General features: G+C 61.2%; 51 protein-coding genes (1 of these 51 running past the window's edge). 35 read left to right on the top strand and 16 right to left on the bottom strand.

The genetic code is table 11. The annotated features are described in order from the left end of the window. Positions 1–4 precede the first annotated feature (4 nt). Together GTP27_RS11300 and GTP27_RS11295 are read right to left on the bottom strand one after the other, a co-directional pair. Positions 5–919: an ExeA family protein gene (locus tag GTP27_RS11300; RefSeq protein ID WP_161039275.1), complete on the bottom strand. Its 915-nt coding sequence runs from the start codon at positions 917–919 to the stop codon at positions 5–7. An 8-nt stretch (positions 920–927) separates the two neighbouring features. Further along, positions 928–1,644: an ABC transporter ATP-binding protein gene (locus GTP27_RS11295; protein WP_161039274.1), complete on the bottom strand. Its 717-nt coding sequence runs from the start codon at positions 1,642–1,644 to the stop codon at positions 928–930. A 162-nt stretch (positions 1,645–1,806) separates the two neighbouring features. On the opposite strand from GTP27_RS11295, the gene GTP27_RS11290 reads away from it, so the two are divergent. From GTP27_RS11290 to GTP27_RS11215, 16 genes are all read left to right on the top strand, one after another. After that, on the top strand, positions 1,807–3,513 hold the full coding sequence (locus tag GTP27_RS11290) for a GspE/PulE family protein (RefSeq protein WP_161039273.1): 1,707 nt from the start codon (positions 1,807–1,809) through the stop codon (positions 3,511–3,513). 1 nt (position 3,514) lies between these two features. After that, positions 3,515–4,750 (top strand): type II secretion system F family protein, encoded by a 1,236-nt coding sequence (locus GTP27_RS11285; RefSeq protein WP_161039272.1) that lies wholly within the window; start codon positions 3,515–3,517, stop codon positions 4,748–4,750. Next, positions 4,750–5,280 (top strand): type II secretion system protein, encoded by a 531-nt coding sequence (locus GTP27_RS11280; protein ID WP_202416695.1) that lies wholly within the window; start codon positions 4,750–4,752, stop codon positions 5,278–5,280. The genes GTP27_RS11285 and GTP27_RS11280 overlap by 1 nt, the downstream gene beginning before the upstream one ends. A gap of 33 nt (positions 5,281–5,313) precedes the next feature. Then, entirely contained in the window at positions 5,314–5,769 is a 456-nt protein-coding gene (locus tag GTP27_RS24045; RefSeq protein ID WP_161039271.1) for a prepilin-type N-terminal cleavage/methylation domain-containing protein, read from the top strand. Between the two features lie 24 nt (positions 5,770–5,793). Continuing rightward, positions 5,794–6,339 (top strand): pilus assembly FimT family protein, encoded by a 546-nt coding sequence (locus GTP27_RS11270; protein ID WP_161039270.1) that lies wholly within the window; start codon positions 5,794–5,796, stop codon positions 6,337–6,339. After that, the gene (locus tag GTP27_RS11265) at positions 6,329–6,910 is read left to right on the top strand and encodes a hypothetical protein (RefSeq protein ID WP_161039269.1); all 582 of its coding nucleotides are present in this window, start codon (positions 6,329–6,331) and stop codon (positions 6,908–6,910) included. Before GTP27_RS11270 ends, GTP27_RS11265 begins: the two co-directional genes overlap by 11 nt. Beyond that, a complete protein-coding gene (locus GTP27_RS11260) occupies positions 6,907–7,737 on the top strand; it encodes a prepilin-type N-terminal cleavage/methylation domain-containing protein (protein WP_161039268.1) in 831 nt (276 codons plus the stop codon). Before GTP27_RS11265 ends, GTP27_RS11260 begins: the two co-directional genes overlap by 4 nt. Then, on the top strand, positions 7,734–8,165 hold the full coding sequence (locus tag GTP27_RS11255; protein ID WP_161039267.1) for an agglutinin biogenesis protein MshP: 432 nt from the start codon (positions 7,734–7,736) through the stop codon (positions 8,163–8,165). The genes GTP27_RS11260 and GTP27_RS11255 overlap by 4 nt, the downstream gene beginning before the upstream one ends. 3 nt (positions 8,166–8,168) lie before the next feature. Continuing rightward, a complete protein-coding gene (locus GTP27_RS11250; RefSeq protein WP_161039266.1) occupies positions 8,169–11,261 on the top strand; it encodes a DUF6701 domain-containing protein in 3,093 nt (1,030 codons plus the stop codon). 149 nt (positions 11,262–11,410) lie between these two features. Continuing rightward, the gene (locus tag GTP27_RS11245) at positions 11,411–12,352 is read left to right on the top strand and encodes a type IV pilus biogenesis protein PilM (protein ID WP_161039265.1); all 942 of its coding nucleotides are present in this window, start codon (positions 11,411–11,413) and stop codon (positions 12,350–12,352) included. Continuing rightward, complete coding sequence (locus tag GTP27_RS11240) at positions 12,349–13,029, top strand: PilN family protein (RefSeq protein ID WP_161039264.1); 681 nt, start codon at positions 12,349–12,351, stop codon at positions 13,027–13,029. The genes GTP27_RS11245 and GTP27_RS11240 overlap by 4 nt, the downstream gene beginning before the upstream one ends. Further along, on the top strand, positions 13,026–13,709 hold the full coding sequence (locus GTP27_RS11235) for a type II secretion system protein M (RefSeq protein ID WP_161039263.1): 684 nt from the start codon (positions 13,026–13,028) through the stop codon (positions 13,707–13,709). The genes GTP27_RS11240 and GTP27_RS11235 overlap by 4 nt, the downstream gene beginning before the upstream one ends. Beyond that, positions 13,694–14,068: a general secretion pathway protein GspB gene (locus GTP27_RS11230; protein ID WP_161039262.1), complete on the top strand. Its 375-nt coding sequence runs from the start codon at positions 13,694–13,696 to the stop codon at positions 14,066–14,068. The genes GTP27_RS11235 and GTP27_RS11230 overlap by 16 nt, the downstream gene beginning before the upstream one ends. A 20-nt stretch (positions 14,069–14,088) precedes the next feature. Continuing rightward, positions 14,089–15,876, top strand: coding sequence for a pilus (MSHA type) biogenesis protein MshL (gene mshL / locus GTP27_RS11225; RefSeq protein WP_229633707.1), 1,788 nt, complete (start codon positions 14,089–14,091; stop codon positions 15,874–15,876). Next, complete coding sequence (locus GTP27_RS11220; protein WP_161039261.1) at positions 15,877–16,764, top strand: ExeA family protein; 888 nt, start codon at positions 15,877–15,879, stop codon at positions 16,762–16,764. Further along, positions 16,761–17,900 carry a tetratricopeptide repeat protein gene (locus tag GTP27_RS11215; RefSeq protein WP_161039260.1) on the top strand — a complete coding sequence of 380 codons (1,140 nt, stop codon included), beginning with the start codon at positions 16,761–16,763 and terminating at the stop codon, positions 17,898–17,900. The genes GTP27_RS11220 and GTP27_RS11215 overlap by 4 nt, the downstream gene beginning before the upstream one ends. A 10-nt stretch (positions 17,901–17,910) precedes the next feature. Here the strand turns inward: GTP27_RS11215 and GTP27_RS11210 are convergent, their stop codons facing one another. Genes GTP27_RS11210 through GTP27_RS11200 form a run of 3 tightly spaced genes read right to left on the bottom strand, consistent with a single transcriptional unit; the run spans position 17,911 to position 20,545 of the window. Further along, positions 17,911–18,861: an HD-GYP domain-containing protein gene (locus tag GTP27_RS11210; RefSeq protein WP_161039259.1), complete on the bottom strand. Its 951-nt coding sequence runs from the start codon at positions 18,859–18,861 to the stop codon at positions 17,911–17,913. A gap of 16 nt (positions 18,862–18,877) precedes the next feature. Next, complete coding sequence (locus tag GTP27_RS11205) at positions 18,878–20,053, bottom strand: pyridoxal phosphate-dependent aminotransferase (RefSeq protein ID WP_161039258.1); 1,176 nt, start codon at positions 20,051–20,053, stop codon at positions 18,878–18,880. 30 nt (positions 20,054–20,083) lie between these two features. After that, positions 20,084–20,545, bottom strand: coding sequence for a putative toxin-antitoxin system toxin component, PIN family (locus GTP27_RS11200; RefSeq protein WP_161039257.1), 462 nt, complete (start codon positions 20,543–20,545; stop codon positions 20,084–20,086). 35 nt (positions 20,546–20,580) lie between these two features. Here GTP27_RS11200 and yaaA point away from each other — a divergent pair, with 35 nt between their 5' ends. Next, positions 20,581–21,351 (top strand): peroxide stress protein YaaA, encoded by a 771-nt coding sequence (gene yaaA, locus GTP27_RS11195; protein ID WP_161039256.1) that lies wholly within the window; start codon positions 20,581–20,583, stop codon positions 21,349–21,351. 125 nt (positions 21,352–21,476) lie between these two features. On the opposite strand, the gene GTP27_RS11190 is transcribed toward yaaA, so the two are convergent. Next, a complete protein-coding gene (locus tag GTP27_RS11190; protein ID WP_161039255.1) occupies positions 21,477–22,277 on the bottom strand; it encodes an outer membrane protein assembly factor BamD in 801 nt (266 codons plus the stop codon). 87 nt (positions 22,278–22,364) lie between these two features. On the opposite strand from GTP27_RS11190, the gene GTP27_RS11185 reads away from it, so the two are divergent. Continuing rightward, positions 22,365–23,387 (top strand): RluA family pseudouridine synthase, encoded by a 1,023-nt coding sequence (locus GTP27_RS11185; RefSeq protein ID WP_202416694.1) that lies wholly within the window; start codon positions 22,365–22,367, stop codon positions 23,385–23,387. Then, positions 23,387–24,178, top strand: a complete 792-nt coding sequence (gene pgeF / locus GTP27_RS11180) for a peptidoglycan editing factor PgeF (protein ID WP_161039253.1) — start codon at positions 23,387–23,389, stop codon at positions 24,176–24,178. Before GTP27_RS11185 ends, pgeF begins: the two co-directional genes overlap by 1 nt. A gap of 17 nt (positions 24,179–24,195) precedes the next feature. Here the strand turns inward: pgeF and GTP27_RS11175 are convergent, their stop codons facing one another. Continuing rightward, complete coding sequence (locus GTP27_RS11175) at positions 24,196–24,447, bottom strand: hypothetical protein (protein ID WP_161039252.1); 252 nt, start codon at positions 24,445–24,447, stop codon at positions 24,196–24,198. 46 nt (positions 24,448–24,493) lie between these two features. Here GTP27_RS11175 and phaC point away from each other — a divergent pair, with 46 nt between their 5' ends. The 6 genes from phaC (at position 24,494) to GTP27_RS11150 (ending at position 31,518) form a co-directional block, all read left to right on the top strand. After that, complete coding sequence (gene phaC, locus GTP27_RS11170; RefSeq protein WP_161039251.1) at positions 24,494–26,227, top strand: class I poly(R)-hydroxyalkanoic acid synthase; 1,734 nt, start codon at positions 24,494–24,496, stop codon at positions 26,225–26,227. Between the two features lie 197 nt (positions 26,228–26,424). Beyond that, positions 26,425–26,988 (top strand): polyhydroxyalkanoate synthesis repressor PhaR, encoded by a 564-nt coding sequence (gene phaR / locus GTP27_RS11165; RefSeq protein WP_161039250.1) that lies wholly within the window; start codon positions 26,425–26,427, stop codon positions 26,986–26,988. A gap of 230 nt (positions 26,989–27,218) precedes the next feature. After that, positions 27,219–28,559 (top strand): GH1 family beta-glucosidase, encoded by a 1,341-nt coding sequence (locus GTP27_RS11160; RefSeq protein ID WP_161039249.1) that lies wholly within the window; start codon positions 27,219–27,221, stop codon positions 28,557–28,559. Positions 28,560–28,627: 68 nt separating this feature from the next. After that, positions 28,628–29,551 (top strand): carbohydrate ABC transporter permease, encoded by a 924-nt coding sequence (locus GTP27_RS11155; RefSeq protein ID WP_161039248.1) that lies wholly within the window; start codon positions 28,628–28,630, stop codon positions 29,549–29,551. Further along, complete coding sequence (locus GTP27_RS23610) at positions 29,548–30,429, top strand: carbohydrate ABC transporter permease (RefSeq protein WP_202416693.1); 882 nt, start codon at positions 29,548–29,550, stop codon at positions 30,427–30,429. The genes GTP27_RS11155 and GTP27_RS23610 overlap by 4 nt, the downstream gene beginning before the upstream one ends. 3 nt (positions 30,430–30,432) lie before the next feature. Beyond that, positions 30,433–31,518 (top strand): ABC transporter ATP-binding protein, encoded by a 1,086-nt coding sequence (locus GTP27_RS11150; RefSeq protein WP_202416692.1) that lies wholly within the window; start codon positions 30,433–30,435, stop codon positions 31,516–31,518. Here the strand turns inward: GTP27_RS11150 and GTP27_RS11145 are convergent. Continuing rightward, a complete protein-coding gene (locus GTP27_RS11145; RefSeq protein ID WP_371865913.1) occupies positions 31,515–32,552 on the bottom strand; it encodes a LacI family DNA-binding transcriptional regulator in 1,038 nt (345 codons plus the stop codon). The two genes, GTP27_RS11150 and GTP27_RS11145, sit on opposite strands and share 4 nt — an antisense overlap. Positions 32,553–32,714: 162 nt before the next feature. On the opposite strand from GTP27_RS11145, the gene rimO reads away from it, so the two are divergent. The 4 genes from rimO (at position 32,715) to GTP27_RS11125 (ending at position 36,920) form a co-directional block, all read left to right on the top strand. Further along, positions 32,715–34,121 (top strand): 30S ribosomal protein S12 methylthiotransferase RimO, encoded by a 1,407-nt coding sequence (gene rimO, locus GTP27_RS11140; protein WP_161039246.1) that lies wholly within the window; start codon positions 32,715–32,717, stop codon positions 34,119–34,121. Positions 34,122–34,190: 69 nt separating this feature from the next. Next, complete coding sequence (locus GTP27_RS11135; protein ID WP_161039245.1) at positions 34,191–35,360, top strand: cystathionine beta-lyase; 1,170 nt, start codon at positions 34,191–34,193, stop codon at positions 35,358–35,360. Next, the gene (gene hisC, locus GTP27_RS11130) at positions 35,357–36,412 is read left to right on the top strand and encodes a histidinol-phosphate transaminase (RefSeq protein WP_161039244.1); all 1,056 of its coding nucleotides are present in this window, start codon (positions 35,357–35,359) and stop codon (positions 36,410–36,412) included. Before GTP27_RS11135 ends, hisC begins: the two co-directional genes overlap by 4 nt. A 25-nt stretch (positions 36,413–36,437) precedes the next feature. Further along, positions 36,438–36,920 (top strand): low molecular weight protein-tyrosine-phosphatase, encoded by a 483-nt coding sequence (locus tag GTP27_RS11125; RefSeq protein ID WP_161039243.1) that lies wholly within the window; start codon positions 36,438–36,440, stop codon positions 36,918–36,920. A gap of 33 nt (positions 36,921–36,953) precedes the next feature. Here the strand turns inward: GTP27_RS11125 and serB are convergent, their stop codons facing one another. The 3 genes from serB to GTP27_RS11110 form a co-directional block, all read right to left on the bottom strand. Continuing rightward, a complete protein-coding gene (serB, locus tag GTP27_RS11120; RefSeq protein WP_371865912.1) occupies positions 36,954–37,799 on the bottom strand; it encodes a phosphoserine phosphatase SerB in 846 nt (281 codons plus the stop codon). A gap of 52 nt (positions 37,800–37,851) precedes the next feature. After that, positions 37,852–41,295, bottom strand: coding sequence for a transcription-repair coupling factor (gene mfd, locus GTP27_RS11115; RefSeq protein WP_161039241.1), 3,444 nt, complete (start codon positions 41,293–41,295; stop codon positions 37,852–37,854). 79 nt (positions 41,296–41,374) lie between these two features. After that, positions 41,375–42,313: a 5'-nucleotidase gene (locus GTP27_RS11110; RefSeq protein ID WP_161039240.1), complete on the bottom strand. Its 939-nt coding sequence runs from the start codon at positions 42,311–42,313 to the stop codon at positions 41,375–41,377. 222 nt (positions 42,314–42,535) lie between these two features. On the opposite strand from GTP27_RS11110, the gene GTP27_RS11105 reads away from it, so the two are divergent. Both GTP27_RS11105 and GTP27_RS11100 read left to right on the top strand, forming a co-directional pair. Then, positions 42,536–43,519 (top strand): choice-of-anchor A family protein, encoded by a 984-nt coding sequence (locus GTP27_RS11105; protein WP_161039239.1) that lies wholly within the window; start codon positions 42,536–42,538, stop codon positions 43,517–43,519. A 171-nt stretch (positions 43,520–43,690) separates the two neighbouring features. Then, on the top strand, positions 43,691–44,824 hold the full coding sequence (locus GTP27_RS11100; RefSeq protein WP_371865911.1) for a GGDEF domain-containing protein: 1,134 nt from the start codon (positions 43,691–43,693) through the stop codon (positions 44,822–44,824). 15 nt (positions 44,825–44,839) lie between these two features. On the opposite strand, the gene GTP27_RS11095 is transcribed toward GTP27_RS11100, so the two are convergent. Together GTP27_RS11095 and GTP27_RS11090 are read right to left on the bottom strand one after the other, a co-directional pair. Beyond that, positions 44,840–45,772: a lipase secretion chaperone gene (locus GTP27_RS11095; protein ID WP_161039238.1), complete on the bottom strand. Its 933-nt coding sequence runs from the start codon at positions 45,770–45,772 to the stop codon at positions 44,840–44,842. A 9-nt stretch (positions 45,773–45,781) separates the two neighbouring features. After that, positions 45,782–46,696, bottom strand: a complete 915-nt coding sequence (locus tag GTP27_RS11090; RefSeq protein ID WP_161039237.1) for a lipase family alpha/beta hydrolase — start codon at positions 46,694–46,696, stop codon at positions 45,782–45,784. Between the two features lie 163 nt (positions 46,697–46,859). Here GTP27_RS11090 and GTP27_RS11085 point away from each other — a divergent pair, with 163 nt between their 5' ends. After that, entirely contained in the window at positions 46,860–47,570 is a 711-nt protein-coding gene (locus tag GTP27_RS11085) for a TetR/AcrR family transcriptional regulator (RefSeq protein ID WP_229633697.1), read from the top strand. A 39-nt stretch (positions 47,571–47,609) separates the two neighbouring features. On the opposite strand, the gene GTP27_RS11080 is transcribed toward GTP27_RS11085, so the two are convergent. Beyond that, positions 47,610–49,961, bottom strand: coding sequence for a penicillin-binding protein 1A (locus tag GTP27_RS11080; RefSeq protein WP_161039236.1), 2,352 nt, complete (start codon positions 49,959–49,961; stop codon positions 47,610–47,612). Between the two features lie 149 nt (positions 49,962–50,110). Between GTP27_RS11080 and glpD the strand changes: the two genes are divergently transcribed. Beyond that, positions 50,111–51,646, top strand: a complete 1,536-nt coding sequence (gene glpD / locus GTP27_RS11075) for a glycerol-3-phosphate dehydrogenase (RefSeq protein WP_161039235.1) — start codon at positions 50,111–50,113, stop codon at positions 51,644–51,646. 102 nt (positions 51,647–51,748) lie between these two features. Here the strand turns inward: glpD and GTP27_RS11070 are convergent, their stop codons facing one another. Next, positions 51,749–53,248 (bottom strand): peptide MFS transporter, encoded by a 1,500-nt coding sequence (locus GTP27_RS11070; protein WP_161039234.1) that lies wholly within the window; start codon positions 53,246–53,248, stop codon positions 51,749–51,751. 257 nt (positions 53,249–53,505) lie between these two features. On the opposite strand from GTP27_RS11070, the gene ppnN reads away from it, so the two are divergent. Then, positions 53,506–54,876, top strand: coding sequence for a nucleotide 5'-monophosphate nucleosidase PpnN (gene ppnN / locus GTP27_RS11065; protein ID WP_161039233.1), 1,371 nt, complete (start codon positions 53,506–53,508; stop codon positions 54,874–54,876). Between the two features lie 57 nt (positions 54,877–54,933). Here the strand turns inward: ppnN and GTP27_RS11060 are convergent, their stop codons facing one another. Beyond that, positions 54,934–55,836: a LysR family transcriptional regulator gene (locus GTP27_RS11060; RefSeq protein ID WP_202416688.1), complete on the bottom strand. Its 903-nt coding sequence runs from the start codon at positions 55,834–55,836 to the stop codon at positions 54,934–54,936. A gap of 108 nt (positions 55,837–55,944) precedes the next feature. Here GTP27_RS11060 and GTP27_RS11055 point away from each other — a divergent pair, with 108 nt between their 5' ends. Beyond that, a protein-coding gene (locus tag GTP27_RS11055; protein ID WP_161039232.1) for an SDR family NAD(P)-dependent oxidoreductase crosses the window boundary here: on the top strand, positions 55,945–56,511 show its 5' portion. The gene runs 225 nt beyond the window's last position; only the first 567 of its 792 coding nucleotides appear in the window; the start codon lies at positions 55,945–55,947; the stop codon falls past the right edge of the window.

Below are 56,511 nucleotides of genomic sequence, written 5' to 3'. Positions count from 1 at the left end.
GATCTTACAAATTCCCGTGGCCTGCAAGGACAGCACTTGAAATTGCCCAAATAAACAGCAGGATAGCGCCTGCCCACGCAACAGCGCGCCACCACGGGCGGCGCCGCGCACGGCGGCGGAAAGCGGCCTCGCGGATGGCCTGGCGCGCGTGGCTGGCCTGCACCAGGCTGGCATCGCTGGCATAGGCTGCCAGCAGGGCTTTGTCGGCCAGAATATTGATGCGCCGGATGATGCCTTCGGAATGGCGTGCTATCAGCCGCGTGGCAGCCGGGCTGAACAGGGGCGCGCCGTCGTGGCCGGCGGCCTGCAGGCGGCAGGCGAGGAACTCTTCCAGCAGCGCTTCCGGCAGGGCCGGCACCTCGAAACTGTGGGTGATGCGCTCGCGTAGCTGGCGCATGCTGTCCAGCGCCAGATGCTGGTCCAGCTCCGGCTGGCCGAACAGGACGATCTGCAGCAGCTTGCGATGGGCCGTTTCCAGGTTGGTCAGCAGGCGGATAGCTTCCAGCGTGTCCAGCGGCATGGCCTGGGCTTCCTCCACCAGCAGCACTACCTGACGGCCACGGCTGTGGCGTGCGATCAGGTCGGCCTGCAGGGCGCGCTGGATCTGATCGATGCGCAGGCCGTTGCCTTCCAGACCCAGCTCGGCGGCGATGGCGTATTGCACCTGCTCCGCATCAAGATTGGGGTTGACCAGATAGATGACGTCGATATATTCGGGCAGCTGCTGTTCCAGCATGCGGCATAGCATGGTCTTGCCGGCGCCCACTTCACCCGTCACTTTGATGATGCCTTCGCCATGGCAGACGGCGTACAGCAGTGCCTGCAGGATATCGCCGCGGGTATTGCCGGCATAGAAAAACGCCGGATTGGGCGTGATGCCGAAGGGGGCGACGCGCAGCCCGAAGTGGGACAGATACATGGCCGCCACTACGCTATACAGCCGAGAAAAGCCTGCTCCAGCGTGTCCGCGCCATACTGCGAGCGGCATTCTTGCGGCGTGCCGCAAAAACGGATCTGGCCTGCATGCAGGATGGCCAGGCGGTCGCACAGCAGTTCCACGTCGGCCAGATTGTGGGAGGTCAAGAACAGCGTGCTGCCCTGATCGCGCAAAGCCGCCAGCTGCCGGCGCAGCAGGGCGTGGGCTTTCGGGTCCAGTCCGCTCATCGGCTCGTCCAGCACATACAGCCGCTTGCGCGCCAGCAGGCAGGCGGCCAGCCCCAGTTTCTGTGTCATGCCCTTGGAATACTGGCCTACGGTCTGGTCCAGCGCGGTGGCGGGCAGGTCCAGCGCAGCCAGCATGTCCAGCACTGCCGCCGTGTCGTAGTCGAGACCCTGCAAACGCAGACAATAGCGGATGAACTCGCCGCCTTTGAGGTAATAGGGCGGCTTGAAGCTTTCAGGTAAGTAGCCCAGCGGCGCGCGGCTGGCGGGCTGCTGGTGCGGCTGGCCCAGGATGGCGATGCTGCCGCCATCGGGCCGGATGAAGTCCAGCAGGCACTTGATCAGGCTGGTTTTGCCGGCACCGTTCAGGCCCACCAGCGCCAGACATTCGCCGGCCTGCACCGTCAGATTCAGGTCTTGCAGCACAGGCGTAGCGCCATAGCGTACGACAAGATGCTGGAAGCGCAGGGCAGGAAGCGTCATGGGCGGGTGATAGGCTGGGCTGGAAAACGTCCGTCACTGTAGCGCATTCGCGCCAGGAATGCGATATCTTGTGACTCGGCTGCATGGAAAGCCGCTCAAGCCGCGAAATCTGCCTTAGAATTGCCGCACGTTGATGAGCAGTGTAGAGAGTGAGGATCAGGGATGGCAAGACCAGAGAAAGTACGTCTGGGTGAAATACTGGTGCAGCAGAAGCTGCTCACGGAAGAACAACTGACGGCAGCGCTGGCCGAGCAGCAGCGCAGTGGACGCAAGCTGGGCCGGGTATTCATCGAAAACGGCTATGTCACCGAGGAACAGATCGCCGGTGCGCTGGCGCGCCAGCTCAGCATTCCCTATCTCAACCTGAAATTCTTCAACGTCAATCCGGAAGTGGTGCGTCTGCTGCCGGAAACCCAGGCGCGGCGCTTCCGTACGCTGGTGCTGGAAGACCGCCGCGGCTCGCTGCTGGTCGGCATGTCGGACCCGACCGATCTGTTTGCTTACGACGAAATCAGCCGCATCCTCAAGCAGCCGCTGGAACTGGCCGTGGTCAACGAAACGGAAGTGCTGGCGGCGATCGACCGCATCTACCGCCGCACGGAAGATATTTCCGATCTGGCCCGCGAGCTGGAGCAGGATCTGGGCGATGTCTCGGTGGACTTCGGCGCGCTGGCCGCTGCCAATGCCAATCTGGAAGAGGCGCCTGTCGTCAAGCTGCTGCAGTCGGTGTTCGACGATGCGGCGCAGGTGCGCGCCTCCGACATCCATATCGAGCCGCAGGAAGCGCGGCTGCAGATCCGCTTCCGTATCGACGGCGTGCTGCACCTGCAGACGGAAGCCGATATCCGTATTGCGCCGGCACTGGCGCTGCGCCTGAAACTGATGTCCGACCTCGATATTTCGGAAAAGCGGCTGCCGCAGGACGGCCGCTTTGCCGTGCGGGTAAAAAACCAGCGCATCGACGTGCGTATTTCCACCATGCCCACCCAGTACGGCGAATCGGTGGTGATGCGTCTGCTCAGTCAGGGCAACACCAGCTTGCGGCTCGATAGCATCGGCATGCCGCGCGCCATGGTGGAGAAATTCCGCGCCATCGTCCAGCGTCCCAACGGTCTGGTGCTGGTGACGGGGCCTACCGGTAGCGGTAAAACCACCACGCTGTACAGCGCTCTGTCCGAGCTGAATTCGGTGGAGAAAAAGCTGATCACGGTGGAAGACCCGGTCGAATACCGCCTGCCGGGGATTAACCAGGTGCAGGTTAACGACAAGATCGAACTGAGTTTTGCCCGCGTGCTGCGCTCGGCGCTGCGGCAGGATCCCGACATCGTGCTGGTGGGCGAGATGCGCGATCAGGAAACTGCCCAGATCGGCCTGCGCGCCGCCATGACGGGTCACCTGGTACTGTCTACGCTGCACACCAACGACGCGGCCAGCACGCCGCTGCGGCTGATGGATATGGGCGTGCCGCGCTACATGGTGGGCAGCTCGCTGCAGGCCGTGCTGGCGCAGCGGCTGGTGCGGGTGATCTGCGAAAGCTGCACCACGCCCTACGAGCTGACGCCGCCCGAGCGCGAATGGCTGCGCATGGAGCTCAACGACAAGGTCGATATGGCGCGCTATTTTCACGGCAAGGGCTGCTCGCACTGCAACGGCATGGGCTACCGCGGCCGTACCGGCGTGTACGAGCTGCTGGAAATGACGCGCGAAGTGGCCGATGCGGCGAATAATCCCGATCCGGCCTATTTCCTTACCAAAGCGGCGGCCCAGATGGGCGGCGATACGCTGCGCCGCCATGCCGTCTCGCTGGTGATTCAGGGTAAGACGACGGTGGCCGAAGCGATGCGCGTCAGCAACCAGAGCGAGGAATAAAGTGCCCTATTTTTCCTACAAGGCGCGTGATGCGCGCGGCGAACTGCTGCAAGGCGTGATGGAAGGCGCCGACAGCGGCGCAGTGGCCAACCAGCTCAGCAGTGCCGGTGCCACGCCCGTGCAGATCACCCTGACGCGTGGCGGGGCGGCGTCCAAGGGACAGGAAGATGCCGGTCTCAAGCGCCTGTTCGCCCGTCCGGTGACGTCCATGGATGTGCAGCTGTTCAGCCGCCAGATCTATACCCTGCTCAAGTCCGGCGTGCCTATCATGCGCGGTCTGGCGGGGCTGCAGGATTCGGCCATCAATCCCAGTTTCGGTGCCGTGATCAAGGATTTGCGCGAATCGCTCGATGCCGGCCGCGAACTGTCGGTGGCGATGCGGCGCCATCCCAAGGTGTTCAGCGAGTTCTATCTGTCGATGGTGCGGGTAGGCGAAATGACGGGCCGGATGGAAGAAGTGTTTCTGCGCCTGTTCGATCATATGGAGTTCGAGCGCGAGATGCGGGCCCGCGTCAAGAGTGCCACCCGCTATCCTATTTTCGTGATTACGGCGATGGTGATCGCCATCGTGATCGTGAATATCTTCGTGATTCCCCAGTTCGTCAAAGTGTTCGAGAGCTTCCACGCCGAACTGCCTTTGATGACGCGCCTGCTGATCGCCAGCTCGGCCTTCATGGTGGCTTACTGGATGCAACTGGTGGTGGTGACGGCGGGCGCGATGGTGGGCCTGCGCGCGTGGATAGGCACGGCTGCTGGCCGCTACCGCTGGGACCGTTTCAAATTGAAATTCCCGATAGCGGGCAAAATCATCCAGAAAGCTACACTGGCGCGCTTTGCGCGCAGTTTTTCCTTGTCTAGCCGCAGCGGTGTGCCTATTGTGCAGGCATTGACCGTCGTTTCACAGACGGTCGATAACGCTTTTCTGGGCCAGCGGGTGGAACGCATGCGCGACAGTGTGGAGCGGGGCGATAGTATCCTGCGCACCGCCGTGGCCAGCAAGGTGTTTACGCCGGTGGTGATCCAGATGATCGCGGTGGGCGAGGAGTCGGGTTCGCTGGACGAACTGATGGACGAGATTGCACAGATGTACGAGCGCGAAGTCGATTACGAACTGAAGACGCTGGCAGCGCAGATCGAGCCTATCCTGATCACCTTCCTCGGTCTGCTGGTGCTGGTGCTGGCACTCGGTATTTTCGTGCCGATCTGGGATCTGGGCAAAGTGGCGTTGCCGCACTGATGCGCAAGAACGGTCATAGTCTGCTTGAATTCGCCATTGCGGTCAGTGTGTTTGCACTGCTGCTGGCGGTGGCGCTGGATAAACTGGGTTTCTACCAGCAAGCGGGCGAGCAGGCCAGCGTACAGGCGATCCAGATCAATTTGCGCGCGGCGCTGGCCGGTCAGGTCATGACTTTGCAGGCGCGCGGACGCGAGAGCGAACTGGCGCTGCTGGCCGGTGCCAATCCGGTACTGTGGCTGGAGCGCCCGCCGGCAGGCTACGCGGGCGAGCAGTCTGCTGCGCAGGCTGCAGGGCTGGCGCCGGGCAGCTGGTATTTTGATCCGGTGTTGCGCCTGCTGGTTTATGTGCGCAATAAGCAAGAAACTGGTTTAAATAATGCTGCTGGGAATGTATGTTTCAGAGTAGAATTGCAACGCTTGCCCAAGAAAATTGCCAACGCCGAGTCTATGCCTGTCCAGCAGACAGGGCTGGAGCTCAAGGAAGTAAACGATTGCCGGACGCCGCCCCTATCCGCTGCGACGCGTCGCTAATGTTGATTTTTAAAGTTAGGTCTGGAGATTTACATGCAAATTCAAGCAGCACGCAATAACGTTATGGGCTCGCAGCAAGGCGGTTTCACTTTGATCGAACTGATCGTTGTCATCGTCATACTCGGTATTCTGGCCGCCACCGCGCTGCCGCGCTTCGCCGGGCTGGGTGCGGATGCCCGTCTGGCCAAGATGCAGGGCGCACGTGCCGCCATAGTCAGCGCTTCGAATATGTACCATGGCCGCTGGCTGGCAGCCGGCTCGCCAGCGACCGGCACCACAACTTTCGACACCAATGTGGTGGTGGATAACACCACCGGCTACCCGACCTATGCCGGTATCGCCGCTGCAGTCGATACCTCCGACTACGCCGGCACGCTTTCCACCACGGGCGTGCTGTATCCTGACGCTGCGCACACGGCCTGCTCGCTGACCTATGTGCTGGCCAGCGGTACCGTGACCATGGCCGCAACCAGCACCACCTGTCAGTAACGGGAGAGTCTGCGCGCAGCGGGCATGGACAGAGTCCGACAGTTACGCCGCCACTGGCGGCGTGGCGCCGGCTTCACGCTGGTGGAACTGATCCTGGTGATCGTGGTAGTGGGCATCATGGCCGGCGTGGCCGCGCCACGCTTTTTTGATCGCAAAGGTTTTGACGCGGCATCGTATGCCGCCCAGCTCAAAACTTTGCTGCGCTATGCCCAGAAGACGGCGATCGCGCAGGGCCGCCCGGTATACGTGAAAGTTACCAGCGGCGGCGTGACACTGGCATTTGACGTGCTCTACGTGCTGGGCGTCACCGCGCCCGGCGGGCAGAACAGCGCCACGGCCGCGACGCTGGCGTTCTGCAGCGGGTCTACACGCGCCTGCGAAGCCGTGCCGGCCGGTCTGACGCTGAGCGGCGGTATCAATTTCTATTTTGATGCAACCGGCAAGCCCTTCATGACGACCGACGTGTCACCCACGCTTACCTCCACCTTCTCCACGCTGAACATGACGCTGAGCGGCGACGGCAGCACCCGTACCATCACGGTCAATGGGGAGACCGGCTATGTCCGTTAGGCGGCCAGGGCAGGGCCAGCACGGCATCAGTTTGGTCGAACTGATGATGTTTATCGTCATCGTCGGCATTGCCGTGCTTGGCGTGCTGCAGGTGCTGGGCAATACCGCCCGCAATAGTCCCGACCCCATGCTGCGCAAGCAGGCGCTGGCCATTGCCGAGGGCATGATGGAAGAGATCCGGCTGGCCCATTTCAGTTTTTGCGATGGCGGCGACCCCGCCGCCGAACAGCCGACCACACTCAGTCCCGCCGATTGCACGGTGCCGGAAAATGTGGGCGCGGAAAGTGGCAATACGCGGCCCTATGACAATGTCAATGATTACGTGATCGCGTTCGGCACGCCTGTCACCTATAGCACTGATGCTGCCGGCAACAGTTTCCCGAACGGCTATACGGCCAGCGTGACGATACAGCCCGATACCGGCCTGGGCCCCGCCGGCGGCAAGCTCGGTTCGGATGCCACCCCGGCGAATATGAATGTGCTGCGCATTACGGTCAGCGTTTCCTACCCCGGCGGCAACGCCATCGTGCTCGATGGCTATCGCACGCGCTATGCACCGAGGTCGATATGAAACGCCAGCGCGGTTTTACCCTCATCGAGATCATCATCGTGGTGGTGATTACCGGCATACTGGCCGGCATGGTGGCGATGTTCCTCAAGACGCCGGTGCAGAACTATGTCGACACGGCGGCCCGGGTCGAACTGACCGATGTGGCCGATCTGGCCTTGCGCCGCCTGTCGCGCGAAGTGCGGCTGGCGCTGCCCAACAGCGTCTATGTCTCGCCGGACCGGCATATGCTGCAATTCCTGCTGGTGAAAACAGGCGGGCGCTACATCGATATCAACGATGCCCCGCCATCGACCCTGCTGCCGCTCGATTTCAGTCCGAGCGCCAGCCTGTCCTTCGATATCGCAGGCGCGGCCCCTAGCGGGCGCCAGCAGATACTGGTGAACGACTACATTGTGGTGTTCAATCTGGGCACGGCGCCGGCCGACGCCTATACTAACGGTAATATTGCGCGCGTGACGGCGGTGTCCGGTACCCGCATTACCATGGCCAATAATCCGTTTGCCGTGGCTACGCCCAGCATGCCTTCGCCCACCAGCCGTTTTCACGTGGTGACTGGCACGGTCACCTATGTCTGCACGCCGGTGGCGGGCGGCGGCGGCACGCTGGTACGCAATTACAGCACCTCCATTTTTGGCCCTAACGGTCTGGGCGCGCCGCCGTATGGTACGCCGGCGCTGCTGGCGGAGAAGGTGTCCAACTGCGGCTTCGATTACACCGTGCTGGCCAATACCAACGCGGCGCTGGTAGGCATGTCGCTGACGCTGGCCAGTGCCAGCGGCGAGCAGATCAGCTTGTCGCGTCAGGTTCACGTGGATAATACCCCATGAGTACTTCTGTCCAAATTTTGCGCCAGCGCGGCGTTTCCATCGTTACCGCACTGTTTCTGGTGGTAGTGCTGACCGGGCTGGCCGTGGCGGTAGTCACGCTCAGCACTGCGCAGCAGACCACCACGGCACAGGACCTGCTCGGTGCGCGCGCCTACGAGGCGGCACGGGCCGGGGTGGAATTCGGCCTCTACCAGAATCTGGTGAATGGCAGCTGCGTGCCTAGCCAGAATGTACTGGCCGGCGGCACGCTGTCAGTATTTACGGTGACGCTGACCTGCACCGTTGCCACCACGCCGGGCATGGGCAGTAGCCTGAATGTTACTACGCTGACCGCTACCGCCTGTAATATCCCGCAGTCAGGTGCTTGTCCGAACGGCCTGACCAGCTCGCCCGATTACGTGCGCCGTACTGTCTCCGTGCAATTCTAGATCATGCCAGCCTACGTTCATCCCGTTCTCATCCTGTGTTGCCGGCTAGGCTGGAGGCTGCTGCTGGCCTGTGCCTTGCTGGCCGGCCCGGCCCGGGCCGATTCGCCCATTACGCTGTTCAAGAGCTTTGCCGGCAATGTCAGCTTTACCGGCACGCAGAAGACCATGCGCACCAAGGACAATAATACCGATCCCTGCGCGGTCAATACCGGCACCATGAATATGGTGCTGAGCGGCCTGCCCAATGGCGCCACTGTGCTCAACGCCCAGCTGTACTGGGCCGGTTCCGGTTCCAATCCTGACTACACGGTGACATTCGACGGGAGCGCAGTGACGGCGCCGGCCACGCGCAGCTTTACTTCGCCCACAGTGGGCTATGATTTCTTCGCCGGTGCCTACGATGTCACTACCCAGGTCAAGGCCAAAGGCAATGCTACCTATACGGTGGGCGGGCTGTCGGTCAATACCGGTAGTCCGCACTGCGATGTACAGGCCGTGGTGGGCGGCTTCCAGCTGCTGGTGATCTATTCGCATTCGAGCGAGCCATTCCGCGTGCTGAATATCTACGAAGGTTTCCAGTACATCCGCTATTCCAGCGTCACCCTGACGTTGGCCAACTTCAAGATACCCACCCCGATCGGCAGCGTGACGGGGCGGATCGGCCATATTACGTGGGAAGGCGATACCACACTGTCGGGCGGCGGCGAGATCCTGCGCTACAACAGCGTGGAGGTAACGGATGCCATGAATCCGTCCGGTAACCAGTTCAATTCGGCCAGCAATATCAACAACGACGCCCAGTCCTATGGCATCGACTTCGATGCCTATACGGTGGCTTCGCCCGTGATCCAGGCGGGCCAGACGTCTGCGCGCAGCGATTACCAGTCCGGGCAGGATCTGGTATTGCTCAATGCCGAGGTGATTGCTGCGCCGAATGTGCCGGCCACCGATCATGGTGTTTCCATGACCTTGCAGACGCCGCTACAGCCTTCGCAGGCAAGCAACTACCTGATCAATGTGGTGAACAACGGGCCGCTGGCTGAAGGCGGGCCTATCAAGGTGGTGGACGTGCTGCCCGCATCGCTGATTTTCGTCAGTGCCAGCGGTACGGGCTGGAGCTGCAGCAATGCCGGCCAGACCGTGACCTGCCTGTATTCCGCCACAGTAGCCGCTGGCACCACTTTGCCGACGATTACCCTGCGTGTCACGGCAGCAGCGGCCGCCACCGGCCTGATCACCAATAGCGCCACGGTAAGCGGTCCCCTGTACGACTATTACGACGGCAACGATACGTCGACCGTCAGCACCTCGATAGGTGCTTCGGCCATTGCGCCGACTTACGGCTATACCGATAGTCCCTGCCTGAATGGCCTGCCGTTCGGCGATCCGGGCCAGAGCTGCAAGCTGATCGACTTCAATGCCCAGCAGCGGCTGGGCAATATGGCGATACCGCTCTACCTGACCTATCTGGTTTCGAATGTGCCAACGGCTGTAGCCAGCAACGATACCACGATCAAACTCAAATATGCGCTGGCCTGCTATGACCCGGCGCAGGATGCCGGGGTGCGTGCCAGCTTTACCAGAAACGGCGGCAGTGCCGTCAGCCTGCCGCTGTGCTCGCGCTCGGGCGCCTTGCCCGGCGCAGCGTCGAGCTACTGGACCAGCCTGAATGACGTGGTGTTCAAGGGCGGCACGGCCAGTTCCACCGACTTTTACCGCTTCCAGTATGCCGACGTGGGACGCATCGAGTTCCTCGTCAGCGATGCTTCGGGCCGGCTGGGGACCAGTCTTGCCTTTGTCGAGCGGCCGGAGCGCCTGCTGCTGGTGCCGCCCGCTAACAACGGCGCACAGAACCCCGCGACGGCAACGGACCCTGCGTTTGTGACGGCGGGCACGAATTTTTCCATGAGCGTGCAGGCGCTGTTGTATGGCGGCGGGCTGGCGCCGAATTTCGGCAAGGAGTCCACCCCTATCACCATCGCGCTGCAGGCGCTGGCAGCCAAGGACCAGACGGGTGCCCGGCTGGCAGACATGATCGATCCCGGTGGCGATCCCGAGGCGCCACTGAATTTCAATGGCAGCTTTGGTGCTTTCAGCGGCGGCGTGGCGAGCGGTTCGGCATTCTCGTTCGATGACGTGGGCGTGCTGGAACTGACGCCGCTGCCGAGCGGCGGCTATCTGGGCACCGGCAACATTCAGGCCCAGTCGGTCAACGTGGGCCGCTTTATTCCCGATCATTTCAAGACTGTTCCGGCACCCTCTATGGCGTGCGACCCCAACGGCATGAGCTGCCCCGCCACGGTGTACGGCATGGCCTATTCCGGCCAGCCGTTTGCCGTGCAGGTGGTGGCCGAGAATGCCCAGAGCGAGGTCACCGGCAACTATCGCGGTTTGCTGGCGCGGCAGGTGGTGCTGAGTGCTTATTCGGCACCGGGCAGTACCACCACGGCCAATCCGCCAGCCAGCCCGACCGGTGCAGCCCTGACGGCCAACAGCATTTCCGCCGCGACCTTCTCGGCCGGCACAGCCACCATCAATCCGCAATACAGCCTGCCTAATCCCTTTGTCGCAACCGCTCCGTATGCGAAGAACTGGGTAACGCCGACCATGGTGTATATCCGTGCCAGCGAAACCGGCACGCCGAACGACGGCGTCACTTCGCTGCGCACCAATGCCGAGGAGGGCGGGGTGGCGGTGGTGGCGGGCCGCCTGCTGGTGCCGAATGCCTATGGCTCGTCCAAACTGCCGCTGCCGCTGCAGCTGTCGGCCCAGTATTACGGTGCCACCAGCCGCAATGGCGTGGCCAGCTATTCCTGGCGTGCCAATCCCAGCGATAGCACCACCAGCGTGACCATGGCCAGCGCGCTGCAGTATTCGAGCTGTCTGGTGGCCTGTCCTGCGCTGGACAGCGGCGCTGCCGCCGTGCTCACCATGAACGGCGGGCTGGGCACCACCAATCTGAAAGCCGGCAGCAGCAGCGCCAAGAGCGGGGCGAATGTCAAAGTGACGGGACCGACGTGGCTGCCGACGTCGCAAGGGCGTGTGACGTTCGGTGTTTATCGCAGTCCGGTCATTTTCTTGCGGGAAGTGTATTGAATCTGCCTCATTTTGTTCCGCCTGGTGACAGAAAGTAATCAAACTTGCACACGGCCTTAAAAATGCGGCAACTGAGCCATGAAACTTGAATATAATCAAGGATGTGTGGCGATTATTGAAAGCAGCACCTAATCATTTGAGAAGCTCGGATGCGTTTATTCGGAAAAGCAGGTAACAAAAGCGGCTGGCTGGCACTGATCCTGACGGCCGACGGCGTGCAGGCGGTCGCTATCGAGCGCCGTACGGGCAGCCAGCCACGTGTGCAGCTGGCCCAGAGCTATACGGCGCCCAGTGGCTATCCGGGTTCCATCCTGTTCCGCGTGGCACGCGATCTGCATGCGGCCAATTACCACTGCACCACTCTGCTGGGCAGTGGCGGCTACCAGCTGCTGATGGTGGAAGCGCCGAATGTGCCGGCGGCAGAAATGAAAGCTGCGCTGGGCTGGCGCGTCAAGGATATGATCGATTTCCCGCTGGAAGATGCCACGCTGGATATGGCGCTATTGCCACCGTCGAAGAATTCCAGTGCAGCCAGTTCGCAAGCCTTTGCCGTGGTGGCGCGCAACAGCATACTGGCACCGCACCAGCAGGTCTTCTGGGAAAACAAGGTGGCGCTCGATGCCATCGATATCGATGAAATGGCACAGCGGAATATTTCGGCGCTGCTGGAACCGGAAGGGCGCGGCGTGGCCATGCTGTCCTTCGACGCCGACGGCGGCCTGCTGACGGTGAGCTTCAACGGCGAGCTGTATCTGGCGCGCCGTATGGACATCACCCTGAACCAGCTGCTGGAAACGGATGCCGACCGCTTGCAGCATCTGCACGACCGCATCACGCTTGAGCTGCAGCGTTCGCTCGATCACTTCGAGCGCCAGTTCTCCTTCGTCGCCATCGCCAAGCTGGTGCTAACGCCCGTGGGCAATGGCGAACTGCGTAATTATCTGGCGGCCAATCTGTATCTGCCCGTCGAACAGCTGGAACTATCCAGCGTGCTGGAACTGGACGATGTGCCGGATCTCGAGCAGGCCGAGCAGCAGCGCGTCTACCTGCGTGCCATAGGTGCCGCTTTGCGTACCGGGGTGGCGGCATGAGCCAGCAGATCAATCTCTACAACGTTGCCTTCGAGCCGCAAAAAAACTATGCCACTGCGCCGGTGGTGGTGGGCGTAGTGCTGTCCACGCTGCTGGTCATGGTGGTGTGTACCGTGCTGGCCCAACGCCAGCTGGCGCAAACCAGTGCGCAGGCAGCTAGCGTGAAAGGGGAACTTGATGCGCGCGAAGCCCGCAAGACGGCTGCTACGGCAGCCTTCGTTGCGCCGCGCAAGAGCGACACGCTGCAGAAGGAAGTCGAACAGGCTGGCGTCATGCTGGCCAATCTGCAGAAAGTGGCCGGCATCCTCGATCAGGGGCAGGCGGGCGGTGTACATGGCTATTCGCCTTACTTCCGTGCGCTGGCGCGGCGTACCAGCGCAGGCCTGTGGCTGACCGGTGTGCAGATTCAGGGCAATGGCGACAGCATAGGTCTGCAGGGCCGCGCCCTGAAAGCGGACCTGCTGCCCGGCTATCTGGCCGGTCTGTCGGGCGAGACGGTTTTGCGGGGCAAGAAATTTGCCCAGCTGGATCTGCATGAGCCTGTTGCCAGCGCCAGCGCTACTGCTGCGGCCAGTGCACCATCCGCCACGGCCAGCGTAGTGGCTGCGCCCCGGTTTGTCGAATTCAGTCTGCAGTCGTCGGTGGATGAGGCTGCTAGCAAGGCGGTGCAACAATGATGGCGATCTGGAAGAAATTCGATGCATGGCTGATGGCGCTGACGCTGCGCGAGCGGCTGCTGGCGACCTTCTGTGCGGTCCTGCTGCTGGTGTATCTCGGCTATCAGCTGGAACTGTCGCCGCTGTACCGCCAGAACGCCATTTTGCTCGACACCATGCAGCAGCAGCGCCAGCAGATAGCGTCTATCGATTCCGAACTGGCCCAGCTGGCGGCCGCGGCCAAGCGTGATCCAGATCAGGAGCTGCATCGCCAGCTGGCCTCGCTGCAGGCAGATAGCACGGCACTGCGCGAAAAACTGCGGGCTGCGCAAAAAGGGCTGGTGGCGCCTGACCGTATGGGCCCGCTGCTGCAGCAGATGGTCAACGGCCACGGCAAACTGCGCCTGCTGTCACTCAAGACGCTGGCGCCGCAAGGCACTAGCGATGGCCAGTTCCTGGCCGCCGACGCCGGCGAGCCGCGTCCGGCCAATGCCGCTGCGCCGCTGCTGTACCGGCACGGCGTGCAGGTGGTGCTGCAAGGTAGTTATCTGGATATGATCACCTATCTGGAAGCGCTGGAAGCCATGCCGCAGCAGCTGTTCTGGGGCAACGCGGCGCTCGATGCTTCCGGCAACGGTGCGGCACGACTGAGCCTGACGCTCTACACCCTGAGTCTGGATTCGAAATGGATAGCACTGTGAAGCGCCTGCTGGGCGTAGTAGGGCTGGCCTTGCCGCTGCTGGCAGGGGCACAGCAGTTGCAGGACCCCACCCGTGCTCCGGCCGGGCTGGCGTCCGGGCCGGCGCAAGCGGGCAATATGGAAGGAGAAGGCGTGCCGGCTGCGCCGCGTCTGCAATCGATACTGATCGGTGCGGCGCCCAACAACCGGCGGCTGGCCGTGATCGATGGCGTGACGGTGGCGCAGGGCGGTAAATTTGCCGATGCGGTCGTAGAACGTATCAATGATAATTCGGTCGTGCTGCGGCGTGGCAAACTGCGGGAAACCCTGATCCTGTTTCCCCAGATTCCGGGCGGCCTGCAGGCAAGCGGGAAAAAATGATGACTAACTACGAGCGTTACATGCAAAAGATGATCTACTGGGCGGGCGTGCTGGGCGCGTCGGCCATGCTGGCGGCCTGCCAGACGCAAGCGCCACGCGATGCCTACAACAGCATCGATCAGCAGCTCAAGGCGGCCGCCACTTCGGCACGCGCGCCAGCTGCCACGCCGGCAGCAGTGGAGGCGGCGCTGCTGCCGCCGGCTGCCAGCACGCTGGCGGCGGAGTTGCCCAAGGCCCGCACGGTCATGGAAGAGCGCTTCAATGTGTCGTTCAATCAGGTGCCGGTGCAGCAGTTCTTCAATTCCATCGTGGCCGGTACCCGTTACAACATGCTGGTGCACCCTGAGGTGACGGGCACCATCTCGGCCAATCTCAAGGATGTCACGCTGTTCGAAGCGCTCGACGCCATCCGCGAAATGTATGGCTACGATTACAAGGTCGAAGGCACGCGCATCTACATCCGTCCGCTGACCATGCAGACCCGCATCTTCCAGGTCAACTACCTGAGCGCTACCCGTAAAGGCACGTCGAATGTACGGGTGTCGTCGACCTCGGTGAACACGGTAGGCACGGTGGTGTCGGGACAAGGCGGCGCGAGCGGCAACAATAGTCTGGGCAATGGCCAGAACAACCAGCCGCAGCAGCCGGGACAGAATCAGCAATACTCGCTGGAAGACGCCAGCAACGTCAAAACGGCATCGGCGACGGATTTCTGGTCGGAACTCAAGGAAGCCCTGCTGGCACTGGTCGGCGGCACGGGCGATGGGCGCAGTGTGGTGATCAGTCCGCAGTCGGGCGTGGTGGTCGTGCGCGCCATGCCGGAACAGCTGCGCGGCGTAGAGCAGTATCTGAAAGCGACCCGTCTGGCAGTGGAACGTCAGGTGATACTGGAAGCGAAGATACTCGAAGTGCAGCTCAATAGCGGCTATCAGAGCGGGGTGAACTGGGCCAGCTTTGCCTCCTTCGGTGGTGGCGGCAGCAACCGTCTGTCGGCCGGGGTGATTGCGCCCGGCACCAATCTGGCCCCGTTGCCAGCGGCAGGCGGCCAGCAGGCCACGATGACCAGCGGCGGCACGGCCGGCATCAGCGCCACCGCCGGCTATACGCTGTCGAATGCGGCCAACAATGTGGGCACGCTGTTCGGCATGGCTTTCCAGACTAGTAATTTTGCCGCCATGATCTCCTTCCTGGAATCGCAGGGTTCGGTGCATGTGCTGTCCAGTCCCCGTATCGCCACCATGAACAACCAGAAGGCCGTGCTGAAAATCGGTACCGACGAGTTCTACGTGACGGGCGTGAGCACCACCACCAATTCCAACGTCAGCGGCAACACCACCAGCCCGAATGTGACGCTGCAGCCGTTCTTCTCCGGTGTGGTGCTCGACGTGACGCCGCAGATCGATGAAGATGGCAATATCATGCTGCACGTTCATCCTTCCGTCAGTCAGGTATCTACCGTCAACAAGGTGGTCAATCTGGGTGCCGCCGGTTCGCTGCAATTGCCGCTGGCCGCTTCCAGCACTTCCGAGATGGACAGCATGGTGCGTGGTCAGGATGGCCGTATCGTCGCCATCGGCGGCCTGATGCGTCAGGCCGCCGTGTCCGATAACAGCCAGGCACCGGGACTGGGCGACATGCCCGTGGTTGGCGGCCTGTTCCGCAACACCGAGCGGGCCATGGTCAAGCGCGAACTGGTGGTACTGATCAAGCCGACCATCGTCGATGGCGCCTCGAGCTACGCGCAGGACCTCGACGAAGCCAGCCGCCGCATCGAGCAGATGGCGCCGCGCAACGGAGGACGCAAGTAAATGTATCAGGCGCACTTCGGTCTGAGCGAAATGCCTTTTGGCATTACGCCGGATACCAGTTTCTTTTTCACCAGCCCCCATTCCCAGCAGGCGCTTAACACCTTGCTGGTAGCGGCACGCAGCGGTGAAGGCTTTATCAAGATTACTGGTGAAGTGGGCACCGGCAAGACCCTGTTATGCCGCAAGTTTATGGCCTCGCTGGGGCCGGGTTTCGTCACCGCCTACATCCCGAATCCGTATCTGGAACCGCGTACCCTGATGCTGGCTTTGGCCGACGAGCTGGAATTGCCGCTGCAGCGCGACGTCGACCAGCATCAGCTGCTCAAATCGCTGACGCTGCGCCTGATGGAGCTGGCGCGTGAAGACAAGCAGGTCGTGCTGTGCCTCGATGAAGCCCAGGCGATACCGCTGGAGAGTCTGGAAGCGCTGCGTCTGCTGACCAATCTGGAGACGGAAAAGCGCAAGCTGCTGCAGATCGTGCTGTTCGGCCAGCCCGAGCTGAACCAGCATCTGCAGGCGAATTCCATCCGCCAGCTAGCCCAGCGCATTACTTTCCACTATCACCTCGGCCCTTTGACGCGCGACGACATGGAGTACTATCTGTCCCATCGGCTGCGCGTGGCGGGCTATACGGGCAGCCGCTTGTTCAGCCGGGGCGCTATCGGCAGCCTGTTCAAAGCCAGCGGCGGCATACCCCGTCTGATAAATATTATGGCCAACAAGGCTTTGATGGTATGTTACGGCGAAGGTAAGCAGCAGGTAACGAAACGCCATGTAGGACTGGCCGCCAGTGATACCGTCACCCGCGAGAAGCGCTGGGTCTGGTGGCTGGCAGGGCTGGCAGCAGCTGCGGCTGCGGGTGGACTGACTTGGGCGTTGATGAAATGAGTTTGATAAACAAGATGTTACAGGATCTCGATGCGCGCGGAGGCAGCGCTGATGGCGGCTTGCGCCAGCAGCAATTGCACGCGGTCGAGATGCATGGCGGTGGCAGCAGCAAGCTGCGCATGGCCGCGCTTGCGCTCGGCGTTGCGCTGCTGGCCGGTGGCGGTGGGTATGGCTGGCATTACTGGCAGGGCCAGCGTGTTGCGCATGCCGTCGATGTGGCCGCGACGGGTGCGGCCAGGGCGGCGCCTGAAGCTGTGGTGAGCCAGCCTAAAGCTACCGTAGCGGCTGTTGCCGCGGCACCCGATTCCGCTCAGCCTGTAGCAGCTGCCACGCCATCCGCACCAGCAGCCATCGCGGCGCCGGCCGCCAGTGCGCCTGTGGCAGCGCCAGTTGCCGCACCTGCGCCTGGCGCTGCGCCACCCGCGCCTGCGCCGGTTGCCGTCGTCAGTGCGGCGCAACCGGAAAAGAAAGCCAGAGCGGCGCAAGCGCCACGCCAGCGAGAAGGGGCTAGCACGGCCCGTAGCAACGACGAAACAGGCGAAGCGGGCACCATCACGCACAACCTGAGCCCCAAACTGATGGCCGAGAATACCTACCGGCGCGGACTGGTCGCTCTGCAGGAAGGCCGCGTACACGCGGCGCTGACGGATTTCGAGCGGGCGCTGGACATCGATCCGCGCAACGAAGCGGCGCGCCAGACCTATATCAGTCTGCTGCTGGAAAATAAACGCAATGACGATGCCGTGCGCCAGCTACGCCTGGCACTGGGGCTAGATCCGCGCCAGCCGGGACTGGCCATGATACTGGCGCGCTTGCAGCTGGAGAAGGGCGGGCCGGCGCTGCAGACGCTGCTGACCACCATGCCTTATGCGGGCAGCAATCCCGAATACCACGCCTTCCTCGCCGGTGTACTGCAGCGCGAACAGCGCCATGCCGAAGCGGCCCAGCATTATCGCGATGCGCTGCAACTGGCGCCGCAGAACGGCGTCTGGTGGATGGGGCTGGGCATTTCGCTGCAGGCCGATAATCACCTGACGGAAGCGCGCGAAGCGTTCCGCCGTGCCCGCGCCGCCAGCGGCCTTTCGGCCGAGTTGCAGACCTTTATAGACCGCAAACTCGACGCGCTGTCGCGCTAGTTCACCCGCATCACAGGCTGGCCTGCTCGCCCCAGATCTGCTTCATGCTGAAGCGCAGGCCGGCGTCATCTTCGTTCAGCGTGGTGCGGATACCATATTCGGCCACATTGCTGCTGCGCTGTCGCGGGGGATTGAGCACGCTGCCATCGGCCGCACGCAGGCTGATTACCGGCTGGCCGCCGCTGCCGTCATGGCGGCCGCTGACCACACCCAGTTCGCCGTTCTCCAGCCGCACCAGCGTGCCGGGCGGATAGTCGCCCAGTTCCAGCCGGAACAGCTGCAGTAGTTCCGGATCGACTGGCGCCTGCTGATCCTGCTGCAGATTGCGCAGGGCCTGATCGGGCACGATGGAACGGCGGTAGTTGCGCGCCGAGACCTGTGCGCAATAGCGGTCGGCCAGACTGAGCAGTTTGGCATTGCGCGTCACTTCGGGACTGGCCAGCCCCGCCGGATAGCCGCTGCCGTCATCATTCTCATGGTGCAGCAGCACGCAGGAAATCCACTCGTCATCGTTGATGCCCACATGCTTGAGCAGGTTGACGCTTTCCTCCGGATGGCGCCGTATGACGGCCATCTCTTCATGGCTCAGGCTGGTGTGCTTGTGCTGGAAGCTTTCGTTATGGCGCAGCATGCCCACATTCATGGTGAGGGCGGCAGCGGCCAGCGTCTGGGTGTGGGCTGCGTCCAGTTGCAGGCCGCGCGCGGCTATGATGGTGACGATGGCCGTTTCGATACAGTGGCGTACCGCGTAGCTGCCAGCAATCTGGCATAGCAGTATGCTGGCCAGCGCGATATCGGGCTGGATTTCAACGGCCTGTACCACTTCCTGCGCGATCGCCCGGATTTCACTCTCGGCCTGATGCTCGTTGCGCAGGTTATGCAGCAGCTTCTCCAGCCGCTGGTTGGATAGATTCAGCCGGTGCAGCACCGAAGTTGCTGCAGCCTCCTTAGCGTCGCTCATGATGCAGTGTCCCGATCTATATTTTTTGCAATCGCTCTAAGGCGAGAGTCAGTGTTGCGTCTTGCTTGGCAAAGCAGAAGCGCACGATGCCCGATTCCTTGCCCTGCAGGTAGAAGGCCGAAACGGGAATCGCTGCCACCTTGATTTCCGTGGTCAGCCATTCGGCAAATTCCGCTTCTGTCTGTCCGGAGATTTTATCGTATCGCACGCACTGGAAGTAGGTACCGTCGGCTGGCAGCAACTCGAAACGCGTATCCCGCAGGCCGGCGCGGAACAGGTCGCGCTTGCGCTGGTAGAACGCGGGCAGCGCCAGATAGGGCTGGGGATCGGCCATGTAGGCGGCAATGCCGTGCTGCATGGGCGTGTTCACGGTGAAGACATTGTACTGGTGCACCTTGCGGAATTCCGCCATCAGGCTGGCCGGTGCGGCCACATAGCCGACTTTCCAGCCGGTGACATGGTAGGTCTTGCCGAAACTGGATACGACAAAGGCCCGCGCAGCGAGCTCGGGATAGCGGCACACCGACTCGTGGCGGGCACCGTCGTACACCATGTGCTCGTACACCTCGTCCGACAGCAGCAGAATATCGCTGCCGCGCACGATGTCGGCTAGCGCCTGCAGATCACTGGCGCGCAGCACGCTGCCGGTAGGATTGTGCGGGGTGTTAATGATGATCAGGCGGGTGCGTGGCGTGACGGCGGCCGCTACTTTGTGCCACGGCACGCTATAGCCGCCGGCGCCCGTTTCCATCTGCACCAGCACCGGCACGCCGCCAGACAGCGTAATCGCCGGTACATAACTATCGTAGCTGGGTTCGATGACGATGACTTCATCGCCCGGGTGGACGCAGCACAGGATCGCCGTGGTCAGGGCTTGCGTGGCCCCCGCAGTGACGGTGATTTCGCGCTCCACGTCGTACTGATGGCCGTACAGCGCGACTATCTTGCTGACGATGGCCTGGCGCAGCACGGGCGCGCCGCTCATCATCGGGTACTGGTTGAAATCGGCCTGCATGGCGTCGCTGACGGCCTGGATCAGGCTGCGTTCGCAGGCGAAGTCGGGGAATCCTTGCCCCAGATTGACAGCCTGGGCCTGCACGGCCAGCGCCGACATGCGGGTAAATACGGTAGTGCCTACGGCAGGCAGGCGGCTATTCAGGACGGGCGTGACGGGGGCGGCAGGATGGCTCATGGGCTAGGCGTAAGTGAACGGTGATTGATTCTAGCTCAGCGCACCGCACGCTTCCAGTGTCCAGGCTTCCGGCACCAGCACTTTGAACATGCCGGCGCGGCTCAGGCGCCTGGCCAGCTTGAGCAGCGCCTTGTCCTTGGTAATCAGTACGCTGGCACCGGCATCGCGGGCTATCTCCAGAAATTTCTGGTCGGCGCGGTCCTTGCAGACCGGCAGCAGCAGGGGCGACGGCTCCGGCGCCACCACCTTGATCAGCTGGTCGAAGCGGGCGGCCGCCGCGGGACGGTTGCTATCATCGAGCGGCAGATGGGGATAGCGCAGCACGATGTGGTACTCGTCGCGGCAGTCGGAACGGGTGACGGCTTCGACCGCGCCGCTCTCCAGCGCCGCCACCAGCGCGCCCCAGCGGGGATCGCGGAACACGAACAGATCGAGGCAGACATTGGTGTCGATGACGATGCGCGGGATGGCTTTCTGTGGAACAGGTATCATGTTGCAGTTTTGTATTTATGTTGATGTGAAATTTTATGCTGATAGTGCTTTCGCCTGCCAAAAGTCTCGATCTGGAGACGCCTCCAACCACCAAACTGCATACCGAGCCCGATTTCCTCGACCATTCAGCCCAGTTGATCGAACGTCTGCGCCTGCTGTCGCCGCAGGCGCTGGGCGAACTGATGGAACTGTCCGACCAGCTGTCTGCGCTGAACGTGGCGCGCTATGCCAGCTGGAGCCGTGATACCAGCGCAGGCCGTCAGGCCGTGATGGCCTTTAACGGCGACGTGTATGCCGGTCTCGATGCGCGCAGCCTGAAACCAGCCCAGCTGGCCTACACCCAGAATCACGTGCGCATCCTGTCCGGCCTATATGGCCTGTTGCGCCCGCTGGACCTGATCCACGCCCACCGCCTCGAAATGGGCACCAGCCTGAGCAACCTGCGCGGCAAGGACCTGTATGCGTTCTGGGGCGACACCATTACCGAAGCGATCAACCGTACGGCGGCCGAGCAGGGCGCTACGACGCTGGTGAACCTGGCTTCCACCGAATACTTCAAATCCGTCAGGCCGAAAAAACTGGCGCTGCCCGTCATCACGCCCCAGTTCGAAGACTGGAAGGGCGGCAAATACAAAATCATCTCGTTCTACGCCAAGCGGGCGCGCGGCCTGATGGCGCGTTATGCCGCCATCAAAAATATCCGCGATCCGCAAAAACTGAAGAAATTCGATCTCGACGGCTATGCTTTTGACGCTAACGATTCGACCGATACCAGCTGGATTTTCCGCCGTAAAGTAGCCGAGTAAAACTTTGTAAAGCACGCTACCAGATGTAAAACGGGCCGGTTTTCGGTCCGAAATTGCATAAAAAAACCGGGATGGCGATCCCGGTTTTCGATGCTGGCGGCTGTTTCAGCCGCCCTTAACTCCAATTAGTTCCACAACTGCCACCACTGGCGGTCGGCTTTTTTGCCTTCTTGCAGGAACTTGCTGGTAGGGTAGTTGAGCTTGAATACGCGGGTGGTATCGTCGCGCAGTTCCGTCATGCCCAGCTTGTCGTAGCTGCGGATCATGATGAACAGCGCTTCTTCGATGGCCGGCGAATCGCGGTAATCGTTCATGATGCCCATGGCGCGGTTGGCCGCAGCCAGATAGGCGCCGCGACGGTAGTAGTAGCGCGCTACATGCACTTCGTACGAAGCCATGGCGTTGACCAGATAACGCATACGGTCGATGGCATCGGGCGTATACTTGCTGTTCGGGAACTTTTCGACCAGCTGTTTGAACGCAGCGAACGCTTCGCGCGTCGCTTTCGGGTCGCGTTCGGTGGCATCCTGCTCGTAAATGAAGTTAAGGAAGCCGATCTGGTCGTTAAAATTGATCAGGCCGCGCAGATAGTACATATAATCGACATTGGCGTGATTCGGGTGCAGCTTGATGAAGCGCTCGACCGCTGCCAGTGCCTGAGCCTGATCCTGCGATTTGTAATAGGCATAGGCGATCTGCATTTGCGCCTGCTGGGCGTAAGTGCCGAAGGGATAGCTCGATTCCAGCTTCTCATACAACTGAATTGCACGTTCGTAGTGCTGACCTTCCAGCTCTTCGTTCGCCTCCGAGTATAATTTCGTAGCGCTCCAACCTTTCGTCTCGTCAGCCTTCTCCGAGAACAGACCGCAACCGGACAAACTAAGCAGAACCAACGTTGCTGCAACTACTGATAATTTTTTTTGCATAAGTTTTGCAAGAAGCTGTTTAACCAAAGTTTTACGAGGCTAATTATAGCCGATAGGATTACCGTGATATTAACTCCAAAGCCGAATTTGACCGAATCTTCCGTCTCCCCCGAAACTGACACCGATCTGCTGCTCGACCACGACAGCGATTTTGGCGATGACGATGACGGCCTGGCGCCCATCGAACTGCAGCTCACCTCCGAGGTGTGCGGTCAGCGTCTGGACAAGGTCATTTCGCATCTGGTGCCGCAATTCTCCCGCGGCCGTCTGCAAATGTGGATTACCGACGGCTACGTCACAGTCGACGGTAAAGTGGCCAAAAGCACCAAGGATACCGTCTATGGCGACGAGAAGATCGTCATTCTGCCCCAACCGGCACCGGAAGACGAGGCTTTTAAGCCGGAGCCGATTCCGCTGAACATCGTTTATGAAGACGAACACCTGATCGTCATTAATAAACCGGCCGGTCTGGTGGTTCACCCCGGCAACGGCAACTGGTCCGGTACGCTGCTCAACGGCCTGCTGCACCATTGCCCGCAACTGGCGGGCGTGCCGCGCGCCGGCATCGTGCACCGTCTGGACAAGGATACTTCCGGCCTGATGGTGGTGGGCAAAACCCTGCCGGCCCAGACCGATCTGGTGCGTCAGCTGGCTGCCCGTACCGTCAAGCGCGAGTATTTTGCGCTGGTGTGGGGCACGCCGCGCCTGAACGGCACCATCGACGCCTCCATGGGGCGCCACCCGAAAGACCGCATCAAGATGGCGATTTCGACCAATTTCTCGGCCAAGCCGGCCATCACCCACTATCAGGTGCTGGCCTCGGGCGAACTCGACCGGCGTCCCGTCAGTCTGGTGCAGTGCCGTCTAGAGACGGGCCGTACCCACCAGATCCGCGTGCACATGATGTCTATCGGTTTCTCGCTGGTCGGCGACGTGATGTACGGCAAGCAGCATCTGGCCAGCGTATTCCCCCGTCAGGCGCTGCAGGCGCGCCGGCTGGGTCTGGTGCATCCGGCCACGGGCGAGCAGTGCGAGTGGCTGGTGCCGCTGGCCGAAGACTTTGCCGAACTGATCGCCAAGGCCGGCATCGCCGAGCCGGAACAAGTCTGATGACGGTCGGCGCGCCATGGCTGGTGCCGGACTGGCCGGGTCTGCCTGGCCGGATCGGCGTGCTGTCCACCACCCGTCTGGGCGGCGTGAGCCTTGCGCCGTATGACGATGGCGCAGGGCAGGGCGGCCTGAATCTGGGCACCCATGTGGGCGATAGCGCCGCACAGGTGGCGCGCAACCGCGCGCTGCTCGGGGCCGTGCTGCCGTCCGAGCCGGTCTGGCTGGAGCAGGTGCATGGCACGGCCGTGGTCGATATCGCCACGGTGGCCGCAGGGCAGGTGCCGCAAGCCGACGCCAGCATTTCCACCACGCCCGGCAAAGTCTGCATCATCATGACAGCCGATTGCCTGCCCGTGCTGTTCTGCGATGCGCTGGGCAGGACTGTCGGCGCAGCCCATGCCGGCTGGCGCGGTCTGGCCGATGGCGTACTGGAGCAGACCGTGGCGGCCATGCGCGCACAGGGCGCACTGGATATCTCGGCATGGATGGGGCCGGCCATAGGTCCTGGCCGTTTCGAAGTGGGCGCGGAAGTGCGCGAAATTTTCCAGCGTCACGCAGCCCATGGCGGCGGCGATGTGGAAGCCATGCTGGCGGCTTTCCAGCCTGTTGCGGGCAAGAGCGACAAATATCTGGCCGATATCTATGCGCTGGCGCGTCTGCGTTTGCGGGCAGCCGGAGTGCAGGCAGTGTATGGCGGCAGCGAGTGCACGGCCAGCGACAGCGCGCGCTTTTATTCCTATCGCCGCGATGGCGTCACGGGCCGGCAAGGCTCGTTGATTTGGATCAAATGATCCTGCGCCGCTCGGACTTAGTCTCGGGCTGGTTCCTGTGCCGGGGTTTGTGCTCCGGCAGCTTCCACCGGCTGCTGGCGTGCTTCGCGCGCCGCCTGTTCTTCTGCCCGCCGTCTGGCTTTGCGCTTGCCCGAGCCCGAAATATACAGCAGGGTGCTCAGTGGCAACACGCAGTAGAACAAAAACGTTACAATTCCCGCAACCACGGTGGGTTCGGTCAGCGCCATCAGGCCCACCACGTAAATCCAGGCTACAGCAACAATCAGCATACGCAATCCAGGTAAAGATTTTTAACTATTTTTTAGGGAATCAACCATGAATTTGCCCGACCCGCAAGCTATTGCCAACGCATGGATGTCGCAGATGAGCGACCCCGCACAATGGCAATCCTGGTTCAATCTGGCCCCCAGTACGGAAGCCAACCCACTGGCCGCCATGATGCAGGAGGTTGGCGCAGCGGTAAAGCCGGAAGCCATGGAAGCGCTGAAAAACCAGTATCTGCAGGATTTCGGTCAGCTGTGGCAGGACGTGATGGCCGGTAAAGCCCCATCCGTCTCCGACCGCCGGTTTACCTCCCCCGCGTGGCAGGGCAATCCCATGTCGACCTTTAACGCGGCATCCTACCTGCTCAATGCCAAATTCCTGAATGCCATGGTGGATACGGTGGAGACCACGCCGCAGCAGAAGCAGAAAATCCGTTTCGCGGTACAGCAGATTATCGATGCCATGTCGCCTGCCAACTTCCTCGCTACCAATCCGGAAGCCCAGCAGAAGCTGATCGAAACCAAGGGCGAAAGCCTGACCAAAGGGCTGGCAAATATGCTGGCCGATATGAACAAGGGCCATATTTCCCTGTCCGACGAAAGCGCTTTCGAAGTGGGCCGCAATCTGGCCACCACGCCCGGTTCGGTGGTGTACGAGAACGAGCTGTTCCAGCTGATCCAGTATGCCCCGCTAACGCCTACCGTACATCAGCGCCCGCTGCTGATGGTGCCGCCTTGCATCAACAAGTTCTACATTCTTGACCTGCAACCGGAAAATTCGCTGGTGCGCTATGCGGTCGAGCAGGGCAATACGGTGTTCCTGATTTCGTGGCGCAATCCGGACAAGAGCATGACGGCTACCACCTGGGATGATTACGTGCAGTACGGCGTAATCGAGGCGATCAAGGTGACGCAGGAAATCAGCGGCCAGCAGCAGCTCAATATGCTGGGTTTCTGCGTGGGCGGTACGCTGGTATCGACCGCGCTGGCCGTGCTGGCCGCACGCGACCAGCATCCGGCCTCCAGCCTGACGCTGCTGACCACCTTCCTTGACTTTGCCGATACGGGCGTGCTCAGCGTGTTCGTCGACGAGACCCAGGTGGCACTGCGCGAACAGCAGTTCCGCGATGGCGGCCTGATGCCGGGGCGCGATCTGGCCAGCACCTTCTCCAGCCTGCGGCCGAATGATCTGGTGTGGAATTATGTGCAGTCCAACTACCTCAAAGGGAACGAGCCGCCGCCATTCGATCTGCTGTACTGGAACTCGGACAGCACCAATCTGGCGGGGCCGATGTTCTGCTGGTATCTGCGCAACACCTATCTGGAAAACAAACTGAAAACCGGCCAGCTCAAGGTGGCGGGCGAAGTGGTAGACCTGACGGCAATCCAGGCGCCCGTCTTCATCTACGGTTCGCGCGAAGATCACATCGTGCCGTGGACCTCGGCCTTCGAATCGATCAACATCCTCAATCCGGGCAAGGCCAAGGCTAACCGCTTTGTACTCGGCGCTTCCGGCCACATCGCCGGCGTGATCAATTCGGCCGCGAAGAACAAGCGCAGCTACTGGGTCAATGACGCCACACTGCCACGCGGCAGCAAGCGGCAGGATGCCGAGCAATGGCTGGCCGGCGCCACCGAGGTGCCGGGCAGCTGGTGGCCGCAGTGGGCCGATTTCCTTGCCACGCACGGCGGCAAAGCGGTCAAACCCAAGGCCAAGCCGGGCAATGCGCGCTACCAGCCTATCGAGGCGGCACCGGGGCGCTACGTCAAGGTCAAGGCTGACTAAGTTGTGGTCAACGGGAAAGAGTATGAGCAAAACTCAACTTCGTTGCGTTGCAATAAAACCCATAGTTAAGATGGTTAGTGCAACTTAGGCTTTTTCCCCTCTATAATAGGTAGCTAGGTAACTGGGAAAGCGGACCAGCGTTCGCTTTTTTTTCGAATTGATGGAGTATGCGCTGCGGCGCAATAAACGGACTTGTGATGAGTAGTACGAAAAAAAATGCTGACCGTCTGATTAAAAAATACCCGAACCGCCGTCTGTATGACACGCAGACCAGTTCCTATATCACGCTGACGGACGTGAAACAGCTGGTGCTGGACAATGAACAATTTACCGTTGTTGATGCCAAGACCAACGAAGACCTGAGCCGCAGTATCTTGCTGCAGATCATTCTGGAAGAAGAAGCCAGCGGCGTACCGATGTTTTCGACCGACGTGCTGGCCCAGATCATCCGCTTCTACGGCCACGCCATGCAGGGCATGATGGGCTCGTATCTGGAAAAGAACGTGCAGGCATTTACCGATATCCAGCGCAAGTTCACCGGCAGCGCCGTGGGCGGTCTCGATGGCAAAGCCTTCAGCCCGGAAATGTGGACCCAGTTCATGAATGTGCAGGGTCCGATGATGCAGGGTATGATGAACAACTACATCGACCAGAGCAAGAGCCTGTTCGTGCAGATGCAGGAGCAGATGCAGAGCCAGAGCAAGAATCTGTTCGGTACTTTCCCCTTCGCAGCCGGCACGGCCCCGGCCGAGAAGAAGTAAGTCTGATCCGCTGAAGCTGGCCCGTCGGGGCCGCTAGCAAGGAGAGAACGGCACTGCCACCTGTGTGGCCGTGCCGTTTTCGTATCTGTATTGCAAAAAATCGACATTTCCGTTGACACAAGAAATTCTTAGGCATTACTATCGCTTACCTGATGTGGAAACGATTCCAATCGGTTTTTCTCGGTATTTGATAGGGAGTGTCTGTGGTGTCCGTAGCGCTGGATCAGAGTATGTTGCCGCCCGCCGATTCGGTGTTGTGGCAGAAGAATTTCCTGCTGGGTGCCGCCACGGCGGCCTATCAAATCGAAGGGGCGAGCAGCGCAGATGGCCGCCTGCCCTCGATCTGGGATACTTTCTCCGCCACCCCCGGCAAAGTGCTCGCTGGCGATACCGGTGAGGTGGCCTGCGACCACTATCACCGCTGGGAAGAGGACGTGGCCCTGCTGGACATGCTCCAGGTCGACGCCTACCGCCTGTCGATCGCGTGGCCGCGCGTGATGACGGCCGACGGCCAACCCAATCAGGCCGGTATCGCCTTCTATCGCCAGCTGCTGCAGGCGCTGCGCGCCAGGGGCATGAAAACCTTCGTCACCCTGTATCACTGGGATCTGCCCCAGCATCTGGAAGATCAGGGCGGCTGGACTAACCGCGCGACTGCTTTCCGCTTTGCCGAATACGCCGACATGATCAGCCGCGAGCTGGCGGGTCTGGTCGATGCGTGGGCCACGCTGAACGAACCATGGTGCTCGGCGTGGCTGGGCTACGGCAATGGCCACCACGCGCCGGGCAAGCAGGAGGTGAAACTGGCCACGCAGGCCATGCACCATCTGCTGCTCGGTCACGGGCTGGCCATGGCACATCTGCGTGCCAATGACCCGTCCGCGCAGGCCGGCATCGTGGTTAATGTAGGCCATGCCAGCACCACCGGCAGCCGTGCCGCCGACCGGCGTGCCGCCGAGCTGTTCGAAGTGCAGAACAACCAGTGGGTGCTGGACCCGCTGCTGAAACAGCGCTATCCGGCAGCACTGTGGGAACTGTGGCCCGATGCCCAGCCGCAGGTGGAGGCCGGCGATATGGCCATCATCGGCGCGCCGCTCGATTACCTCGGCATTAATTACTACTTCCGCAGCAATGTGGTCAGCGATGGCGGCCATGGTTATACGGAAGTGCCGCTGGAAGGTGTGGAGCGTACCCAGATGGGCTGGGAAGTCTATCCCGATGGCTTGCGCCATCTGCTGGTAAGCTTCAAGCACGACTATCCCCATCTGCCGCCTGTCTACATCACGGAAAACGGCATGGCCTCGGATGACAAGGTGGTCGACGGCGAGGTTAACGATAGCCAGCGCATCAGCTTCTTCAACCGCCATCTGGCCGCCGTCGATCAGGCAGTCAAGGCTGGCGTCGATGTGCGCGGCTACTTCATCTGGTCGCTGCTCGATAACTTCGAATGGGCTTTTGGCTACGAGCGCCGTTTCGGCATCGTCCATGTCGACTACGCCACCCAGAAGCGCACGCCCAAACGCAGCGCCAGACTGGTACAGCAGTTCCTCGCCGAACGGCGCAGCAAATAAGCGGCCAGACATTGAGTTTCGCTCGGCCATACGCATAAAATGGGCGCTACACGTCCTCAGGAGACAGAATGAACAAGGCTAACCAGCCGGGCAGGGTGGCGCCGCTGCGCCAGCGCCAGCGGGTGTCGATTGCCGCCTACCTTGCGCTGCTGCCCATGGCGGCCACGGTGCTGCTGGCGTATCTGGGCACCATGCTGTGGACGGCGCGGGTGTCCGTCAGCAGTTCGCGCACTTTCCCCAATAGCGATTTCGTCGGCGCGGCGCAGTACATCCGCCTGTTCAATAACGAGCGCTGGCTGCTGTCGTTGCAGAATATTGCCATCTACGGCCTGCTGTTCATCGTCGCCTGTCTGGCGATCGGCTTTCTGCTGGCCGTGTTCATCGACCAGAAGGTGATGGCCGAAGGTGCTTTGCGCACCATCTTCCTGTATCCGTATGCGATGTCGTTCGTGGCCACGGGCCTGATCTGGCAGTGGATCCTCAATCCCGAACTGGGCATACAGGAAGTGCTGCACAAGCTGGGGTTTGCCGAGGCGCGCTTCGACTGGATCGTCGATCAGGATATGGCGATCTACACCATCGTGATTGCTACCGTATGGCAGGCCTCCGGTCTGGTGATGGCGCTGATGCTGTCCGGCCTGCGCGGCATCGACGAGGAAATCTGGAAGGCGGCCCGTATCGAAGGTATTCCGCGCTGGCGCGTGTATCTGAGCATCGTGCTGCCCATGCTGGGCGCCTCGCTGTCTACCGCCTTTGTGCTGCTGTTCGTGATGGTAGTAAAAGTATTCGATGCCGTCGTCGCCATGACGCAGGGCGGGCCCGGCACGGCCAGCGAAGTGCCGGCCAAGTTCATCATGGACTATCTGTTCGGCCGCGCCAATATCGGCCTTGCTTCGGCGGCCTCCATCGTGCTGCTGTCGACGGTGCTGGCAATCGTGGCGCCGCTGTATTTTGTGCGTAGCCGCCGCGCTGCCAAAGGGGGCGCAGCATGAGCGCCGTGCTGAAACCGCGCCGCACGCCGGGCTGGACACCGGCGCGCATGGGCGTGTATGGCTTCCTGATTGTCGCTGCGCTGTTCTTCCTGCTGCCGCTGTATGTGATGTTGGTGACGTCGGTGAAACCGATGGAGGAAATCCGCCTCGGTACGCTGTTTGCGCTGCCGCTGCATCCCACGCTGGCGCCGTGGCTGCAGGCGTGGCAATCGGTCTGTACGGGGCTGGAGTGCGACGGCATCCGTGGCGGTTTCTGGAACTCGGTTGCCATCGTGGTGCCCAGCACCATCCTGTCGATTGCGATAGGTGCCGTGAATGGCTACGCGCTGTCGTTCTGGCGCCCGCGCGGCGCTGGCCTGCTGTTTGCCGTCCTGATGATGGGCGCCTTTATTCCTGTTCAAGTGATGGTGTATCCGCTGGTACGGGTGCTGGCGACGCTGAATCTGTACAGTTCTCTGCCCGGCATAGTGCTGATCCACACCATCTTCGGCATGCCGGTGATGACGCTGCTGTTCCGTAACTACTATGCTGCGCTGCCGGTGGAACTGTTCAAGGCGGCGCGTATCGATGGCGGCGGCTTCTGGCGTATTTTCCTGCAGCTGATGCTGCCCATGTCCACGCCGGTAATCGTGGTGGCGGTGATCATGCAGGTGACGGGTATCTGGAACGACTTCCTGTTAGGGCTGGTGTTTGCTGGCACCGACCATCTGCCGATGACGGTGCAGCTCAATAACATCATCAACACCACTACCGGCGAGCGTCTGTACAACGTCAATATGGCTGCCACCATCCTGACGTCGCTGGTGCCGCTGGCTCTCTATTTCATTTCTGGCCGCTGGTTCGTGCGCGGCATCGCCTCTGGCGCGGTTAAAGGATAAAGCATGTCGAATGTAGCGATACGGGATCTGAAGATTACGCTGGGTGGCAATACCGTGATCGAATCCCTGAATCTGGATGTGAAGGCGGGCGAATTCGTGGTGCTGCTGGGGCCTTCGGGCTGCGGCAAATCGACGCTGCTGCATAGCATCGCTGGCCTGATCGATACCAGCGGCGGCCAGATCGAAATCGGCGGCAAGGATATGACCTGGGCCGACCCCAAGGACCGCGGCATTGCGCTGGTGTTCCAGTCGTATGCGCTGTATCCCACCATGGATGTGGAAGCCAATATGTCGTTCGGCCTGCGCATCAATGGCACGCCCAAGGCGGAAATTGCCCGCCGCGTGGCGCGTGCCTCGGACATGCTGCAACTGGGGCCGCTACTGAAACGCAAACCGGCCCATCTGTCGGGCGGCCAGCGTCAGCGCGTGGCGATAGGCCGCGCCATCGTGCGCGAAGCCGATGTGATGCTGTTCGACGAACCGCTGTCGAATCTCGATGCCAAGCTGCGCACGGAACTGCGGCGCGAACTCAAGCAGCTGCACAAGCAGCTGGGCGCCACCATGATCTATGTGACCCACGATCAGGTGGAAGCCATGACGCTGGCGCAGCGCATGGCCGTGATGAAGGGCGGCGTGGTGCAGCAGTTCGACACGCCGGACAATATCTACAGCCGTCCCGCCAATCTGTTCGTGGCGACCTTCCTCGGTTCGCCCGGCATGAATCTGTTCAAAGGCAGCCTGTCGGTGCAGGGCGGGCAGGTGCTGTTCCGAAACGAGCACCTGACGCTGGACGTTTCGGCTTATCCGTTCGCGCAGGTGGCTGCGGATGGTCAGGCGTGCGTGCTGGGCGTGCGGCCCGAAGATATCGATATCGGCAACCGCGCTGGCGCCAGCAAGCCGGCAAGCGGTGTGGTGACCCTGATCGAAGCCATGGGCGCGCATCGCGTGGTGTGGCTGGATCTGCATGGCACGCCGGTGGCCGGTATCGTGCAGGACGGTCTGGCGGTGGAAAGCGAACAGGCGATGGCGTTTGCCATTCGCAGCCAGCGCATCTCGCTGTTCGACGCCAGCAGCGAGCAGCGCCTTTAATTGGCTGCCGGCGTAGTTATGCTGTGGCCGGGCGGAGGCGCCAGCGTTGCCCGCATCGATACGCTGATCGGGTATGCACGCACGATCTCGTGGCCGGTGCCATAGCACAGGTTGAGCAGCCAGCGCACGGCATTGCGGGTGACTTCCTGCATGGGGATGTGCACGGAGGTCAGTGCGGGCACGCTGTATTCCGCCGTGTAGTCATCGTCATAACCGATCACGGAAACCTGCTGCGGCACGCTGATGCCGCGCTGGTGCAGGCAGGCGAGGGCGCCCACGGCCATTTCGTCATTGGCGCAGAACAGGCCGGTAAAGTTCCCGCCCTGCTCGAGCAAGCGCGCTGCCGCGCCATAGCCGCTATCACGCGAGAAATCGCCATCGACCTGACGCACACTGCTGCGAGCGATGCCTAGCTTTTCCAGCTGCGCATAGAAACCGCTGATGCGCTCGATATTGTCGAAAGCGGTGGCAGGACCGGCAATGACGGCAATCTGCCGGTGGCCCGCTTCGATCAGCGCCTGTGCCGCCAGCTCGCCGCCACGGTAGTGATCGGGGCAGAAGCCCGTCTCGGGTGCGCTAGGGTTGCGCCGGTTGAGGAAGGCTATTCTGGGCTGCTTCTTGTATAGCACCAGCATGTCTTCTTCGCGCAGGTCATGCGCCAGCACCACGATGCCGTCGCAATCGCGCTCGATCAGAAAATTGACGGCCTCAATGGTTTCTTCGCGCCGGTCGCCCTCGCCACAGCCGGTGGCTACCACCACATGGCGGCGGATGGCGCGCAGTTCGATATCGGTCTGCTGCAAAATGGTGCCGTAGTAGGCGCCGAAGAAGGAGGGCGTGTAGATGCCTATCATGCCCAGCGATTTGCTGGACAGCGAGCGGCCTATCGACGAGGGGCGGAAGTTGAGCTGCTCGACGGCGGCCTGCACTTTTTTCAGGGCGGCGGGCGACACGGGGCCGGCGCCGCTGATCGCGCGCGAGGCGGTGGACATGCCCACGCCCGCAAGGGCTGCGACGTCTTTTAGCGTTGCCACAAAATCTACACTCCATTCATTGTTGCCGCAGCATTTGCGGGGCTGCGGCCGGAGCGCCATCCTATCACGGCGCACTATGAAGAATGGGTTATAATGCTCGATTGCTCGACATTTTCACGCGTTTTTCACGCCCGCTTTCGACACCCGCATTCAACATCTATCATGCAATCGCAATCTCTCTCCCGTAACAAGCCTGCCGGCGACACCGGCAGCACCAGTGGCGCCGCGCCCAAAGTCGGTTTTGTTTCGCTGGGCTGCCCTAAAGCTCTGGTGGACTCCGAACAGATACTGACCCAGCTGCGCGCGGAAGGCTATGAAACGGCCAAGTCCTACGATGGCGCCGATCTGGTCATCGTCAATACCTGCGGTTTCATCGACGCCGCCGTGCAGGAATCGCTCGATGCGATCGGCGAGGCACTGGCGGAAAACGGCAAGGTGATCGTTACCGGCTGTCTGGGCGCGAAGAAGGATGCGTCGGGCGACGACATCATCATGAAAGTGCACCCGAAAGTGCTGGCTGTGACCGGCCCGCATGCGCTGGCGGAAGTGATGGACTCGGTCCACACCCACCTGCCCAAGCCGCACGAGCCTTTCCTCGATCTGATTCCGGCACAGGGCGTGAAGCTGACGCCCAAGCACTACGCCTACCTGAAAATTTCCGAAGGCTGCAACCACCGCTGCAGCTTCTGCATTATCCCGTCCATGCGCGGCGATCTGGTGTCGCGTCCGATAGCGGACCTGATGCTGGAGGCAGAAAACCTGTTCAAATCGGGCGTGAAAGAACTGCTGGTGATTTCGCAGGACACTTCGGCCTACGGCGTTGACGTGAAGTTCCGTACCGGCTTCTGGAATGGCCGCCCGATCAAGACCCATATGACCCAGCTGACCGAAGCACTGGGCGAGCTGGCCAAATCGTATGGCGCATGGATACGTCTGCACTATGTGTACCCGTACCCGCACGTGGACCAGATCATCCCGATGATGGGTGACGGCCATATTCTGCCTTATCTCGACATTCCTATGCAGCACGCCCATCCGGAAGTGCTCAAGCGCATGAAGCGTCCGGCCAGCGGCGAGAAAAATCTCGACCGCATTCAGGCATGGCGCAAAATGAATCCGGACCTGACCATCCGTTCCACCTTCATCGCCGGTTTCCCGGGCGAGACGGAAGCCGAATTCGAATACCTGCTGGACTTCCTCAAGGAAGCCCAGATCGACCGCCTCGGCTGCTTCGCCTATTCGCCGGTGGAAGGCGCAACGGCGAACGAACTGGCTAACCCGGTGCCGGAAGAAGTGCGCGAAGAGCGCCGTGGCCGCGTGATGCTGCTGCAGGAAGAAATCTCGCGCAACCGCCTGAAAGCCAAGGTCGGCAAGACCGTGCGCGTGCTGATCGACGAGATCAACCGCACCGGCGGCGTAGGCCGTACCAGCGCCGATGCACCGGAAATCGATGGCGTGGTGTACGTCAAGCCACCGTTCGAGCCGCACAAAAAACTCGCGGTAGGCCAGTTTGTCGACGTGAAAATCACCACGTCCGACGCGCACGACCTGTGGGGCGAGGCGCAATAAGCGATTCAAATCTATAATGAAGGCGGACCAGATATGGACCGCCTTTTTTTTCGTCCGAGCTTACTCATCATGACACTTAAAAAATCCCAGCAGACTGCCATCGTTCATCCCGATTACCGTGCACCGGAAGGCTTTGCTGCTTTCCCTGCCGTGATCCACCATGCTTCCACGGTGCTGTTCAAGAACGTGGCCGCCATGCGCTCGGGCGAATGGAAGGACAAGAACGCCTATACCTACGGCCTGCACGGCACGCCGACAACCTTTACGCTGGAAGCGCGGCTGGCCGAAATCGAAGGCGGCAATTACTGCCTGCTGGCGCCTAGCGGTCTGGCCGCCATCGCCATGGTCGATCTGGGCCTGCTGCGCAGCGGCGACGACGTGCTGCTGCCCGATAACGTCTACAACCCCAACCGCGAACTGGGACGCTGGCTGTCGGCTGACTACGGCATTACGGCGCGCTACTACGATCCGCTGATCGGCGCCGGCATCGCCCAACTGATACAGCCGAATACCCGTCTGATCTGGACCGAGGCGCCCGGTTCCGTGTCGATGGAAGTGCCGGACCTGCCAGCGATCTGCCAGGCTGCGCACGCGCGCGGCGTGGTGGTGGCGCTCGACAATACCTGGTCGGCCGGACTGGCGCTGCGCGGCTTCGATCTGGGCGTGGACATCATCATGCAGGCGCTGACCAAATACCAGTCCGGCGGCTCGGATGTGCTGATGGGCGCCGTCATTACGCGCGACCGCGCGCTGCACGACAAGATCGCCGGTGCGCACATGCGCCTTGGCATGGGCGTGGGAGCCGATGATGCCTTCCTCGTGTCGCGCGGCCTGCCCACCATGCGTCTGCGCTTCGAAGCGCACGACGCGGCTGCGCGCAAGCTGGCGGCGTGGTTGCAGGCTCGCCCTGAAATTTCGAAAGTGCTGCATCCGGCCTTCACCGATTGCCCCGGTCACGAATTCTGGAAGCGCGATTTCACTGGCGCGGGCGGCCTGTTCTCGGTGATCTTCGACGAGCAGTACACGGAAGCCCAGACCGACCGCTTCATCGATGCGCTACAGCTGTTCAAGATAGGCTATAGCTGGGGTGGCGCCAACAGTCTGGTCATGCCTTACCGCATACAGACCATGCGCAAGGACTGGCCGAACAAGGGCCAGCTGGTACGCTTCAATGTGGGACTGGAAGACGTGCACGACCTGATTGCCGATATCGAACAGGCGCTGGAGGTGCTGCAATGAGCCGCTACTGGAGCGATGTCGTCCACGCGCTGACGCCTTACACACCGGGCGAACAGGTGCAGATGCCGGGTCTGATCAAACTGAACACCAACGAAAATCCGTATCCGCCATCGCCGCTGGCCATTGCTGCCATGCAGGCGGCAGCAGGCGAACAGCTGCGCAAGTATTCCGATCCGTCGAATGCGGCGCTCAAGGACACGCTGGCGGCACATTTCGGCCTGCGGCGCGAGCAGGTATTTGTGGGGAATAGCTCGGACGAAGTGCTGGCCCATACTTTCCATGCGCTGCTCAAGCATGAGCTTCCGCTGCTGAGCCCCGATATCAGCTACAGCTTCTACCCGACTTATTGCAGCCTGTATGGCATACGCAATGTGCAAGTGCCGCTCAATGCGCAGTTCGAGATCGACATTGCCGATTATGCGCAGCCTTGCGGCGCCATTATCATCGCCAACCCGAATGCGCCAACCGGCATTGCCGTGCCGCTGGCAAAGATCGTAGCGCTGCTGCAGGCGCACCCCGATCAGGTGGTGGTGATCGACGAAGCATATGTGGACTTTGGCGGCGAGAGCGCTGCAGCGCTGGTGGACCGCTATGAAAATCTGCTGGTCATCCAGACGCTGTCGAAATCGCGTTCGCTGGCTGGCTTGCGGGTGGGCTTTGCGCTTGGCCACACCGATCTGATCGCCGGGCTGGAACGGGTGAAGAACAGCTTCAACTGCTATCCGCTGGGGCAGGTAGCGCAGGCAGGCGCCGTGGCGGCGATCCAGGACGTAGCGTACACGCGCCAGACATCGGCAGCCATCATCGCTACTCGCGCGTGGCTGACGCAGCAGATGCAGGAGCTGGGCTTCAAGGTGCTGCCATCCGCCGCCAACTTCATTTTCGCCCGCCATCCGTCGCATGATGCCGCCACGCTGGCAGCAGGCTTGCGCGAACGTGCCATCCTTGTGCGCCATTTCAGGCAGGCCCGTATCGACCAGTTCCTGCGCATTTCCATCGGCACGGACGAGGAATGCATGCAGCTGGTGGCCGCACTGAAATCGCTACTGTGAAATCCCTGCTGTGAAGGACGTGAGCATGACTGGCAAAGTGGCAGTGCTGTTTGTCTGCATGGGGAATATCTGCCGTTCACCCACGGCGGAAGGCGTATTCCGTCAGCGCGTGGAAGCGGCTGGTCTGGCCCACCTGATAGCCATCGATTCGGCGGGCACGCACGGCTACCACGTTGGCGAGCAGCCCGATCCCCGTTCCATGGAGTTTGCCCTCAAACGCGGCTATGACCTGTCCAGCCAGCGTTCGCGCAAGGTGAAGCCCGGCGATTTCGCGCTATTCGATTATGTGCTGGCAATGGATCAGCACAATCTGGGTCTGCTGGAGGCGGCTTGTCCGCCCGAGCATCGCCATAAACTGGGTCTGTTCATGCAGCACGCCCGCCGTAGCGGGGCGCTGGAAGTGCCCGATCCCTATTATGGTGGCGGGCGCGGCTTCGATCTGGTGCTCGACTATATCGAAGACGCCTCCGACGGCTTGCTGGAACTGCTGCGCAGTCGCTCAGGCTAGGCTGCGGATCTAAGCGTTAGTAATGCTGCGGGATCAGGCCAGCAAGGGCAGAATGCCGTCCAGACCGACGAAGTTTAGCGCCACGCTGGCCTGTTCGCGCACTACCGGCTTGGCGCGGAAGGCCACGGACATGCCGGAAATGCTCATCATCTTGAGATCGTTGGCGCCGTCGCCCATGACGATGGCCTGAGCAGGACTGATGCCCAGTTCGGCGCATACGCGCTCCACGGTACGCTGCTTTTCTTCCGCATCGACGATGCCGCCTATGACGTTGCCGGTCAGGCGCCCATCGACGATTTCCAGTTCATTGGCGTGGGTGTAGTCCAGCCCCAGACGCTGTTTCAGCCGTGCCGTGAAGAAGGTAAAGCCGCCCGATACCAGCAGGGTTTTCAGGCCAGCCTGCTGTACTGCCTTGAGCATGCTTTCCGCGCCGGGCGACAGTTGCAAACGTTCTTCGTAGACGCGTTCCAGCGCCGAGGCCTCTAGGCCTTTCAGCAGGGCCACGCGGCGTTTCAGACTGGCGGAAAAATCCAGTTCGCCGCGCATGGCCGCTTCGGTGATTTCCGATACCTGCGCTTTCAGGCCCTGCATGTCGGCGATTTCGTCTATGCATTCGATGGTGATCAGGGTGGAATCCATGTCCATTGCGACTAGCTTGAAGTCGCTCATCTTGCGCTGTCCAGCGTCATAGCTGACATCGACCTTGGCGGCCAGTGCTGCAACGGCCAGGCTCTGGCGCTGGCCGTCGGCTAGCGGCACGCCTTCGCAGCGCAGCGCCGTGTCGCTGAGCCAGCGGCTGCTGGCCGGCGCTAGCTGTGCTGCCAGCTGTTGCAGTTGCGCTTTGCAGTCGCCCAGACCTTGCAGCACCAGATTTGTCATTGTGTTTTCCGTATTCATAAAGGTGGTTCGATAGCGGCGGGACAATGCCGGATTAGCTGGTCAGCTGCTTGATGGCGCCCTTGATCTGGGCCACGCGCGTGGCCAGATCCGGCATGGAAGCAGTGATCTTCAGCTTGTCCTGTCCGTTCAGTTTGATCTGGCGGTTCTTCTGTATCAGTTCTATGATGCGCATCGGGTCGATGGGCGGCTTGGCCATGAACTGCAGATTGGCCGCTTCGGTGTGGGCATCGATTTTAATGATGCCCACGGTCTTGGCGGCGATGCGCAGACGGTGGGTTTCGATCAGGGCCTTGACGGCATCGGGCAGTTTGCCGAAGCGGTCGATCAGTTCTTCCTGCATGTCGTCGATTTTGTCTTGGGCATTGCAGTTGGCCATACGCTTGTAGATGGACAGGCGTTCGTGCACGTCGCCGCAGAAGTCTGCGGGTAGCAGGGCAGGCACGTGCAGATTGATTTCGGTGGTGCTCGATAGCGGCGCCGCCAGATCGGGCTCTTTGCCCGCCTTGAGGGAACGCACGGCTTCGTTGAGCATATCGGAATACAGCTGGAAGCCGATTTCCGTCATTTCGCCGGACTGGTTATCACCCAGCACTTCACCCGCGCCACGGATCTCCAGATCGTGCATGGCCAGATAGAAGCCGCTGCCCAGTTCTTCCATCTGCTGGATGGCGTCGAGGCGGCGCTGCGACTGTTTGCTCAGCGCGCCAACGTCGTTCACCAGCAGATAGGCGTAAGCCTGATGGTGCGAGCGGCCCACGCGGCCACGCAGCTGGTGCAGCTGCGCCAGGCCGAATTTGTCGGCGCGGTGCATGATGATGGTGTTGGCGGTGGGGACGTCGATACCGGTTTCGATAATCGTGGTACATAGCAGGATGTTGTAGCGCTGCGCCACGAAGTCGCGCATGACTTTTTCCAGATCGCGCTCATGCATCTGGCCGTGCGCCACGGCGATGCGCGCCTCCGGCAGCAGCTCGGTCAGCATGGCCAGCCGGTTCTGGATGGTTTCTACCTCGTTGTGCAGGAAGTACACCTGCCCGCCGCGTTTGAGTTCGCGCAGGCAGGCTTCGCGGATAATCGACTCGCCTTCGCTACGCACAAAGGTCTTGATAGCGAGGCGCTTCTGCGGCGCGGTAGCGATCACGGAGAAGTCGCGCAGGCCTTCCAGCGCCATGCCCAGCGTGCGCGGAATCGGCGTTGCCGTCAGCGTCAGCACATCGACTTCGGCGCGCAGCGACTTGAGCGCTTCTTTCTGGCGCACGCCGAAACGGTGTTCCTCGTCGATGATGACCAGACCGAGGCGGGTGAACTTCACATCGTCCGACAATAACTTGTGCGTGCCGATGACGATGTCGAGCGTGCCGTCGGCCATGCCTTTGATCGCCTGACTGATCTCCTTGCCGGTGCGGAAGCGCGACATTTCCGCGATCTTCACGGGCCAGTCGGCAAAGCGGTCGGCAAAGGTCTGGGCGTGCTGTTCGGCCAGCAGGGTGGTCGGTGCGAGGATGGCAACCTGCTTGCCGCCCATCACGGCGATGAAGGCAGCACGCAGCGCCACTTCGGTTTTGCCGAAGCCCACGTCGCCGCACACCAACCGGTCCATCGGCTTACCGGAAGTCATATCGCGCAGGACGTTGTTAATGGCTTCCTGCTGATCCGGCGTTTCGTCAAAGCCGAAACTGTCGGCAAAGCGCTCGTAATCGTGCGCCGAATATTCGAAGGCGTGGCCCTGACGCAGTGCGCGGCGGGCGTACAGGTTGAGCAGTTCGGCAGCCGTATCGCGCACCTGCTCGGCGGCCTTGCGCTTGGCTTTTTCCCACTGTCCCGAGCCCAGCGAGTGCAGCGGAGCATCGTCCGGCGAGGCGCCCGAATAGCGCGAAATCACATGCAGTTGCGATACCGGCACATACAGCTTGGTGTCCTTGGCATATTCCAGATGCAGGAATTCGGTTTCGCCTTCGCCCAGGTCCATGCTGGTCAGGCCCATGTAGCGGCCAATACCGTGGTTGATGTGCACTACCGGATCACCGATCTTCAGCTCCGACAGATCGCGCACCATGGATTCCACCTGCGTGACGGCTTCCTGCTTCTTCTTGCCCACGCGGCGGCCGGAACCTGCATACAGCTCGGTTTCGGTGATGAAGATCAGGTGCTCGTCCGGTGTGGACAGCTCGAAGCCGGCGTGCAGGGGCGCCACGCCCAGCATCAGCCTGGCGCTGGAAGTAATGAAGCCTTCGTAGCCTTCCGCTGCGGCCAGCGTCAGATCGTATTCGGTGAAGTACTGCTGCAGCGTCTCGCGCCGGCCATTCGATTCGGCGCAGATCATCACGCGGCGGCCCGCCTGCAGCAGGTAGGCGCGCAGATTGGTCAGCGGATCTTCGCTATGGCGGTTGACGGCGATGTTGGGCACTGGTGCCGACAGCTCGGAGGCGCCTGCATCGGCGTCGCGGCTGATAACGAGGCGGCCATACGGCTTGGCCAGCACGAAGAACTGTTCATCCGACAGGAACAGTGATTCCGGCGGCAGGATAGGCCGCTCGCGGTCGGCTTTCAGGAAGCGGTAGCGCGAGCCGGTATCGGTCCAGAAGCGCAGGATGGCGGCATTGATGTCGCCCACCAGTGCCAGCGTAGCACCTTGCGGCAGATAGTCGAACAGGGTGGCGGTCTGCTCGAAGAACAGCGGCAGATAATATTCGATGCCGGCCGATGCAATGCCTGAGCTGATGTCCTTGTACACCACCGAGCGCGAAGGATCGCCTTCGAACTGCTCGCGCCAGCGGCTGCGGAAGGTGGTGCGGGCTGCTTCGTCCATGGGGAATTCGCGCCCCGGCAGCAGCCGAACTTCCTGTACCGGATACAGCGAGCGCTGGGTGTCGGCATCAAAGGTGCGGATGGTTTCGATGGTATCGCCGAACAGGTCCAGCCGGTAGGGCAGGGCCGAGCCCATGGGGAACAGGTCGATCAGGCCGCCCCGTACCGAGTATTCGCCGGGCGACATCACCTGCGTGACGTGGGTGTAGCCAGCCAGCGTGAGCTGGGTTTTCAGGCGCGCTTCATCGAGCGACTCGCCCTTCTTGAAGAAGAAGGTGTAGGCAGCAAGGAAGGAGGGCGGCGCCATGCGCACCAGTGCCGTAGTAGCTGGCACCAGCATGACATCGCACTGGCCGCTGGAGATTTCGTGCAGCGTGGCCAGCCTCTCGGATACCAGATCCTGGTGCGGCGAGAAGGCGTCGTAGGGCAGGGTCTCCCAGTCCGGCAGCAGGTGACAGCGTAGCTGGCTGCCGCCAAACCATGGAATTTCATCGAGCAGGCGCTGGCCGTCGCTGGCGCTGGCCACGATCACGGCCAGCATCTGGCCCTGTGCTTTGAGTTCGAGCGCAGTTTGCGCTAGTGCGTAGGCGTCCGACGAGCCATGCAGCGCTGGCAGGGCGTAACGGTTGCCGGGTTTGGGGATGGAATTTTTTAAGACCAGAGACACAACGCAGCTTCACTGTTAAGGCGCATCGCCAGAGTGGCGATGCCGCTGCCAGCATTATAGACCAAGCCCCGCCAGCCCGTTATGGTGCAGCGCTGCGGTTGGCTACGCCAAACGGTATGTGCACCATGGGAATGGTGCCGCCAGCCGATTTCAGGTGGCTGAGCTGGTCGTCAAAGAAGATGTGGGGCTTGAGGATGGACAGCACCCGGGCTTTCTCCATGCCGCCGAGGAAAAAGGTTTCGTTGGCGGAGACGCCCCAGCTTTTCAGTGTGGTCACCACCCGCTCGTGTGCGGGCGCGCTGCGCGCCGTGATGATGGCAATGCGCAGGATCTTGCGGTAGGACGGATCGCGCCGCTGGGCTTCTTCCTCCAGCCGCTGCATCATGGACAGCTTCTGGAACAGATCGGCCAGCGGGCCGGGCTGGTGCGGTACCGCCACGCGTTCGCGCTCGTGAGCGTGGAACTCGTCCACATTGTTATTGCGTTTGAAGACGGTTTCCGACTCGTCATCGGCAATCACGCCGTCAAAGTCGAAGGCCACGCGTAATTCGTTGTCGTTGTCATCGTCCTCGATGCGGGAAGGCAGCACCAGTCCGGCCGGAAAATTGGCGGCCAGTGCATTGCGCACATCTTCTTCATGCGCCGTGAGGAATAGCGAGGTATTGAAGGCGGGCAAATAGGTGTAGGGCGAATTGCCCGTGACAAAGCAGGCGCGCGAGATATCCAGCCCGTAGTGGGCGATGGAGTGCATGACGCGCAAGCCGGTTTCCGGCGAATTGCGCGAAAGCAGCACGACTTCGACCGGTGCTTCACCGGCGAAATGCTGGTTGATGCTGAGAAAGCGGCGGATGAATGGGAAGGCGACACCCTTGTCCAGCACTACGTCATGCTGTTCTTCCTGATACTTCCGGTAACTTTCTTCGCCTTCTTCCAGAAAAATTTTGTGTGATGCACTCAAGTCAAACAGCGCGCTGGAAGCGATACCGATGACAAGCTTGTTTTCGATGGGATAGGCCATGGCGACTGGGCTGGTTGCAATACCTACTACTTTACCGCATTGCCAATTCCTGCGCTGATTTTGCAGACTGGTATGAAACTGGTAGTTAATTTAAATAAATTTTTATTGTCAGGATGGTTATTTCTATTGTTTTGGAGATATAATTCTTCCCATGCAGTCGGGTTCTAACCGTCTTTTTAGTCTTATTCGCTTAACATACTAATTACATACCAATTACATACCATGACCACTACTATTCTGTTGAAACGTGTTTTGCCACTGGTGTTGAGCATCGCAGCGATCGGTTCGGCCCAGGCGGCAGTGCCGAGCTTTGATCTGGGTGCAGCCAGTAATTACAGCGCCTACATCTATGGCAATGTCATCAAGGTCACCGACATCGAAGGCCGTCTGGCAGTTGGCGGCAACTTCAATGCCAGCGGCACTTCGATCGGCTATCGCGCGCCGTACGGCAGCACGGCTGCTGGTCTGGTAGTCGCTGGCAACGTCAACCTGCAGGGCGGCGATATCTACGCTGCCACCAAGAGTAATGTGGATACCACGGTAGGCTATGGCCCCATCACCAGTTTCCCGACCAATCCCTATGGCAAGGGCGTGTATGGCGGCAGCAATACCTCGTCGTCCTATCACAGTCTGACCAAGACGGATATCAGCAAGGTGACCGATTTCAACGCCACCCAAGCCAGTCTGACCGCGCTGTCCAATACGCTGGCCAAACAGGCCAGCAACGGTACCTCGGTGCAGGCGATCAACGGCGGCCTGTCGCTGGTGGGGAATGGCAAATCTGGCGTGGAGGTTTTCAATCTCACCACCAATAATCTGACCAACCTCACTCTTAGCAATGTTGCTAAAGACGCCACCGTACTGATCAACGTCATCGGCAGCGGCACGGTGACGTTCGGCGGCGGCCAGGGCGGCCAGCTGGAGGCTATGCGTAATCACGTGCTGTTCAACCTGAACGGTGCGAGCGGTGTACAGATTTCGACCTTTACCTGGGGTTCGATTCTGGCCAACACCGCCGATCTGACCGGTACCGGCCACCTCGAAGGCAGTATCGTGGCCAACTCGATCAGCAGCGCCGTGGAAGTGGGCTGGGAGCCCTTCAAGGGCTACGTTGCAGCGCCTGTGCCGGAGCCGGAAACCTATGCCATGCTGCTGGCCGGTCTGGGACTGGTGGGGGCAGTGGCGCGTCGCCGCCGCCACAAGTAATTTTTCGGGAAGGGCGTCCGACCCGACGCCGCTCAGGGCAGCACGCCGCGCCCTCAGTCACTGTTACAAAAATAGCTGCTACGGCAGCTATTTTTGTTTGTCCAGCACAGTTCTAATTGCCAGTACCCAATGCCTGAGTTACATTGAAACATCATCAGGACGGGAGCCGGCGTGCTTAGCTTCGACACACTGTTACTGGTTCAGGTTTGTACCACGGTGCTGACGACGGCATTGCTGGTTGCCTCTGCCTGCTACCGTGACAGCCCGCCTGAAATGCGCTGGTGGGCGACCGGCAATCTGGTGATTTCGGCCGGACTGGCGCTGACCAATCTGAATGGCATACCGCTGCTGCTGTGTGCTTTGCTTGGCTACAGCCTGATTGCGCTGGGCATAGGGCTGGTGCTGCATGGTGTGCGGGTCCACTGTGGCGATACGCTGGCGCTGGGCCAGATTCTGCTCATTACCCTGATTGCCCTGCTGGTCAGCGGCTATTTCACGCTGATCGAACCGAGTGTAAGAGGGCGGGTCGCCTTTAGCGGTTTCTATTTCGGTGCGCTCAACTGGATGTGCGGCTATGCGGCCGGACGCTATTCGCACGAGCGCGGCGTGCCTATCGCCGTGACGGGCTTCGGCCTGCTGGGCACAGCACTGGTGGTGCGCGGCATGCATCTGCTGATGCAGGAAGGTCCGGCTGATCTGTCCAGTTCGACCGTGCTGGGCATCACCATGCTGACCGTACCGCTGGCCCAGGTGTGCACCACGGTCGGGCTCATTCTGATGGTGATGTGGCGCTATGCCGAACGCCTGCGCCATCTGTCGAGCATCGACGCACTGACTGGGGCCATGAACCGGGCCGGGCTGGAAGATCAGGGTGGCCGGCTGGCGCTGCGGCTGCAAAGAGCGCGGCGCGAACTGGCCGTGCTGATGATAGACGTGGATCACTTCAAGCAGATCAATGACAGTTTTGGCCATGCAGCGGGCGACGAAGTGCTGCGCTGTCTGACGCGGCTGCTCAGGCAGGAACTGCGGCCCATGGATGTGCTGGCGCGCATAGGCGGCGAGGAGTTCGTGCTGGTGCTCGATGGGGTAGATCCGTCGGCGGCGCTGCGATTGGCCGAACGCCTGCGTGGCCGCATCGCCGACGAATCCGTCTCCTGCGATGGGGCTGTCGTCGGCTATACCGTCAGCATAGGCGTGGTGTCGTCATCGAAGGCGGGCTACGAACTGACGGCCCTGATGGCCGCAGGCGACCGGGCCATGTATGAAGCCAAGCGCAGCGGACGTAATCAGGTCTGTTCGGCCTGAGCACCGCCTTTTCATTTATTGTTCGTAGGCGCCCAGCCGTAGCTGTTCGGCCGGGCTGAAGCTGGCATCGCGCAGCTGCTGCATGGCGGCGCCATTGCTGCGGCCCTGATCCATCAGGGCACGGCGGCTGGTCTGATAGCTGGCGATGCGGCGCTGCCAGTCGGCTTCTTCCTTATCCAGTTCGGCTAGCCTGTCGGCGGCAGCAGGCGAGAAGGTGGCGGCGCGCAAGCGGTAGATTTCGTTGTCGCCGGCGCCGCGTTCACGTGCCTGCGCCACCGCCTGTTCCAGCGCCAGTACGCGGCCGGGGGCGGCACGTTCTTCGCGCTGGGCCGGCGTGAGCCGGGCATCGAGCGCCTGCCAGTGTTGCTGACGCTGCGCTTCGCTTAGCTTGCGGTCGCTGCTGATCTCCATGCGGGCGATGGCATCCTCGTCATAGGCGTCGCTGGTGCCGAACAGGGCGGCACTTTCCCCGGCGCTGAAATAGCTGCTGCGCGTATGCTGCATGGCTAGCAGACGCCGGCGCGCCGCCTCTACCGGATGGGTGCTGGCCGGCAGGGCAGCCTCGACGTCGGCCAGTGCCCGTTTGTAGCCCAGGTAGGCATCGAGCAGTCGCCATGCCTCGGCGACGGCCTTGCCCTGCAGGCGGCGCTCCAGTTCATGGCGGATTTCGGCGCGGATGGCCGCGAGCGGTTTTTCGCCCATCGCCGCCAGATAGTAATCGAACAGATAGACCAGTTCGGGCGTGAGCAGCAGCTGGTCCGGGCCCTGCTGGCGGAGCTGTCCATCGGGCCGTGTGCCGAGCATGGAGGGAACGAAGCTAAGCGGATCAGACTTGCTGGCCGTCGCCGGCGCTGCTGGCAGAGTAGGCTGACGCCAGCCGGCATACATGGCGATGCCGGCCGCGATGGTTAGGCACAGCAGGACGGTAGTGTTAGCCTTCGGCTTCATGCACACTCCCTACAGGCCCAGTCCCTGCAGCCGGTTGGCCTGCTGGCGGAACAGGGTGAGCGGGCTGGTTTCGAACAGATTGGTGATGCCGACCAGCTGGTTGACTTCATCCAGATGGTTGAGCGCATAGTCGTCGCGGATCACCCGGCCCAGATGGCTCGAGCAGCTGCTGACCAGTCCATCATTCTTGGCGCCGTTGAAGGCGATCGCCGTGAGCGCCAGCACCGGATCGCTGACGTCGAGCAGATTGGTGTAAGGCTGGGCGCCGCTCCACGAGAAGTAGTAGACGCCGTTGACCTGCTGCTCGCCTTCGCCACAGGCGCTGGCAGGCACGCCTTGCGGGTGGCGCTGGTTGAACGCCAGCGTGCCGGCAGTGCTGAGCGAGGTGGCGGCGGCTCTGGCGTTCTGCGGCAGCGTCGGGCTGCCGGACAGGAAGCTGATGAAGCCGGAGACGGCATTGGCCAGACTGTAGGTCACGTCAGGCACGGCGCCTATCAGCACGTCGGCCACGCGCGAGCCCTTGTTGACGCCGCCCACGCTGGTGACGGAGGCTACGAGGTCGGGCCGCACGGAGGCCACGTAGCGCGACGTGGGGCCGCCGTGGCTATGGCCGATCAGGTTGACTTTGCTGGCACCGGTGGCAGCCAGTATCTGTTTTACCTGTGTCAGCAACTGCTCGCCGCGCACTTCCGTGCTGTTGGCGGCGGAAACCTGCGTGATATATACCTGTGCGCCGCCGCTGCGCAGGGCCGATGCCACACCGTAGAAATAGTCGACCGGACCGATGTTGTCGAAGCCGAACAGACCATGGACCAGCACGATGGGATATCGGGTCTGGGTGTAGCCGGCGGCGCGGGCAGGGCTGCTGATCAGGGTGCAGGCGAGCAGACAGAAAGCCAGTAGCTGGCAGATGCGTTGTCTCATATGGGTCTCCGTAGATTTTTTATGGTCCGGCGCGTGGCCGGTGAGGAAAATGTAGCACCGCTCCGATGACCTTGCAGACCGCACACTAGGCCTGAGGAGCCAAAGTGCAGGGGGGCTGATAGCGCCCGATAGGCTGCGCTATAATCAAGGCAAAAAAACCACAATGCCTACAGCGAGAGATAGCGAGACAACCTTGCCAGCCCATTTCGACCTGCAACAATTTCAGGCCATGACGCCTCTGGATGGCAACAATATCTGGGCCTATCTGCTGGACCATAACGCCGAGCGGATTACGGTGAAGCGGCGCAAACCGGCACTGGAAAATATCGAGAAGATCTTCCGCGCCACCTTCAAGCTGGCCAACGAGGTGGGTTTCCGCACCATGAATCTGCGCGACCTGTGTCGGGAAACCGGCTTGTCCATGGGTGGCCTATACGGCTACATCAGCAGCAAGGACCAGCTGGCGGAAATGATAGAGGACGTGGTGCGCCACGCGACGCATGAAGTGCCGCGCATGTTCCATGATCTGAGCGATCCGCTCGACCGGCTGGAAGCGCTGGTGCGCGCGTCGATCTTCGTTTCCGAGATACTGCAGCCATGGTTCTATTTCGTCTTCATGGATTCGCGGGTATTGCAGACGGCCCAGCGCGCCACGGCCAAGGAGTCGGAGCTGTATGTGCAGGCGCTATTTGCCGGCATCATCAGCGAACTGCCGAACCGGCCCGAAGGCAGTCCCGAGCTGCTGGCCTCGCACATCATGGCCATGTTCCAGGACTGGTATGTCAAGCGCTGGAAGTACCGCGCGGCCGATATCGGCCCGGACCAGTTTGCCGAAAGCGCGGTGCGCCTGATGCGCGGCTATCTGCGCGGCTAGCCGGAGCGGCAGGCCGCGCAGGCTGGGCTGCGCGCTAGTCTAGTTAGTGGCTGGCGTAGCGGGCGGAGTCGGGGTAACGTTCTCGCCGCCGGGCGCCACATAGTCTTCCATGTCGAGCGAGTGGCGCGCAGCGTCGCCCATAAACTCGTCATACAGCCATTCGCCGTCCACCTGCGTCAGTCCGGCCGGCACCGGACGCTCCTGCGCCGGACGGTTCTGCAGGGCCACCCGCATGTAGTCTATCCAGATCGGCAAGGCCACGGTGGCGCCGAACTCCTTGCCGCCCAGCGATTTGGAATCGTCATAACCCATCCACGAAACGGCCACGATGCCGCCGCCATAGCCGGCGAACCAGCCATCGACGGCATCGCTGGAAGTGCCAGTTTTGCCCGCCAGATCGGGGCGGCCCAGTTTGGCGACGGCTGCGCCGGTGCCGCTGCGGGTTACCTGACGCATCATGCTATCGGCCACATAGGCATTGCGCGGATCGATCACGCGGGCATCATCCGGCAGCGTGGTGCGCGGCTTGGCTTCCGAGATGATCTTGCCGTCGCCATCGACGATCCTGGCGATGAAATAGGGTTCAACCGCGTAGCCGCCATTGGCAAACACGGAATAGGCACCTACCATCTGCGCCGGGGTCACCGAGCCCGTCCCCAGAGCCAGCGTCAGATTCTTGGGGTGCTTGGCCAGATCGAAGCCGAATTTGCCCAGATAGTTGTGGGCAAACGGCACGGTAATCGAGCGCAGGATGCGCACCGAAGCGACGTTTTTGGATTCGGCCAGCGCCGTGCGCATGGTGATGGGGCCATCGAACTTGCCGTCATCGTTTTTCGGGCTCCAGGCTTCGTTGCCGGTCTCCGCGCCGGTCAGGTCGAGCGGCGAGTCGTTGATGATAGTCGATGGATTGAAGCCTTTTTCCAGTGCCGCCGAATACACGAATGGCTTGATGGACGAACCGGGCTGGCGCCATGCCTGCGTAACGTGGTTAAACTTCTGCAGGTTGTAATCAAAACCGCCCACCATGGCGTGGTAGCCACCCGTAACGGAATCGATAGAAACAAATGCAGCCGCCACCTGCGGCACCTGCGTAACGATCCAGCCGCTCTTTTCCTGCATGATGCGGATTACTGCGCCCGGGCGCAGACGCACGCTGTCTTTGGCTTTATCGCTCAGGGCGCTGGTGACCAGACGCAGACCTTCGCCGCTGATAGTGATTTCTTCACCCGACGGATTCTGCACCTTGACGGCTTTCGGACTGGCGTCGAGCACCACGGCCGGAATCAGGCGGTCGCTGCTCGGGCGGCGTTGCAGCGCTTCCTCGATAGCGTCGTCGCGCTCTTCTTCATTGGCCGGCAGGTTGATGTAGGCTTCCGGACCGCGGTAGCCATGGCGCTGGTCGTAATTGAGCACGTTGCGGCGCACCGACTCGTAGGCAGCTATCTGGTCAGCCTTGAGGATGGTGGTGTAGACGCTGATGCCGCGGGTGTAGGACTCTTCCTTGAACTGGGCGTACACCACCTGACGGGCCAGTTCGGCCACATATTCGGCATGGGTTTCGAATTCCTGGCCACGGTGGCTGACATGCAGCGTGGTGTGCAGAGCTTTCTGGTACTGCTCTTCGGTGATGTAGTTCAGGTCGCGCATGGAACGCAGCACCACCTGCTGACGCTGTTTGGCGCGTTTCGGATTGGTGGCCGGATTGTGGTGGGCTGGATTCTTGGGCAGGCCCGCCAGCATGGCCATTTCGGCAATATTCAGGTCTTTCAGCGATTTGCCGAAATAGGTCTGGGCGGCGCTGCCGAAGCCGAACGAGCGCTGGCCCAGATAGATCTGGTTCATATACAGTTCCAGAATCTGGTCTTTGCTCAGGGCTGCTTCGATTTTAAAGGCCAGCATGACTTCATTGAGCTTGCGGCCATAGAATTTTTCCCGCGTGAGGAAGAAGTTACGCGCTACCTGCATGGTGATGGTGGAACCACCCTGACGCATGGCGCCGCCCAGATTGGCGCGTGCCGCGCCCAGTGCGCGCACCCAGTCGATGCCGTTATGGTCGTAGAAGCGCTTGTCCTCGATCGCCAGTATCGATTTCTTCATCATCTCCGGCATGTCCTTGATGGGGATGAAATCGCGGTGTTCTTCGCCGAATTCGCCTATCAGGGCGTTATCGGCGGTATAGATGCGCAGCGGGATCTTGGGGCGGTAGTCGGTGACAGCATCGAGCGATGGCAGGTTGGGCGCTACCACCAGCAGCATATAGGCGATCAGCAGTCCGGCGGCGATCAGGCCAGCTATGCCCGCGCCAATCGCAGCGCGGATGGCGTTACGGCGGGTCAGCCACTGGGAAAAATCGATGGAGGAAGTAGTCAAGGCAGGCACTCTCGGAGACATCGGTAGGCGCGATTATAGACTAAAGGGTGTGCGCCATCGGGAATAGGAAAATGGCGATTTTTGCAAATTAGAGGGCCGCAGTCTATGATGGCAGCAAGAATTGACGTAACGTAGCACTATTCGAGCTTAAACGTATCATCGGGGAAGACATGGCGGAACCGCAGCACACTCTCGATTGCGATCTATTGATAGTCGGAGGCGGCATCAATGGGGTTGGCATCGCGCGCGACGCGGCCGGTCGTGGTCTATCGGTGGTGCTGTGCGAAAAAGACGATCTGGCCTCCCATACTTCGTCCGCCTCGTCCAAGCTGATACACGGCGGGCTGCGTTACCTGGAATATTACGAGTTCAATCTGGTGCGCAAGGCGCTGATCGAGCGCGAAGTGCTGCTGCGCGCCGCGCCCCACATCATGTGGCCGCTGCGTTTCGTGATGCCCCATGCGGCAGGCCTGCGACCTAGCTGGATGATACGGGCAGGGCTCAAACTCTATGATCTGCTGGCCAAGCGCGAGCTGCTGCCGGCATCCTCGGCCATCAATCTGCGCTGCCATCCGGCCGGCCAGCCGCTGAAAGCCGAATTCCGTTGCGGTTACATCTATTCCGATGGCTGGGTGGACGATGCCCGGCTGGTGGTGCTTAACGCGATGGATGCGGAAGAGAAGGGCGCCATCATCCTGACCCAGACCCTGTGCAGCCGCCTGCAGCGTCAGGGCACCGGCTGGCAGGCCGACCTGCACAAGCAGGGCTGTGGCGATGTACGGGTGAACGCACGGTTCGTGGTCAATGCCGCCGGTCCGTGGACCGCGCAGGTGCTGCATGCGGCGGTGCCCAAAGAGGGCGGCGGCCATCTGCGCCTGATTAAAGGCAGCCATATCATCGTGCGCCGTATCTTCGAACACGAACATGCCTATATCTTCCAGCACCGGGATGGCCGTATCGTGTTTGCGATTCCGTATGAGCGCGAGTTTACGCTGATCGGCACCACCGACCTTGATTACCACGGCGATGCCGATCAGGTGACGATCAGTCCCGAGGAAATCGATTATCTTTGCAAGCTGGCCAGCGAGTATTTTGTCCGTCCCGTGCAGCCGGCCGATGTGGTGGCTACCTATTCCGGGGTACGTCCGCTGGTGGAGGATGGTGCCGACGCCAAAGCTGTCACGCGTGACTACCGGCTGGAAGTGGATGCCGATGGTGCGCCGCTGCTCAGTGTATTCGGCGGCAAAATCACTACCTACCGCAAGCTGGCCGAAGACGCCGTCGATCAGGTGGCCAAAGCGCTGGGCAATCGCCATGGCGCTTGGACGCACGATGCCTGCCTGCCCGGTGGCGACCTGTTTGGTGCCAGACCGCAGAACCGTTCGGTGCTGGAGTTCGATGGCTGGGTGCGCAGCTTACAGAATCAGTACGCGTGGCTACCGCCTTTGCTGGTGGCCCGCTACGCGCGCGCTTACGGCACCCGCACGCACACTCTGCTGGCGCAAAAGACGGCGCTGGAACAGATGGGCGAGGAAATTCTGCCGGGCCTGTACGCAGTAGAAGTGGAATATCTGCGTCGCTATGAATGGGCCCGCACGGCGCAGGATATTCTGTGGCGCCGCTCCAAACTGGCGCTGCACCTGCCGACGGACGCGGCGCAACGCCTGCAGGACTGGCTGCTGGCCCATCCGGTACAGTGTAAATAGGCGGTAGCGGGTCTGCGCCCGCGCCAAACAGAACGGCGCCTGTCCTTGCGGATCAGGCGCCGTTTTTATTGCGCTGCCGCCAAAGCGGCAGCGCCTGCGGATTTATTTCACGCCATGCATCAGTTTCTGGATCAGCGGTGCGATCAGGAACAGCAGCACGCCGCCCGCCATCAGCGAGTAGAAGCCGAAGGTGTAGCCGCTCAGTGCCGAAGTGACCGACATGCCGGCTTCGCCGCTGACCACGGAGGCGAAGATGCCGGACAGGTTGTTGCCGATACCGGTGGAGAGGAACCAGCCGCCCATGCCCAGACCAACCAGACGGGTAGGTGCCAGCTTGGTGACCATTGACAGGCCGATAGGCGACAGGCACAGCTCACCGATCGATTGCAGCACGTAGACCATGAACAGGGTCCAGAACGGGATCTTGTTATCGATATTGACCAGCATCGACAGCGCATACATCAGCAGACCGAAAGCGGCGCCGTTGAACAGCAGGCCGATACCGAATTTACGCGGGATCGAAGGATTGGCGTTGCGCATGGCTACCCAGATAAACGCGATAATCGGTGCGCAGGTGATGATGGCCAGCGAGTTCACGGTCTGGAACCAGGCTACCGGGAAGGTCCAGTTGAACATCACGCGGTCAACGATCTTATCGGCCAGGAAGGTGAACGAGCTGCCGGCCTGTTCGAAGAACATCCAGAACATGATGTTGAAGAAGAAGATCAGCAGCATGGCGATCACTTTGTCGCGCGCTACCTTGCCGTTGCGGATGCCTTCCACCAGCAGCATCACGGACAGCAGAATGAACAGGCCGGACAGCACGATCTGCAGGTTGTTGGCGCCAGCGGCCAGCAGGAAGTACACCACCGGAATCACGCACAGCGAGCCCAGTACCACGTACACCATGCGTTTAGGATCGGCATTGCTTTCGTCCGGTGCGCCTATGCCTTTGAGCTGGGCGCGGCCGATGAAGAACCACACCAGGCTGACCAGCATGCCGACGCCAGCGGACATGAACACTACTTTATAGGCAGGCATGCCGTGGTTGCCGAAGACGGCCGAAGCCAGCCATTCGGTCAGCACAGGAGCGACCAGCGCGCCCGAGTTGATGCCCATGTAGAAAATGGTGAAGCCGGAATCGCGGCGCGGATCGGTAGTGCCATACAGCTTGCCGACCATGGTCGAGATGTTGGGCTTGAACATGCCGTTGCCGACGATGATGGTGGCCAGACCGAACTTGAACACGGTCTGGTCGGGGAAGGCAATCATGAACAGGCCAGCAGCCATGAAGGAGGCGCCGACCAGAATCGAACGCTGATAGCCCAGCACGCGGTCTGCTACGTAGCCGCCGAACAGCGCAGCAGCATAGACCAGTGCCAGATAGGAGCCGTACACCAGATTGGCGGCAGATTCGCCGGTTGGGTCGCCACTGTAGAACTGGGCCACAACGTAGAGCACCAGGGCCCAGCGTATGCCGTAGAAGGCAAAACGCTCCCAGAACTCGGTCATGAACAGCATCCAGAGCGGGGCGGGGTGGCCCATGATCTGTTTGAACTCGGGAATCTTCGCTTCCGTATTGATGGTGGTCGCACCGCTCATGCGGCTTCTCCTATTTTTTATGATCGAAAAAAGTCTCTCGGACTCCCTTGTGGGGAGACAAATTGGGCGCCATTTTAATCTACAAATCGCAGTCCACGAACAATTTGATGCTCGCTTCTCAAGGTTGTGGCATTTGTGCTATTAAATTAAGCATGGCAGATATACACATTCCGGCTCCCACGGAGCAGCCGTTTGTCGTATATTGAGGGCGCGGTACATAGTGCCGTGCATCGAAATTGAATAAGGATTTACGCATCATGGAACATGACGTTGTCGATACCCTGATTTCGCCGGAAGGACATCTGGAAGTGCTGTCCAAGGCGGAAGTGGCCAAACTGCTCGATACCAGCCAGGGCGGCCTGTATAACACTCTGCGCCGCTGCTCGCTGGCCGTGCTCAACTGCGGCAGCACCATCGACGATGGCAAGGAACTGCTGGAACGCTACGAGTCGTTCGATATCAGCATTCTGCAGCGCGAACGCGGCATCAAGCTCGATATCAAAGGCGCGCCCGGCATCGCTTTTGTGGACGGAAAAATGATCAAGGGCATACACGAGCACCTGTTTGCCGTGCTGCGCGATATCGTGTTTGTCAGCAGCGAGATTAGCGATAACCCTAAATTCGACGTCGAAAGCACGGAAGGCATTACCGACGCCGTCTTCCATATTCTGCGCAATGCCGATGTGCTCAAGCCTATGCTCAACCCCAAGCTGGTGGTGTGCTGGGGCGGCCACTCGATCAACCGCGCCGAATACACCTATTCCAAGGAAGTGGGCTACCAGATGGGCCTGCGCGATCTGGACATCTGCACTGGCTGCGGCCCGGGCGCCATGAAAGGCCCGATGAAGGGCGCGACTATCGGCCACGCCAAGCAGCGTTTTACCACTGGCCGTTATCTGGGCATTACCGAGCCGGGCATCATTGCGGCGGAATCGCCTAATCCCATCGTCAACGAACTGGTGATCATGCCCGATATCGAGAAGCGATTGGAAGCGTTTGTGCGCACAGGCCATGGCATCGTGGTATTCCCCGGCGGCGCCGGTACGGCAGAAGAGATACTGTACATCCTGGGCATCCTGCTGCATCCGGATAATGCAGGGATTCCGTTCCCGCTGATTTTCACAGGTCCGGAAACCTCGCGCGAGTACTTCGTGCAGATTAACCAGTTCATCCACGACACGCTGGGCCCCGAGGCGCAGCAGCGCTACAAGATCATCATCGATGATCCGGAACTGGTGGCGCGCGAAATGCAGAACGGGATCAAGGAAGTGCGCGAATACCGCAAGTCGCGCAGCGATGCCTATTACTTCAACTGGGGGCTGAAAATCGATCACGAGTTCCAGCGTCCGTTTGCGCCTACCCACGAAAATATGCGCAAACTGAGTCTGCACAAGCAGCAGCCGGTGCACTTGCTGGCGGCCAATCTGCGCCGCGCCTTCTCCGGTGTGGTGGCGGGCAATGTGAAGGATGAGGGCATCCGCGCGGTGGAGCAGCACGGCCTGTTCGAAATCCACGGCGACAAGGAAATCATGGGGCCTATGGATGCGCTGCTGGCCTCGTTCGTCGCCCAGCATCGCATGAAACTGGCCGGTAAACACTACACGCCTTGCTACCGTGTGATCCAGTAAGCCTGATCGCGTCGTAGTTCAGCGAAACCCCGCCTGCTGCCAGCCAGCAGGCGGGGTTTATCGCATGGTCTGTACCATTTCCGCCAGCCAGTCGGCAAACACGCGCACGCGCTTGGGGATATTGCGCCGGTGCGGGAACAGGATATGACTGGGCATGGGGGCAGGCCGATAATCGGGCAGCAGCTCGACCAGCGTGCCGGCCTGGATGTCGGCCTGCGCTGCCGATTGCGGCAACTGGGCGATGCCCAGCCCGCCACGGCAGGCCGCGCTGTACGCCAGACTGTTGTTGACGCTGACCTTGTGGCCCATGGCGAGGTAGCGCGTCTGATTGCTGCCCGTATCAAAATATTCGAAGCCCGATGGCTGGCTGGCGGGATTGGGCTGGTAGTTGACCAGCCAGTGCTGCGCCAGATCGTCCAGTGCCGCCGGCCTGCCATAGCGCGCCAGATAGGCGGGGCTGGCCACGTTCAGCAATTCCAGCGCTGGCAGCGGTCGCGCCACCAGCGACTGATCCACTACTGCGCCCACCCGCACGACCAGATCGAAGCCTTCGCCGAGCAGGTCCACGCGGCGGTCGGTGCTGAACAGGTCTACCTGCAGGCGCGGATGGGCGGCCAGAAATCCGGCCAGATGGGCGCTGACCTGCGCCGCCAAGCCTAGCGGCATATCGGCGCGGATGCGGCCTGTCAGCTGGTCGCCCTGGCGGAACAGGGCGCTGATCTCGTCGAGCTCATCCAGCAAACGGTCGCAGCGTTCCAGCAGGTCGCTGCCTTCGCGCGTGATCTGTACGCGCCGTGTGGTCCGTTGCAGCAGGCGCGCGCCAAGCTGCTCTTCCAGCCGCTGGACGGCGTTGGAGATGGTGGCGCGCGGCAGCTGGAGCTGGTCGGCGGTGCGGCTAAAGCTGCCAAGGCGGGCCACCCAGCTAAAAATACGCAGGTCTTCTGTCTGGATTGGTTTCATTTTTTGAATAGTGATGTCGGATTTGCCTAGTTTATCCATTCATTATACGGATTTACACTCTATTCGAGCTGTTCCACTGGGCGAGCAGCAACAAGATAGGAGTCTGATATGAGCAATGCAGCAAGCAGCAATACCCAGGCAAGCCAAGGCCGTCTGGCACTGATCACGGGCGGTAGCCGCGGCCTGGGCCGCTCCGCCGCGATTCATCTGGCCCGCGCCGGCTGGGATGTCGTCATCACCTACAAGGAGCGCGCCGACGCGGCCGAGGCCACGCTGGCCGAAGTACGCGCGCTGGGCCGCAAAGGCGCGGCACTGGCGCTCGACAGTGGCGAGGTGGCTGGCTTTGCCGATTTCCGCAGCCGTTTCGCTGCCGTTCTGGCGAGTGAATTTGGTCGGACGCAGTTTGATGCGCTGGTCAATAATGCTGGTAACGGCGCCGATGTGTCGTTTGCCGACACCACTGAGCAGCAGTTCGACGAGATGATGAACGTGCACCTGAAAGGGGTGTTCTTCCTGACCCAGTCGCTGCTGCCGCTGCTGGCCGATGGTGGCCAGATACTGAACGTCTCCAGCGGGCTGGCACGGTTCTCCTTCCCCGGCAAGGCCGTGTACGCGATCATGAAGGGCGGCGTGGAAGTGCTGACCCGTTATCTGGCCAAGGAACTGGGCGGGCGC

It is taken from the genome of Duganella qianjiadongensis (assembly GCF_009857915.1).
Lineage (GTDB): Bacteria > Pseudomonadota > Gammaproteobacteria > Burkholderiales > Burkholderiaceae_D > Rugamonas > Rugamonas qianjiadongensis.
Note: the sequence above shows the minus strand (reverse complement) of the source record. Positions and strands in the feature narration are given on the sequence as shown.

What these genes read in the sequence shown, in the direction of transcription:
- GTP27_RS11300 (WP_161039275.1), bottom strand. Translation starts at nt 919, where the DNA reads ATGTATCTGTCCCACTTCGGGCTGCGCGTCGCCCCCTTCGGCATCACG.
- GTP27_RS11295 (WP_161039274.1), bottom strand. Translation starts at nt 1,644, where the DNA reads ATGACGCTTCCTGCCCTGCGCTTCCAGCATCTTGTCGTACGCTATGGC.
- GTP27_RS11290 (WP_161039273.1), top strand. Translation starts at nt 1,807, where the DNA reads ATGGCAAGACCAGAGAAAGTACGTCTGGGTGAAATACTGGTGCAGCAG.
- GTP27_RS11280 (WP_202416695.1), top strand. Translation starts at nt 4,750, where the DNA reads ATGCGCAAGAACGGTCATAGTCTGCTTGAATTCGCCATTGCGGTCAGT.
- GTP27_RS24045 (WP_161039271.1), top strand. Translation starts at nt 5,314, where the DNA reads ATGCAAATTCAAGCAGCACGCAATAACGTTATGGGCTCGCAGCAAGGC.
- GTP27_RS11270 (WP_161039270.1), top strand. Translation starts at nt 5,794, where the DNA reads ATGGACAGAGTCCGACAGTTACGCCGCCACTGGCGGCGTGGCGCCGGC.
- GTP27_RS11265 (WP_161039269.1), top strand. Translation starts at nt 6,329, where the DNA reads ATGTCCGTTAGGCGGCCAGGGCAGGGCCAGCACGGCATCAGTTTGGTC.
- GTP27_RS11260 (WP_161039268.1), top strand. Translation starts at nt 6,907, where the DNA reads ATGAAACGCCAGCGCGGTTTTACCCTCATCGAGATCATCATCGTGGTG.
- GTP27_RS11255 (WP_161039267.1), top strand. Translation starts at nt 7,734, where the DNA reads ATGAGTACTTCTGTCCAAATTTTGCGCCAGCGCGGCGTTTCCATCGTT.
- GTP27_RS11250 (WP_161039266.1), top strand. Translation starts at nt 8,169, where the DNA reads ATGCCAGCCTACGTTCATCCCGTTCTCATCCTGTGTTGCCGGCTAGGC.
- GTP27_RS11245 (WP_161039265.1), top strand. Translation starts at nt 11,411, where the DNA reads ATGCGTTTATTCGGAAAAGCAGGTAACAAAAGCGGCTGGCTGGCACTG.
- GTP27_RS11240 (WP_161039264.1), top strand. Translation starts at nt 12,349, where the DNA reads ATGAGCCAGCAGATCAATCTCTACAACGTTGCCTTCGAGCCGCAAAAA.
- GTP27_RS11235 (WP_161039263.1), top strand. Translation starts at nt 13,026, where the DNA reads ATGATGGCGATCTGGAAGAAATTCGATGCATGGCTGATGGCGCTGACG.
- GTP27_RS11230 (WP_161039262.1), top strand. Translation starts at nt 13,694, where the DNA reads ATGGATAGCACTGTGAAGCGCCTGCTGGGCGTAGTAGGGCTGGCCTTG.
- mshL (WP_229633707.1), top strand. Translation starts at nt 14,089, where the DNA reads ATGCAAAAGATGATCTACTGGGCGGGCGTGCTGGGCGCGTCGGCCATG.
- GTP27_RS11220 (WP_161039261.1), top strand. Translation starts at nt 15,877, where the DNA reads ATGTATCAGGCGCACTTCGGTCTGAGCGAAATGCCTTTTGGCATTACG.
- GTP27_RS11215 (WP_161039260.1), top strand. Translation starts at nt 16,761, where the DNA reads ATGAGTTTGATAAACAAGATGTTACAGGATCTCGATGCGCGCGGAGGC.
- GTP27_RS11210 (WP_161039259.1), bottom strand. Translation starts at nt 18,861, where the DNA reads ATGAGCGACGCTAAGGAGGCTGCAGCAACTTCGGTGCTGCACCGGCTG.
- GTP27_RS11205 (WP_161039258.1), bottom strand. Translation starts at nt 20,053, where the DNA reads ATGAGCCATCCTGCCGCCCCCGTCACGCCCGTCCTGAATAGCCGCCTG.
- GTP27_RS11200 (WP_161039257.1), bottom strand. Translation starts at nt 20,545, where the DNA reads ATGATACCTGTTCCACAGAAAGCCATCCCGCGCATCGTCATCGACACC.
- yaaA (WP_161039256.1), top strand. Translation starts at nt 20,581, where the DNA reads ATGCTGATAGTGCTTTCGCCTGCCAAAAGTCTCGATCTGGAGACGCCT.
- GTP27_RS11190 (WP_161039255.1), bottom strand. Translation starts at nt 22,277, where the DNA reads ATGCAAAAAAAATTATCAGTAGTTGCAGCAACGTTGGTTCTGCTTAGT.
- pgeF (WP_161039253.1), top strand. Translation starts at nt 23,387, where the DNA reads ATGACGGTCGGCGCGCCATGGCTGGTGCCGGACTGGCCGGGTCTGCCT.
- GTP27_RS11175 (WP_161039252.1), bottom strand. Translation starts at nt 24,447, where the DNA reads ATGCTGATTGTTGCTGTAGCCTGGATTTACGTGGTGGGCCTGATGGCG.
- phaC (WP_161039251.1), top strand. Translation starts at nt 24,494, where the DNA reads ATGAATTTGCCCGACCCGCAAGCTATTGCCAACGCATGGATGTCGCAG.
- phaR (WP_161039250.1), top strand. Translation starts at nt 26,425, where the DNA reads ATGAGTAGTACGAAAAAAAATGCTGACCGTCTGATTAAAAAATACCCG.
- GTP27_RS11160 (WP_161039249.1), top strand. Translation starts at nt 27,219, where the DNA reads ATGTTGCCGCCCGCCGATTCGGTGTTGTGGCAGAAGAATTTCCTGCTG.
- GTP27_RS11155 (WP_161039248.1), top strand. Translation starts at nt 28,628, where the DNA reads ATGAACAAGGCTAACCAGCCGGGCAGGGTGGCGCCGCTGCGCCAGCGC.
- GTP27_RS23610 (WP_202416693.1), top strand. Translation starts at nt 29,548, where the DNA reads ATGAGCGCCGTGCTGAAACCGCGCCGCACGCCGGGCTGGACACCGGCG.
- GTP27_RS11150 (WP_202416692.1), top strand. Translation starts at nt 30,433, where the DNA reads ATGTCGAATGTAGCGATACGGGATCTGAAGATTACGCTGGGTGGCAAT.
- rimO (WP_161039246.1), top strand. Translation starts at nt 32,715, where the DNA reads ATGCAATCGCAATCTCTCTCCCGTAACAAGCCTGCCGGCGACACCGGC.
- GTP27_RS11135 (WP_161039245.1), top strand. Translation starts at nt 34,191, where the DNA reads ATGACACTTAAAAAATCCCAGCAGACTGCCATCGTTCATCCCGATTAC.
- hisC (WP_161039244.1), top strand. Translation starts at nt 35,357, where the DNA reads ATGAGCCGCTACTGGAGCGATGTCGTCCACGCGCTGACGCCTTACACA.
- GTP27_RS11125 (WP_161039243.1), top strand. Translation starts at nt 36,438, where the DNA reads ATGACTGGCAAAGTGGCAGTGCTGTTTGTCTGCATGGGGAATATCTGC.
- serB (WP_371865912.1), bottom strand. Translation starts at nt 37,799, where the DNA reads ATGACAAATCTGGTGCTGCAAGGTCTGGGCGACTGCAAAGCGCAACTG.
- GTP27_RS11110 (WP_161039240.1), bottom strand. Translation starts at nt 42,313, where the DNA reads ATGGCCTATCCCATCGAAAACAAGCTTGTCATCGGTATCGCTTCCAGC.
- GTP27_RS11105 (WP_161039239.1), top strand. Translation starts at nt 42,536, where the DNA reads ATGACCACTACTATTCTGTTGAAACGTGTTTTGCCACTGGTGTTGAGC.
- GTP27_RS11095 (WP_161039238.1), bottom strand. Translation starts at nt 45,772, where the DNA reads ATGAAGCCGAAGGCTAACACTACCGTCCTGCTGTGCCTAACCATCGCG.
- GTP27_RS11090 (WP_161039237.1), bottom strand. Translation starts at nt 46,696, where the DNA reads ATGAGACAACGCATCTGCCAGCTACTGGCTTTCTGTCTGCTCGCCTGC.
- GTP27_RS11085 (WP_229633697.1), top strand. Translation starts at nt 46,860, where the DNA reads ATGCCTACAGCGAGAGATAGCGAGACAACCTTGCCAGCCCATTTCGAC.
- GTP27_RS11080 (WP_161039236.1), bottom strand. Translation starts at nt 49,961, where the DNA reads ATGTCTCCGAGAGTGCCTGCCTTGACTACTTCCTCCATCGATTTTTCC.
- glpD (WP_161039235.1), top strand. Translation starts at nt 50,111, where the DNA reads ATGGCGGAACCGCAGCACACTCTCGATTGCGATCTATTGATAGTCGGA.
- GTP27_RS11070 (WP_161039234.1), bottom strand. Translation starts at nt 53,248, where the DNA reads ATGAGCGGTGCGACCACCATCAATACGGAAGCGAAGATTCCCGAGTTC.
- ppnN (WP_161039233.1), top strand. Translation starts at nt 53,506, where the DNA reads ATGGAACATGACGTTGTCGATACCCTGATTTCGCCGGAAGGACATCTG.
- GTP27_RS11060 (WP_202416688.1), bottom strand. Translation starts at nt 55,836, where the DNA reads ATGAAACCAATCCAGACAGAAGACCTGCGTATTTTTAGCTGGGTGGCC.